Source organism: Actinomadura sp. K4S16, assembly GCF_008327685.1.
Classification (GTDB): Bacteria; Actinomycetota; Actinomycetes; order Streptosporangiales; family Streptosporangiaceae; genus Spirillospora.
The window spans coordinates 343,845-400,088 of sequence record NZ_BDDE01000016.1; the positions used below are offsets into that span (position 1 = coordinate 343,845).

52 protein-coding genes (1 of these 52 cut by a window edge) are annotated in these 56,244 nt (G+C 67.5%); 27 read left to right on the top strand and 25 right to left on the bottom strand.

Annotated elements, in window-relative coordinates:
• The 6 genes in view from K4S16_RS25435 to K4S16_RS25460 are tightly spaced (at most 56 nt apart) and all read right to left on the bottom strand, a layout consistent with a single transcriptional unit that may run on beyond the window.
• On the bottom strand, positions 1-1,235 hold the 5' portion of the coding sequence (locus K4S16_RS25435) for an FAD-binding protein (RefSeq protein ID WP_149261534.1). The gene continues 253 nt to the left of window position 1, outside the view; 1,235 of the gene's 1,488 nt are visible here — the first part of the coding sequence; its start codon is at positions 1,233-1,235; its stop codon lies off the left edge, out of view.
• A gap of 56 nt (positions 1,236-1,291) precedes the next feature.
• Complete coding sequence (locus tag K4S16_RS25440) at positions 1,292-2,029, bottom strand: glucose 1-dehydrogenase (RefSeq protein WP_149261535.1); 738 nt, start codon at positions 2,027-2,029, stop codon at positions 1,292-1,294.
• A 27-nt stretch (positions 2,030-2,056) separates the two neighbouring features.
• The gene (locus tag K4S16_RS25445; RefSeq protein ID WP_149261536.1) at positions 2,057-3,154 is read right to left on the bottom strand and encodes a diacylglycerol kinase; all 1,098 of its coding nucleotides are present in this window, start codon (positions 3,152-3,154) and stop codon (positions 2,057-2,059) included.
• Positions 3,151-3,798, bottom strand: coding sequence for a nuclear transport factor 2 family protein (locus tag K4S16_RS25450; RefSeq protein WP_200842103.1), 648 nt, complete (start codon positions 3,796-3,798; stop codon positions 3,151-3,153). Before K4S16_RS25450 ends, K4S16_RS25445 begins: the two co-directional genes overlap by 4 nt.
• 9 nt (positions 3,799-3,807) lie before the next feature.
• Positions 3,808-4,005, bottom strand: coding sequence for a ferredoxin (locus tag K4S16_RS25455; protein WP_149261537.1), 198 nt, complete (start codon positions 4,003-4,005; stop codon positions 3,808-3,810).
• 5 nt (positions 4,006-4,010) lie between these two features.
• Positions 4,011-5,405 carry a cytochrome P450 gene (locus K4S16_RS25460; protein ID WP_305790875.1) on the bottom strand — a complete coding sequence of 465 codons (1,395 nt, stop codon included), beginning with the start codon at positions 5,403-5,405 and terminating at the stop codon, positions 4,011-4,013.
• A gap of 223 nt (positions 5,406-5,628) precedes the next feature.
• On the opposite strand from K4S16_RS25460, the gene K4S16_RS25465 reads away from it, so the two are divergent.
• The 3 genes from K4S16_RS25465 to K4S16_RS25475 all read left to right on the top strand — a co-directional run bounded on the left by K4S16_RS25465 (position 5,629) and on the right by K4S16_RS25475 (position 8,330).
• Positions 5,629-6,474, top strand: coding sequence for an LLM class F420-dependent oxidoreductase (locus tag K4S16_RS25465; RefSeq protein WP_149261538.1), 846 nt, complete (start codon positions 5,629-5,631; stop codon positions 6,472-6,474).
• 106 nt (positions 6,475-6,580) lie between these two features.
• Entirely contained in the window at positions 6,581-7,831 is a 1,251-nt protein-coding gene (locus K4S16_RS25470) for a hypothetical protein (RefSeq protein ID WP_149261539.1), read from the top strand.
• 214 nt (positions 7,832-8,045) lie between these two features.
• Positions 8,046-8,330, top strand: a complete 285-nt coding sequence (locus tag K4S16_RS25475) for an SHOCT domain-containing protein (RefSeq protein ID WP_235037071.1) — start codon at positions 8,046-8,048, stop codon at positions 8,328-8,330.
• A gap of 63 nt (positions 8,331-8,393) precedes the next feature.
• On the opposite strand, the gene K4S16_RS25480 is transcribed toward K4S16_RS25475, so the two are convergent.
• On the bottom strand, positions 8,394-8,672 hold the full coding sequence (locus K4S16_RS25480) for a hypothetical protein (protein ID WP_149261540.1): 279 nt from the start codon (positions 8,670-8,672) through the stop codon (positions 8,394-8,396).
• Between the two features lie 293 nt (positions 8,673-8,965).
• On the opposite strand from K4S16_RS25480, the gene K4S16_RS25485 reads away from it, so the two are divergent.
• The 3 genes from K4S16_RS25485 to K4S16_RS25495 all read left to right on the top strand — a co-directional run bounded on the left by K4S16_RS25485 (position 8,966) and on the right by K4S16_RS25495 (position 11,836).
• A complete protein-coding gene (locus K4S16_RS25485) occupies positions 8,966-9,235 on the top strand; it encodes a hypothetical protein (RefSeq protein ID WP_149261541.1) in 270 nt (89 codons plus the stop codon).
• A gap of 245 nt (positions 9,236-9,480) precedes the next feature.
• Positions 9,481-10,575, top strand: a complete 1,095-nt coding sequence (locus tag K4S16_RS25490; protein WP_160161024.1) for a Clp protease N-terminal domain-containing protein — start codon at positions 9,481-9,483, stop codon at positions 10,573-10,575.
• 166 nt (positions 10,576-10,741) lie between these two features.
• Positions 10,742-11,836, top strand: a complete 1,095-nt coding sequence (locus K4S16_RS25495; protein WP_149261543.1) for a hypothetical protein — start codon at positions 10,742-10,744, stop codon at positions 11,834-11,836.
• A gap of 109 nt (positions 11,837-11,945) precedes the next feature.
• Here K4S16_RS25495 and K4S16_RS25500 read toward each other — a convergent pair whose 3' ends face one another.
• From K4S16_RS25500 to K4S16_RS25515, 4 genes are read right to left on the bottom strand one after another with little or no spacing between them, the layout of a single operon-like run.
• Complete coding sequence (locus K4S16_RS25500; protein ID WP_149261544.1) at positions 11,946-13,658, bottom strand: CocE/NonD family hydrolase; 1,713 nt, start codon at positions 13,656-13,658, stop codon at positions 11,946-11,948.
• The gene (locus K4S16_RS25505) at positions 13,655-14,674 is read right to left on the bottom strand and encodes an ABC transporter permease (protein WP_200842104.1); all 1,020 of its coding nucleotides are present in this window, start codon (positions 14,672-14,674) and stop codon (positions 13,655-13,657) included. The genes K4S16_RS25500 and K4S16_RS25505 overlap by 4 nt, the downstream gene beginning before the upstream one ends.
• On the bottom strand, positions 14,664-16,169 hold the full coding sequence (locus tag K4S16_RS25510) for a sugar ABC transporter ATP-binding protein (RefSeq protein ID WP_149261545.1): 1,506 nt from the start codon (positions 16,167-16,169) through the stop codon (positions 14,664-14,666). Before K4S16_RS25510 ends, K4S16_RS25505 begins: the two co-directional genes overlap by 11 nt.
• An 11-nt stretch (positions 16,170-16,180) precedes the next feature.
• Positions 16,181-17,257 (bottom strand): sugar ABC transporter substrate-binding protein, encoded by a 1,077-nt coding sequence (locus K4S16_RS25515; protein WP_200842105.1) that lies wholly within the window; start codon positions 17,255-17,257, stop codon positions 16,181-16,183.
• A gap of 249 nt (positions 17,258-17,506) precedes the next feature.
• On the opposite strand from K4S16_RS25515, the gene K4S16_RS25520 reads away from it, so the two are divergent.
• The gene (locus K4S16_RS25520; protein ID WP_149261546.1) at positions 17,507-18,508 is read left to right on the top strand and encodes an alpha/beta hydrolase; all 1,002 of its coding nucleotides are present in this window, start codon (positions 17,507-17,509) and stop codon (positions 18,506-18,508) included.
• A 24-nt stretch (positions 18,509-18,532) separates the two neighbouring features.
• A complete protein-coding gene (locus K4S16_RS25525) occupies positions 18,533-19,531 on the top strand; it encodes a helix-turn-helix domain-containing protein (RefSeq protein WP_149261547.1) in 999 nt (332 codons plus the stop codon).
• Between the two features lie 3 nt (positions 19,532-19,534).
• Here the strand turns inward: K4S16_RS25525 and menC are convergent, their stop codons facing one another.
• Positions 19,535-20,647, bottom strand: coding sequence for an o-succinylbenzoate synthase (gene menC, locus K4S16_RS25530; protein ID WP_149261671.1), 1,113 nt, complete (start codon positions 20,645-20,647; stop codon positions 19,535-19,537).
• Between the two features lie 911 nt (positions 20,648-21,558).
• Here menC and K4S16_RS25535 point away from each other — a divergent pair.
• The gene (locus K4S16_RS25535) at positions 21,559-22,749 is read left to right on the top strand and encodes an FAD-binding oxidoreductase (RefSeq protein WP_149261548.1); all 1,191 of its coding nucleotides are present in this window, start codon (positions 21,559-21,561) and stop codon (positions 22,747-22,749) included.
• 32 nt (positions 22,750-22,781) lie between these two features.
• Here K4S16_RS25535 and K4S16_RS25540 read toward each other — a convergent pair whose 3' ends face one another.
• Genes K4S16_RS25540 through K4S16_RS25560 form a run of 5 tightly spaced genes read right to left on the bottom strand, consistent with a single transcriptional unit; the run spans position 22,782 to position 28,283 of the window.
• The gene (locus K4S16_RS25540; protein ID WP_149261549.1) at positions 22,782-23,765 is read right to left on the bottom strand and encodes an SCO2521 family protein; all 984 of its coding nucleotides are present in this window, start codon (positions 23,763-23,765) and stop codon (positions 22,782-22,784) included.
• Positions 23,743-24,693 (bottom strand): SCO2522 family protein, encoded by a 951-nt coding sequence (locus K4S16_RS25545; RefSeq protein ID WP_200842106.1) that lies wholly within the window; start codon positions 24,691-24,693, stop codon positions 23,743-23,745. Before K4S16_RS25545 ends, K4S16_RS25540 begins: the two co-directional genes overlap by 23 nt.
• Positions 24,690-25,610, bottom strand: a complete 921-nt coding sequence (locus tag K4S16_RS25550) for an SCO2523 family variant P-loop protein (protein ID WP_149261551.1) — start codon at positions 25,608-25,610, stop codon at positions 24,690-24,692. The genes K4S16_RS25545 and K4S16_RS25550 overlap by 4 nt, the downstream gene beginning before the upstream one ends.
• A 1-nt stretch (position 25,611) precedes the next feature.
• On the bottom strand, positions 25,612-27,459 hold the full coding sequence (locus K4S16_RS25555; protein WP_149261552.1) for an SCO2524 family protein: 1,848 nt from the start codon (positions 27,457-27,459) through the stop codon (positions 25,612-25,614).
• Positions 27,460-27,464: 5 nt separating this feature from the next.
• Entirely contained in the window at positions 27,465-28,283 is an 819-nt protein-coding gene (locus K4S16_RS25560) for an SCO2525 family SAM-dependent methyltransferase (RefSeq protein WP_268843272.1), read from the bottom strand.
• Between the two features lie 66 nt (positions 28,284-28,349).
• Here K4S16_RS25560 and K4S16_RS25565 point away from each other — a divergent pair, with 66 nt between their 5' ends.
• The 6 genes from K4S16_RS25565 to K4S16_RS25590 all read left to right on the top strand — a co-directional run bounded on the left by K4S16_RS25565 (position 28,350) and on the right by K4S16_RS25590 (position 36,167).
• Positions 28,350-29,129, top strand: coding sequence for a GNAT family N-acetyltransferase (locus K4S16_RS25565; RefSeq protein WP_149261554.1), 780 nt, complete (start codon positions 28,350-28,352; stop codon positions 29,127-29,129).
• Between the two features lie 78 nt (positions 29,130-29,207).
• Positions 29,208-30,101 (top strand): hypothetical protein, encoded by an 894-nt coding sequence (locus K4S16_RS25570; RefSeq protein WP_149261555.1) that lies wholly within the window; start codon positions 29,208-29,210, stop codon positions 30,099-30,101.
• Between the two features lie 84 nt (positions 30,102-30,185).
• Positions 30,186-32,117, top strand: coding sequence for an amino acid transporter (locus K4S16_RS25575; protein WP_149261556.1), 1,932 nt, complete (start codon positions 30,186-30,188; stop codon positions 32,115-32,117).
• Between the two features lie 224 nt (positions 32,118-32,341).
• Positions 32,342-33,793: a tyrosine-type recombinase/integrase gene (locus K4S16_RS25580; RefSeq protein WP_149261557.1), complete on the top strand. Its 1,452-nt coding sequence runs from the start codon at positions 32,342-32,344 to the stop codon at positions 33,791-33,793.
• Positions 33,794-34,470: 677 nt separating this feature from the next.
• Positions 34,471-35,808 carry a hypothetical protein gene (locus tag K4S16_RS25585; protein ID WP_149261558.1) on the top strand — a complete coding sequence of 446 codons (1,338 nt, stop codon included), beginning with the start codon at positions 34,471-34,473 and terminating at the stop codon, positions 35,806-35,808.
• Positions 35,808-36,167 (top strand): DUF6086 family protein, encoded by a 360-nt coding sequence (locus K4S16_RS25590; RefSeq protein WP_149261559.1) that lies wholly within the window; start codon positions 35,808-35,810, stop codon positions 36,165-36,167. Before K4S16_RS25585 ends, K4S16_RS25590 begins: the two co-directional genes overlap by 1 nt.
• A gap of 485 nt (positions 36,168-36,652) precedes the next feature.
• Here the strand turns inward: K4S16_RS25590 and K4S16_RS25595 are convergent, their stop codons facing one another.
• Positions 36,653-37,078 (bottom strand): ATP-binding protein, encoded by a 426-nt coding sequence (locus K4S16_RS25595; protein WP_149261560.1) that lies wholly within the window; start codon positions 37,076-37,078, stop codon positions 36,653-36,655.
• A gap of 103 nt (positions 37,079-37,181) precedes the next feature.
• Here K4S16_RS25595 and K4S16_RS25600 point away from each other — a divergent pair, with 103 nt between their 5' ends.
• Both K4S16_RS25600 and K4S16_RS25605 read left to right on the top strand, forming a co-directional pair.
• The gene (locus K4S16_RS25600) at positions 37,182-37,994 is read left to right on the top strand and encodes a helix-turn-helix transcriptional regulator (protein ID WP_149261561.1); all 813 of its coding nucleotides are present in this window, start codon (positions 37,182-37,184) and stop codon (positions 37,992-37,994) included.
• Positions 37,991-38,185 (top strand): DUF397 domain-containing protein, encoded by a 195-nt coding sequence (locus K4S16_RS25605; RefSeq protein ID WP_149261562.1) that lies wholly within the window; start codon positions 37,991-37,993, stop codon positions 38,183-38,185. Before K4S16_RS25600 ends, K4S16_RS25605 begins: the two co-directional genes overlap by 4 nt.
• Positions 38,186-39,235: 1,050 nt before the next feature.
• Here K4S16_RS25605 and K4S16_RS25615 read toward each other — a convergent pair.
• The gene (locus tag K4S16_RS25615) at positions 39,236-39,850 is read right to left on the bottom strand and encodes a hypothetical protein (RefSeq protein ID WP_160161025.1); all 615 of its coding nucleotides are present in this window, start codon (positions 39,848-39,850) and stop codon (positions 39,236-39,238) included.
• A 388-nt stretch (positions 39,851-40,238) separates the two neighbouring features.
• On the opposite strand from K4S16_RS25615, the gene K4S16_RS25620 reads away from it, so the two are divergent.
• Positions 40,239-40,487, top strand: a complete 249-nt coding sequence (locus K4S16_RS25620) for a hypothetical protein (RefSeq protein WP_149261564.1) — start codon at positions 40,239-40,241, stop codon at positions 40,485-40,487.
• 439 nt (positions 40,488-40,926) lie between these two features.
• Here K4S16_RS25620 and K4S16_RS25625 read toward each other — a convergent pair whose 3' ends face one another.
• Together K4S16_RS25625 and K4S16_RS25630 are read right to left on the bottom strand one after the other, a co-directional pair.
• Positions 40,927-41,613: a hypothetical protein gene (locus tag K4S16_RS25625; protein WP_149261565.1), complete on the bottom strand. Its 687-nt coding sequence runs from the start codon at positions 41,611-41,613 to the stop codon at positions 40,927-40,929.
• 614 nt (positions 41,614-42,227) lie between these two features.
• Positions 42,228-43,043: a GNAT family N-acetyltransferase gene (locus tag K4S16_RS25630; protein WP_149261566.1), complete on the bottom strand. Its 816-nt coding sequence runs from the start codon at positions 43,041-43,043 to the stop codon at positions 42,228-42,230.
• A 363-nt stretch (positions 43,044-43,406) separates the two neighbouring features.
• On the opposite strand from K4S16_RS25630, the gene K4S16_RS25635 reads away from it, so the two are divergent.
• Both K4S16_RS25635 and K4S16_RS45190 read left to right on the top strand, forming a co-directional pair.
• The gene (locus K4S16_RS25635; protein ID WP_149261567.1) at positions 43,407-43,997 is read left to right on the top strand and encodes a hypothetical protein; all 591 of its coding nucleotides are present in this window, start codon (positions 43,407-43,409) and stop codon (positions 43,995-43,997) included.
• A gap of 379 nt (positions 43,998-44,376) precedes the next feature.
• Positions 44,377-44,553, top strand: a complete 177-nt coding sequence (locus tag K4S16_RS45190) for a hypothetical protein (protein ID WP_200842107.1) — start codon at positions 44,377-44,379, stop codon at positions 44,551-44,553.
• Positions 44,554-44,760: 207 nt separating this feature from the next.
• Here the strand turns inward: K4S16_RS45190 and K4S16_RS46960 are convergent, their stop codons facing one another.
• On the bottom strand, positions 44,761-45,021 hold the full coding sequence (locus tag K4S16_RS46960) for a tyrosine-type recombinase/integrase (RefSeq protein ID WP_149261672.1): 261 nt from the start codon (positions 45,019-45,021) through the stop codon (positions 44,761-44,763).
• A gap of 636 nt (positions 45,022-45,657) precedes the next feature.
• On the opposite strand from K4S16_RS46960, the gene K4S16_RS25645 reads away from it, so the two are divergent.
• The 6 genes from K4S16_RS25645 (at position 45,658) to K4S16_RS25670 (ending at position 50,292) form a co-directional block, all read left to right on the top strand.
• Complete coding sequence (locus K4S16_RS25645) at positions 45,658-46,077, top strand: hypothetical protein (protein WP_149261568.1); 420 nt, start codon at positions 45,658-45,660, stop codon at positions 46,075-46,077.
• A complete protein-coding gene (locus tag K4S16_RS25650) occupies positions 46,074-47,621 on the top strand; it encodes a relaxase/mobilization nuclease domain-containing protein (protein WP_149261569.1) in 1,548 nt (515 codons plus the stop codon). The genes K4S16_RS25645 and K4S16_RS25650 overlap by 4 nt, the downstream gene beginning before the upstream one ends.
• Before the next feature lie 195 nt (positions 47,622-47,816).
• Positions 47,817-48,359 carry a hypothetical protein gene (locus tag K4S16_RS25655; RefSeq protein ID WP_149261570.1) on the top strand — a complete coding sequence of 181 codons (543 nt, stop codon included), beginning with the start codon at positions 47,817-47,819 and terminating at the stop codon, positions 48,357-48,359.
• A gap of 5 nt (positions 48,360-48,364) precedes the next feature.
• On the top strand, positions 48,365-48,562 hold the full coding sequence (locus tag K4S16_RS25660) for a helix-turn-helix domain-containing protein (protein WP_149261571.1): 198 nt from the start codon (positions 48,365-48,367) through the stop codon (positions 48,560-48,562).
• A gap of 359 nt (positions 48,563-48,921) precedes the next feature.
• Positions 48,922-49,797: an SDR family NAD(P)-dependent oxidoreductase gene (locus K4S16_RS25665; protein WP_149261572.1), complete on the top strand. Its 876-nt coding sequence runs from the start codon at positions 48,922-48,924 to the stop codon at positions 49,795-49,797.
• Positions 49,798-49,806: 9 nt separating this feature from the next.
• Positions 49,807-50,292, top strand: coding sequence for a MerR family transcriptional regulator (locus K4S16_RS25670; RefSeq protein WP_149261573.1), 486 nt, complete (start codon positions 49,807-49,809; stop codon positions 50,290-50,292).
• Positions 50,293-51,953: 1,661 nt separating this feature from the next.
• Here K4S16_RS25670 and K4S16_RS25675 read toward each other — a convergent pair.
• Positions 51,954-52,757 (bottom strand): PIN domain-containing protein, encoded by an 804-nt coding sequence (locus K4S16_RS25675; protein WP_235037082.1) that lies wholly within the window; start codon positions 52,755-52,757, stop codon positions 51,954-51,956.
• 157 nt (positions 52,758-52,914) lie between these two features.
• Here K4S16_RS25675 and K4S16_RS25680 point away from each other — a divergent pair, with 157 nt between their 5' ends.
• Positions 52,915-53,700, top strand: a complete 786-nt coding sequence (locus K4S16_RS25680) for a hypothetical protein (protein WP_149261575.1) — start codon at positions 52,915-52,917, stop codon at positions 53,698-53,700.
• Positions 53,701-53,830: 130 nt separating this feature from the next.
• On the opposite strand, the gene K4S16_RS44465 is transcribed toward K4S16_RS25680, so the two are convergent.
• Complete coding sequence (locus K4S16_RS44465) at positions 53,831-54,484, bottom strand: 2'-5' RNA ligase family protein (RefSeq protein ID WP_160161026.1); 654 nt, start codon at positions 54,482-54,484, stop codon at positions 53,831-53,833.
• Positions 54,481-55,869 carry a helix-turn-helix transcriptional regulator gene (locus K4S16_RS44470; protein WP_160161027.1) on the bottom strand — a complete coding sequence of 463 codons (1,389 nt, stop codon included), beginning with the start codon at positions 55,867-55,869 and terminating at the stop codon, positions 54,481-54,483. Before K4S16_RS44470 ends, K4S16_RS44465 begins: the two co-directional genes overlap by 4 nt.
• Positions 55,870-56,244 lie beyond the last annotated feature (375 nt).

Below are 56,244 nucleotides of genomic sequence, written 5' to 3' on the forward strand. Positions count from 1 at the left end.
ACGCCCCAGGGGCCGTTGGTCTGCGGCGCCAGCCAGTCGGGGTGCTTGTGGAAGTCGGGGTCCTCGCCTCGCGCGGCGTACTCGTTGTACCGCGCCATCGTCGCGGCGAGCGAGCCGGAGGGGAGCCCCAGGCCCGCCTCCATCTCCTCGATCGTCTCGTAGCCGTCCTTCAACACCACCAGGGGCATCCGCTGCTCCTCCATGTGGTCGCTGTCGGCGATCAGGTAGGCGGCGGCGTCCGGCTGCTTGAGGACGAAGTACGACGTGCGCGCGTGGTAGCCGTCCTCGGCCGCGAACCGCTCGCCGCGCTTGTTGACGATGAGGCCTTTCACCAGTGAGGACGGCGGGTAGAAGGGCGCGGTGATGAACGGCTCGTCCATGTGCTCCAGCGCGGCTCCGGCCGACTGCCCCAACCGGATGCCGAGGCCGTCGTCATAGGTGCTGCCCAGCGTGAACAGCTTCTCGCCGAGCGCCGGCGTGTAGGCCGCGACCATGTCCGGGTTCATCACGAAGCCGCCGGCCGCGAGCACCACCGCGCCGCACGCGAGGACCCCGGACCGGTCGAAGTTCCTCCAGGCGACGCCGGTGACCGCGCCGCCGCCGTCGACCACCAGGTTGGTCGCGCCGGTCTCGTAGCGGACCTCGGCCCCGGCCTCCTCGACCCGGTCGCGCAGCAGGTCCATGACCATCTTCGTGCCGTCGGTGTCGCCGGGCACCGGCACCTTGTGCCCCCGGGGCGCCGGGCGGATCTCCTCGCGGAACGGCCACACCTTCTCGTTGCCGGTGAACATCAGGCCCTCGGTCCCGGGCTGGATCACCGCCTTGCCGGGGAAGTAGGACCGCTCGAACTCGAAGCCCAGCGCCTCCAGCCAATCGAAGTGGGCGACCGATCCCTCGCAGTAGGCCCGGATCTTCCGCTCGTCGGGGTCCTTGGAGGTCGCCGTCAGGTAGCGCGCCATCGCCTCGACCGAGTCCTCCTGACCGGTGGCGCGCTGCACCGCGGTGCCGCCGCCGAGGTAGAAGTGCCCGCCGGACATGCTCGACGTGCCGCCGTGGACGGCGGCCCGCTCCAGCAGCAGCACCCGGGCCCCCGAGCGCGCGGCCTCCAGTGCGGCGCACCCGCCGGCGATCCCGAACCCCACCACCACGACGTCGAACCGCTCGGCGTCCTCAGGGAGATCCGCGGCGGGGACGACCTGGGGGACGGCCAGTCCGGGGGAGGTATGTGAGTTCATCGGTCCGTCTCTGGTCTCTCGGTCCGGTCGGACGGCGGCGGAGCGCCTGCCGCGCGTCAGCTCTTGTGCGGGATCTGCTGGACGGTGCCTCCGTCGACGACGAACTCCGAGCCGGTGGCGAAGGACGACTCGTCGCTGGCGAGGAAGACGACGAAGGAGGCGACGTCCTCGGGGAGGCCGGGGCGTCCGAGCGGGATCGGGACCATGTCGTCGGGGATGCCCTCGGTGAGCGGCGTCCGGATCAGCCCGGGGTGCAGCGAGTTGACCCGGACGCCGTGCGGGGCGAGCTCCACGGCGACCGACTTGGTCAGGCCGCGCAGCCCCCACTTCGAGGCCACGTAGCCGTGCGCCCAGGAGGTGCCGCGCAGGCCCTCGATGGAGGAGTTGTTGATGATCGACCCGCCCCCGGCGGCGATCAGCGCGTCGGCGGCCGCGCGGATGCCGAGGAACGGGCCGGTGAGGTTGACGTCGATGATCTGCTGCCACTTCTCCGTGCCGAACCGCTGGATCGCCGCGCCGTTGGCGATCCCCGCGTTGTTGAACAGCACGTGCAGCGCGCCGAACTCGTGGACGGCGGTCTCGACGGCCGCCGTCCAGTCCTCGGCGCTTGTCACGTCGAGGTGGACGTAGCGGCCCGCGTCGCCCAGTTCGTCCGCGACGGCCTTGCCCTCCTCGTCGAGGAGGTCGCCGATCACGACCCGGGCGCCCTCGGCGGCCAGGGCCCGGGCGCTGGCCGCGCCGATGCCGCGGGCGCCCCCGCTGATCAGGGCGACCTTCCCGTCCACACGTCCCATCGCTCGTGCCCTTTCCGTCGGGGGTGTCTAGTCGGCCAGTGCCGTCGCGAAGACGCCGCGGGCGGTGCCGAACGGCAGGTCGAGCGGCGTCCGCAGGCCCGGCGGCGCCGCGACGACCTCGGGGATCGCGTTGACGATGCGCCCGGCGCCCGCGGCGATCGCGGCGTAGTTGTGGTCGCCCTTGGCGCTGGTCGGGCAGACGTCGACGCGGTAGGACGGTTCGCCGACGATTTCGAGCCGGTAGGAGCCGCCGTCCTGCGCCGGCTGCGGCCAGTCGGGGCGCAGGTCGCCGCGGAGCCTGGTCGTGTGGTCGACGACGAGGACCTCCCTGCCGCGGGCGACGCCCCGGATCTGGAACCGCACGGCCGCCATCCCGCCCGCGGGGATGTGCCCGGCGGCCACGTCGAACGCCTCCGGCGCCGGCTCCCGCTCGTGCCACTCGGTGATCTCGTCGAGTTCGAAGCCGAAACCGCGGGCCAGCATCCGGAGGCTGACGCCCCACGACGCGGCGAGCATCCCCGGCCGCAGGATCTTCGGCAGGTCCGTCAGGGGGCGGCCGAAGCCCATGAAGTCGAACAGGACCGGACCGCCGTCGTAGGTGGCGTAGTCGGCGATCTCCGAGCAGACGACCTTCTCCACCCGCTGGCAGGTGCTGGCGATCGCGAAGGGCAGCAGGTCGTTGACCCAGCCGGGGTCCACGCCGGTGACGAAGAGGCTCGTCCCGCCCGCCTGGCAGGCGTCCTCGACGGGACGGATCATGCGGTCCGGCAGCAGCCCCCAGGGGTAGATCAGCGGCACCGGCGAGGAGGCGACGATGTCGCTGCCCGCGGCGAGGATCGTCCCGATGTCGGAAAGGGCGCCGGACAACCGGGTCTCGCCGATCGCGCAGTAGACGGTGCAGTCCGGCTTGGCGGCGAGCGCCGCCTCCAGGTCGGCGGTGGCCGCGACCCCCGTGACCACGTCGAGGCCGGCGAGCTCGCCGGCGTCCCGCCCGACCTTCTCGGGATTCGACACGACCAGCCCGACCAGCTCGAAGCGGGGGTCCTCGATGAGCTGCCCCAGGGCGATGCGGCCGACGTTGCCGGTGGCCACGTGCAGGACGCGGACGGCCGCGGGACCGGTCACCGCGCCGCCTCCGGAGAGCCTCCAGGCTCCTGGGTGAGGTGGTCGCCGCGCTCGACCGGCGGCGGCCACAGCGTCGAGGTCAGCTCGTCGTAGTGGTAGTGGCCGGGGACGCCGTGCCCGGCCACCTTCATCCGCTTCAGCAGGGTCTCGGGCGCCTTGCCGGACTCGATGATCTGCATGAACGTGTGGGCGGTCGAGGGCATGTCGAACCAGTCGCGCTGCCAGGCGATCTTGATCTGGCCGGCGTCGGGCCCCTCGGCCCGCCGCGCCACGCCGAACCAGGAGCCGCCGATCCCGAGGACCTCGTACTCCCGGCCCGTCTCGTCGTTGACGATCCCCGAGCGCTGCTTCCAGAAGCCGACGATCATCGCCTTCTTCTCGTCGATCACGGTGGCCTGGTAGTCGTAGTGCCAGCCGTCGAGGCCGTCCATCTCGATGCCGATCGCCCAGTCCCGGATCTGGTCGCGGCCGACGGCCATGAAGTGCTCGTCGGGGCCGTACATCCAGCCGTAGGTCGCGTCCTCGGCGTAGGACTCGGCCAGCACGCGCCAGTCGCCGGTCCGCTCGGCCTCGCGGTTGGCCGCCAGCCAGGAGTCCCAGAACTCCTCGATCTCGGCGCGGGTCAGGTCGCTGGAGTCGCTCACGTCGTTTCCTCAATCCTCTTCGAGAGAGAGCGCGAAGGCGGGGCAGTACTTCACGGCCGTCGCCACGTCCTTGCGGCGCGACTCGTCCGGACGCTCGACGAGGACCTCGACCACGTCGTTCCCGGCGTCGAAACCGAACACGTCGGGGGCCTCCAGTTGGCAGAGCTGGTGCCCCTGGCACACGCTCGTGTCGGCGACCACGCGCATCGGCCTCACCTTCCCTCGCGCCGGCGGTACCTGACCCGGCAGGGCTGCCGGAGCTGGATCACCATCTTGGACGTGTCGTCCCGGTAGGAGTCCAGGGGCTCGACGGGCTCGAACGAGAAGTCGCGCAGGACGACGGAGAAGATCGCCTTCATCTGCATCATCGCGAACGCGTTGCCGACGCAGCGGTGCCTTCCGGCGCCGAACGGGATCCAGCTCCAGCGGTTCTGCAGGTCCTCCTGCCGGGGGTCGATGTAGCGGCCCGGGTCGAAGTCCCCGGCCTTCGGGAAGTCGGCCTCGATCCGGTTGGAGACCCGCGGGGACGCCGCGATCAGCGTCCCGGCGGGGACGGTGCTGCCGAGCACGTCGAACTCCTCGCGGACCAGCCGCATCAGGATGATCAGCGGCGGGTGCAGGCGCAGGGTCTCCTTCAGCACCGATTCCAGTACGGGGATCGACCTCAGCGCCTGGAAGGACACCTCGGTCCCGTCGGCGTAGAGCGCGTCGAGCTCCGCGGCCACGTCGGCGAGGATCTCCGGGTGGCGCAGGAGCTCGATCATCGCCCAGGACGCGGTGCCGCTGGTGGTGTGGTGCCCGGCGAACATCATCGAGATGAAGATGCCGGTGATGTAGTCGGCGCTCATGTCCAGCGAGATGAGGACGTCGAGCAGGTCGCGCTGGTCCCTGGGCACCTTGCCCCGCCGCTTGCGCCGGTCGATGATCCCCCCGACCAGGGCGACCAGTTCCTTGCGGGCCTCGTCCCGCCGCCGGAAGCTGTCGATCTCCGCGTACGCGTCGACGTAGGCGATGGCGTCGGTGCCGCGTTCGAGCTCGTGGTAGTGGTGTGCGAACGAGCTGTCGAGCTCGTCGCGGAACGGCTTGCCGATCAGGCACGCCGAGGTGGTGTAGATGGTCAGCTCGGCGAAGAAGTCGAGGAGGTCGATCTCCCCCTCGTCGCCCCAGTCGGCGACCATGCGGCGGATCTCCGCCTCGATGGTCTGCGCGTGGCCGCGCATCATGTCGCCGCGCAGCGCCTGGTTCTTCAGCATCTGCTGGCGCTCTTCCGGGGACGCGTCGAAGACGACGCCCTTACCGAAGATCGGCGTCATGAACGGGTACGCGGCGGCCTGGTCGAGCAGGCCGTCCGGGGCCCGGAAGAACACCTCGTTCGCCTCGGCCCCGCTGACCATCACGACGTCCTTGTCGGCGAGCCGGAAGCGCCCGACGTCCCCGCACTCCTCGCGTACGCGGTGGAACAGCCCGATCGGGTCGACCCGCATCTCCGGCAGGTGCCCCGTGCCCCGGATGATCTCGGGGACCTCGGGACTCCGGTCGTCCAGGGCCATGCTCACCTCGGGGATCGCGGCGAGCGGCCCGCTCCCCCCGGTCTCGGCAGCAGTCATGACTTCTCTCCACGGGTGTGCACGCCCGGGGGCGCGGCTGCGTGCAAAGGGAATAGAACGCGTTACCGAGTATCGGCGCGTTCGCTGGTCACCTGACTGGACATGTGTCCACCTTAGACGCCGACTGCGCGACCCGGCAAGAGTCCGCGGCATCCGGGCAGGCGTCCGGACACCTGTCCAGTCACTCTTCCAGATTAAGTGGAACGCGTTCTACTATGACGCCATGCGCAACGGAGTCGTGCTCTTCACCTCGGACCGCGGCATCACGCCGGCCGCCCTCGCGAAGGCCGCGGAGGAGCGCGGCTTCGACACCTTCTACGTGCCCGAGCACACCCACATCCCGGTGCGCCGCGAGGCGCTGCACCCCACCGGCGGCGAGGCGCTGCCCGACGACCGCTACCTGCGCACCCTCGACCCGTGGGTGTCGCTGGCGACCGCCGCCGCGGTCACCGGGCGGATCGGCCTGGCGACCGCGGTCTCGCTGCCGGTGGAGTCCGACCCGATCACCCTCGCCAAGACGCTCGCGACGCTCGACCACCTGTCCGGCGGCCGGCTGACCATCGGCGCCGGCTTCGGCTGGAACACCGACGAGCTGGCCGACCACCACGTCCCCGCGGGGAGGCGGCGCACCGTCCTCAAGGAGTACCTGGAGGCGATGCGCGCCCTGTGGACCGAGGAGGAGGCCTCCTACGACGGCGAGTTCGTGTCTTTCGGGCCGAGCTGGGCCTACCCGAAGCCGCCGCAGGGCCGCATCCCGGTGATCATCGGCGCCGGGGGCGGCCCCAAGACCATGAAGTGGATCGCCCGCAACGCCGACGGCTGGATGACCACCCCGACCGACACCGGCATCGCCGCGAAGGCCGACCTCCTGCGCAAGGAGTGGGCCGAGGCCGACCGGGCGGGCGAGCCCGACGTGCGGATCCTCGTCGCCAAGAAGCCCGCGCCCGAGGACTTCGCCGACTGGGAGGCCGCCGGAGCCTCCGAACTGATCTGGGGCGTACCGGACGCCGACGAGGCGACGGTGGTCAAGTACCTGGACAGGACGGCCGCGCGGCTCGGCCTGGCCTAGCAGCCGGTAGCACGCGGCACGCGGCCCCGTCCCGCCAGACGCACCGGGCGCCGTCCGTCGCGCCTTCCGCAACCTCCGCCCGACCGAAGACCAAGGAGATCCGCAGATGGCCCACCCGCCGGGCCGGTACGCCGGCCTGACCCGCGAGGAGCTCGCGGTCGTCGTCCCCGAACTGCTCCTGATCGGGCAGCTCATCGACCGCTCCGGGATGGCGTGGTGCATCTCCGCCTTCGGAAGGGAGGAGATGGCGCGGATCGCGATCGAGGAGTGGGCGGCATCGAGCCCGATCTACACGAGGCGGATGCAGCGGGCCCTCGGCTACGCGCCCGAGGTGCCCGGACGAGGCGACGTCCCGACCATCTTCAAGGGCCTCCAACTCGACATCGGCGCTCCGCCCCAGTTCATGGACTTCCGCTACACCGTGCACGACCGGTGGCACGGCGAGTTCCACCTCGACCACTGCGGCGCCCTCATGGACGTGGAGCCGATGGGCGACGACTACGTCCGGTCCATGTGCCACGACATCGAGGACCCCACCTTCGACGCGACCGCGGTCGCGACCAACCCGAAGGCCCAGGTGCGGCCGATCCACCGGCCGCCCCGCCGCCCCGCCGACCGGCACCCCCACTGCGCGTGGACGGTGATCATCGACGAGTCGTACCCGGACGCGCAGGGCATCCCGCTCCTCGCCGACAACGAGCGCTCCCGCGCCGCGACCCTCGGCCTCGCGCCGATCGACCCGGCCGACGACGGGCTCGCCGACTACTCCGGCCCCCTGCTCTCCGACCTCGACTTCGCCGCCTTCTCCCGTTCCGCCCTGGCCCGGATCGCCGACGAGGTCTGCCTGCAGATGCACCTGCTCAACCGGGCCTTCACGCTCTCCGTGGCCAAGCGCGCCGCCGACGCCACGGAACTGCTCCGCATCCGCCGCAAGCAGCTCGCAGGCATCGCTGGAATCGCCGCGGAACGGCTCCTCCGAGCCTTGGACCTGCCGCGCGGCGCGGAGGGAGCGGCCCGCCTACTCGCGCTGCACCCGATCCTCAATCCCGCGGCCTACGTCTATGCCGACCTCGACGGTGTGAAGGTCGTCGTCCGTCCATCCCCGGCGCATGAGGACGGCGCCTGGATCTCCCTGTGCGGCCCCCAGTGGACGACCGCGCTCCAGACCGTCGTCCGCGCCGTGGACCCCCATCTCGACGTCGAGGTCACCGGCCTCGGCACTCAGGAGTGGCGGGCGACCGTCGTCCGCCGCGACCAGCCGGCACCGGAGGCCGACGAGGTCGCCGTCGTCCGCTTCAGCACCGGCGCCGCCTTCACCTTCCAGCCCCGCCGCTCACTGCCGATCACCCCCGTCTGACACCACCTCCCACCGACTCGACGTAGGCCGGAGCCCGCCCCCGAGTTGGAGTGAACGCCTCCGCAGAAGGACCTTCGACCCTCCCGAACGCCGACTTTGGCCGCTGCCGATCACCCTTTTCGCGGGAGCACCGTGGAGACGTCCCACCAGAAGGCACGAGCCGAACCGCGCGAGGAGCGACACGGCCCGCCCTGGGAAGAAGGAGGGGGCCACGATGATGTACGGCGATCACATGAACGGCTGGGGCTACGGCTTCATGACCGTCGGCATGCTGCTGTTCTGGGCCCTGCTGATCCTCACGATCATCCTCGTGGTCCGCTACCTCCCCGGCAAGGACCACCGACCGCCCCCGCCGCCCCCGCGGTCTCCGCAGCCTCCGGCCGAGGGCGCCGAACAGATCCTGGCCGAACGCTTCGCCCGCGGCGAGATCGACGAGAAGGAGTACCGCCACCGCCTCGCCGTCCTCCGAAACGACACCACCCCGACCCCGAACCCCTGACAGACACCCACCGAGCGGCCACGGGAAGCCGTTCGGAAAATACGGTGCACGTGCCCGGGTCCCTCAGGCCAGCAGTGGGTTAATGACGCTGTAGAGGCCTTCGACCAGTTCGGGGCGGTCGTGAAGCACCTCCTCCAAGACCACCCGCCAGTACCCGGCTTCTTTGTAGTAGGCGTCTTCCCGCTGAAGCCGGAGGCGGGTTTCGAGCAATCGCGCTTCGAAGCCCGGCCCAAGGCATCGGCCGACCTCACCGCTCATCCACCAGCACAGATCGCTTCCGGCGGCCGTCACCAGAACGCGCGCGGCATCGAACGCCACCCGTTGCGGGCTCACGGCGGTCATGGCACAAAGCTACGATCAGCCGTTCGCCCTGTCGATCGCCCCCCGAATTCGGTCAGCCCCGTTCTGCGGCAGTGGCGCGCCCCCTTGCGGCAAGTCGCAGGAACGGAGCCGGCAGATGCCCGCCCCTGCGCAGGACCGCACAGCAGTCGCACTGCTGACGAGCGAAGTCCGGCCCCCGCCGCAACTCGGCGAACGTCCTCGCCGCGGGACACAGAAAGGCTCGCGGCTTACAAGGAGGAAACGTCTGCCTCCCCAGGATGGAACGGAACCGAGCCAAGGGGAAGGTGATTCACGTGAAAATGCTCGCCAGAGTGTTGGGCGCCTCGGCGGCCGCCGCCGTCTGTCTGACCACGGGAACCGTGGTGCCGGCCACCCCGGCGGATGCCAGTACGGGTAAGTGCATCGATTACCTCGAATCATACGGCTGGGTGGCCAATTCCAAGATGCTGAAGGCCTGCCAAGTAGGCGCCAAGGGCGACACCAAGCAATGCATGGCCAAGCTGATGGGCCAGTACGTGCCCAAATCGATGGCAGCCGCGGCCTGCATCCGGGCGAAGAACTAGCAGCGAAACAAAAGGACGGCGGCCGAAACCGGCCAATCGCCGCAGATGTTGGCGGCCTTTGGTTCTCCCCGACGAGAGTAACGTGTTCTGTCAGTGTCGGGAGAAGCCTTTACCGAACGGACGGCAGAGATGCGTCCTCACTCCTTCGCCGCGCCCTCTCCTCCCCGTGAACGGCGACTCCGGCATGGGCGATGGCCAGGGGATACGGCGTCGGAGTGCGGGCCCGTCGCGGATGCGGGCGCACCGTGAAGATCCTGACGAAGATTGTCGTCGGCTGGAAAATCGGCAAGGGGAACAAGGCGTCCCAGCGCGGCGACCACGATCGCGCGTTCACGTTCTACCGCTCCGCCATAGGGAAGGCTTCCGGCTCGGGCTATGCCGCGGGTGAGATCCTCGCCCGGCTCGCATTGGTGACCGAGTTGGAGGAAACGGGCGCCCCGGGCGAGCTCTCGGTGCCGGAACTGGAACGTCTCGTCGCCCTCTCCAGGACCACCGACCGGGTACCGATGCTCGGTCGTACCGCCCGGATACGGATGGAGGCCCTGGAGGCGCTGGTCGGCTGCGCCGTCGAGAGCGGCGATCGGTCGGTGGAGGGCGAGCGGCGTGCCGCTCTCGCCGAAGCGGCCGAAGAACTGGGGGAACGCGGTCCCTGGATCGATGCGCTCCGCGGGCTGGGCACTTTTTGGGCCGCGGACGACGCGCCCCGGAGCGCCGCCTGCTTCGAACGGGCGCTCGAGGTGTGCGCGCTGGTGGCCGACAAGGCCCGCGAGGCGGAAGTACTCGGCGCCTGGTCCGTCGCCGCCATGGAGCAAGGGGACCACGACCGGGCCGGTGAGCTCGCCGAGCGGTCGATGGAACTGCAGCGCAGGACCGGTACACGCGCTGCGGTAGGGACCTCTTTCGCCCGCTTCGACGACTCCGCGCGACGGGCGGTGGTGCGCGCGAAGGAATCGGCCGCCGAAGTCTCGGCGCCTGCCATCCAGGTCGAGCACCTGCTGCACGCGCTGCTCCAGGACGACGTCGGCCCCTGCCCGGCCGTCTTCCAAGCGCTGGGAGCGGACCAGGCCGAACTGATCGCCGCCGCGGCCGCCGACCGGGGGCGGGGAGACGCCCCGTCCCCCGCGCCGCTGCCGTTCTCCGATGCCACCCGTGCCGTCCTGCGGCGGGCCGATCGGATGGCCGAACAATTCGAGAGCGTCCTCATCTCGACCGCTCACATGCTCCTCGCGCTGCTGGACGTCATCGAAGGCAAGTCCCCGCAGCTGCTGGCCGCACGCGGGATCGGCCTCGCGGAACTGCGCAAGGCGGTGGAGCAGTGCTCTGCGACGCGAGCGGACTAGGGGCCGCCGGCCCAGGAGGACCGAGGAGAGTGCGATGACGGGGCTCTTGACGTTGGTCTCTGTCGTGCTGGTGGCGGCGGTCGCCCCGTCCTTCCTGGACCGGGGAGTCCGGGAACACCGCTTCTACCGAGGCCAGGACTGGCCGTGGGTCCAGATGCTGACGCGGATGGAGGACGCCGGGATCCGCTTCATCGACGTCGGACCCGTCGGCCGCACGATAAGGCTCCAGTCGCTGATCGTGTACGTGGTGCCCGCCGCCGCGGTCGGCCTGGTGGTCGGCGCGCGGGCGCTGCTCGGGTTCCCGGGCCCGGTGATGATCGGACTCGCCGGGCTGATCGTCGCGGGCTACGGTGCTCGGGACGACGCCACCATGCGAAAAAGGGGATACGTGACACGGCCCGCGGCAGCGCCGTCCACTCGGTGGCTGCTGATCCTGGGTTTCGTGCTTCGCCTGGTACTCGTGCTGCTGGCGGTCCTGGCCGCCGAACGGGGCGTGCACGCGGTCAACGAGGACGACTGGCTGATCGGGCTCGGCCTGATGACGGCCGCGGTGGTGGTGCTGGGCTTCGCGCACCTGCCCGCGGAACGTGCCGAGAGGCTGGCGAGCGGCCGCGCCGTCGAGGACGATGCCCCGGCGATCCTTCTCCTGCGCTCTTTCGAAGACGACGCGATCCGCGTCCGCAGCCCCTGGACGCTGCTAGGGCTGACACGCGCGGTACTCCCGCTCCGGTCTCCTCGGTTCGAGGAGTTCATCACCACCGCGCTTCTCGGAGAGGACGGCCGGTTGGTCGCCATCGGGCGCCCGGGGGAGCGGCTTCCCGAACTCGGCGCCGTGCGCTCCTACCATTCGATGGACGGTTGGCGGGCGGCGGTGCTGCGAACCGCGACACGAGCAAAAGCCATCGTGGTCATCGCGGGGATGGGCGATGAGCTCTCCTGGGAGATCCGGCAACTGCGGGAATCGGACCTGCTCGCCAAGGTCTTGGTGGTGTTCCCGCCTGACAACGAGGAACGCACCCTCCTCCGACTGCGGCGTGCCACAGAAGCCTTGGCAGGCGACGCGACAGGACCCGTGGAATACCGCTACGACGCCTTGACCGCCCTCACGTGCGACAGGTCCGGAGACTTTCGCCACTTCCTGGCGCCAGGCCGTGATTGGCCCGCCTACCTGGCCACCATCACCTGGTTCTTCGCCTTCCTCGAAGGCAAGATATCTCCGCCGGAAGGACGGCGCCTCCCCGACGGCCGGCAGGAGGATTAGCCGGAGTCGGCGGGTTCTCCAGCGAAGGGGCCGACTCTCCACCGGGAGAGCCGGCCCGGTCGGGACAGGACGCCACTCGTGCGGGGGAGTCCCTACTGAAGGGCCTGATTCATCTGCGCTGGCCTGGTAGGAGGTTTGGGGCTACCGGGATGAGGAGGCGGGTGGCGCCGGCGCCTACGAAGACGGTTTGTTCGGCGATCGCGAAATCGTCGGGTGTGGCGGCCGCCGGCTCCGCCATTGTCTGCGGGTTCCGGTCGAACCGGGGGTGGTTCGACGAGGCGATCTGCAGGCGGAGGCGGTGCCCCGCCGGGACGACGTGGGCCAGTGAGCCCAGCGGCAGCCGGTACGACTCGCGGCGGCCCGGTTGGAGCGGGACGGGGGCGCCGCCGTGCCGGTACCGCGCTCGGACGATGCCGTCCACGAGTCCGGTCGACCGGCCGTCCGCGTCGACCTCGGTGAGGCGCGCCGTCCAGTCGCAGTCCTCGGCGGACGACGCCGCCTCCAGGTGCAGGACCACCTCGCCGGCGATGGTCAGGTCGGACTCCAGCGGCGCCGAGGTGAGCACCAGCACGTCCCGGCGCGCCTCGATCTCGGACTGGTCCTTGGGCCCGGAGTTGCGGGCGACGCGCAGGCCCGGCAGGAACGTCGCCCCACCGGCGGTCGGGACAGGGTTCGCCGGATCGGAGCGGTAGGTCAGCGTCCCCGGCTCAGCGGTACCGTCCCGTGTCAGGCGGCCGCCGGCGTCCAGGGTCCAGGACGTCGGGGTGGTGGCGGGCGGTGGCCAGGACGGCAGGACGTGCCAGGTGTCGGAGCCGGTGAAGAAGATCCGCGCCTTCGGCAGATCCGGCTCCCGGCCCTCGGCGAGGGCCGAGAAGAACTCCAGGTGCATCGCGGTCAGGTCGGTCTCGGCGCCGTATCCGTGCCAGCCGTCGCCCTGCCACGTGCTGAGGTTGCCGTGCGACCACGGGCCGACGACCAGGTACTGCCGGCGGCGCGCGTCGTCGGTCGCGGCCTCCGCGCTGAGCCGCTGGAAGTTCCGCAGCGTGCCTTCGACGAAGATGTCGTTCCAGCCGCCGATGTGGAGTGCGGCGACGTCCATACGCCCGTAAGCGCGGGACGGGTCGATGGCGTCCCAGAACTCGTCGCGGGCCGGGTGGTCGAGCCAGTCCCGCAGGTAGGGGGAGATCGTCTGGAGGTCGGGACGCCGCAGGGGCAGCCGGTCCATCACGCTCCAGGGGTCCTTGCCGAGTTCGTCTAGAAGCTCCCGGGCCGCCTCGCCCGACTCGCGCCGTTCGAGGTCCGGCGGTGCGAGCGACTCGATGATCCACAGGAGGACGAACCCCAGTTGCAGTGCGCCGCCGCGGTACGTCCAGCCTTCGTAGTAGTCGGAGCCGGTCAACTGGGGGGCGATGGCGCGCAGGCCCTTGGGCGCGACCGACGCGGCCAGCAACTGGGTGGCGCCGATGTAGGAGGCGCCGTACATGAACACGTCTCCGTCGCAGAAATCCTGCTCCAGGAGCCAGGCGATGGTGTCGCGGCCGTCGTCCGCCTCATGCGCGAACGGGGTGAAGACGCCCTCCGAGGCGTACCGCCCGCGGGTGTCCTGGACGACGACCGCGAAACCGGCGTCGAGCGCGCGCAGGATCTCCAGCCCGATGATGTGCTGCGCCATGAGCGATGACGACTTGTCATACGGCATCCGCTGGAGCAGCACCGGAAACGGGCCGTGGCCTTCGGGAAGCCAGATGTCGGTGGACAGGTTCACGCCGTCGCTCATCGGCACGTCGACGTCGCGGCGCACGGTGTGGGAACGGGCGGTCATCGGCGAGCGCTCAGCAGCTTGGCGCGGAACCGGTCGAACGCGACCGCCAGGATCAGCAGCGAGCCCGTGGCGACCTGCTGCCAGGACGAGTCGACGTTCATCAGCGTGAGCCCGTTGCTGAGGACGCCCACGATGAGCAGGCCGATGATGGTGCCGAACACGCCGCCGGTGCCGCCCTGCAGGCTGGTGCCGCCCAGGATCACCGCGGTGACCGCCGCCAGTTCCAGGCCCGTTCCGGTGGTTCCGGACGAGGACCCGATGAGGGAGGTGTTGAGCAGCCCGGCCAGCGCCATGCACAGCCCGGAGATGACGAACGCCAGGAACAGGTTGCGCTTGACCCGGATGCCGACCAGCCTCGCGGCGTTGGAGTTGGCGCCGATGGCGTACATCTCCCGCCCGTAGACGGTGAAGCCCATGAACAGTGCGAACACGGCGGCCACGGCGAGGAAGACCAGCGCCGGCGCCGGGACGTCGAGGAAGGGCCGGGCCAGCGCCCAGCCGAATCCGTCGACCGCGATGTTCTGGCCCTTGCCGACCGCCAGCGTCAGGCCGCGGAAGATGGCGAGGGTGCCGAGCGTCGTGATCAGCGCGTTGATGCCCAGCACGTTGACCAGGAAGCCGTTGAGCAGCCCGATGGCGATGCCCCCGACGACCGCCACCAGCACCGCCTGCGCCGTGCCGAGCTCGGGCTGGAGCTTGATCAGCAGCAGGCCGACGAACCCCACGCCGCTGCCCACCGACAGGTCGAACTGCCCGGAGACCAGCAGCAGCGTGGCACCGGCCGCGAGCACACCGGTGATCGAGATGGCGGTCAGGATGTTGGTCGCGTTGTCCCAGTTGAGGAAGTACGGGGAGTTCGCACTGAAGAAGGCGATCTCCAGGATCAGGAAGACCACCAGCGCGGCGCTGTTGGGGATCCGGGCGAGCGCGGACCCCCGGCCGGCGCTCCCCTCCGGCGCCGGGTCCCGTTCCACGGCCGCGGCCGCGGACCCCCGCTCGACGGTGCTATCGGACACTGAGAGCTCCTCCCGCAGATTCGGTGAGTCGGTCGGTGGTGATCTCGGCACCGCCGAGAACGGCGACGATCCGCCCGCGGACCATGACCGCCGCCTGGTCGGCGACCGCGACGACGTCCTCGTAGTCGGAGGACGCGACCAGGACGCCGGTGCCGTCGGCGGCGAGGCGGCGGATCGCCTGGTAGATCTCCTGCCGGGCGCCGACGTCGACGCCCCGCGTCGGCTCGGCCAGCACCAGGACGCGGGAGCCGCATTCCAGCCAGCGGGCCAGCAGCACCTTCTGCTGGTTGCCGCCGGACAGGGTGCCGATGCTCTGGTCCGGGCTGTTGCGCGAGCGGACGGACAGGGCCTCGTGCCAGCGCCGGTAGGCCCGCGCCTCCCGCCCGCGGGTCATCAGGCCGCCCCGTCCGGCCAGGCGCCGCCAGCTCGGCGCGGCGAGGTTCTCCGCCACCGACCGCGACGGCAGCACCGCCTGGCCCTGCCGGTCCGGCGGAAGGAAGCCCACTCCGGCCCGGATCGCGTCCGCCGGGGTGCGCAGCCGGAGGTCCTTGCCGTCGAGGCGGAGTTCGCCCCGCGCCGTCCGGCGCATCCCGAACAGCGTCTCGGCCACCTCGGAAACGCCGGAACCGACCTTGCCGTACAGCCCGACCACCTCGCCGGGGGCGATGGACAGCGACACGTCGGTGAAGTTGTCACCGGACGCGTCGCGCAGGGCCAGAACCGCGGACTCGCGCGAGGACGGCCCGTCCTGCGGCCCGACGAACCGGCGGGCGACGACCGCCCGGCCCACCATGGCCCGCACCAGGTCGGCGGTGGTCACCTCGGCCACCGGCCGGTCGAGCGAGATGCGGCCGTCGCGCAGCACGCAGGCCCGGTCGGCGATCCGGAACACCTCGTCGAGCCGGTGCGTGATGTACACGATCGCCACGCCGGAGTCGCGCAGATCGGCGATCAGCTCGAACAGCCGTCCGGCCTCCACGTCCGACAGCGCCGCGGTGGGCTCGTCGAACAGCAGGCACCGGCTCTCCCCGGCCAGCGCCCGGGCGATCTCGACGATCTGCCGCTCGCCCAACCGCAGCTCGCTGACCGGCCGGTTCAGCGGGATGTCGGCGCGCAGCCGGTCCAGCAGCCCGGCCGCGCGGCGATGCGTCTCCTTCCGGCTCACCACGCCCAGCCGCCGCGGCCACGCGCCCAGCACCACGTTCTCCGCCACGGTCAGCGTGCCCGCGTCGGCGATCTCCTGCGAGATCAGGCGGATGCCGGCGGAGCGGGCCTCGGCCACCGAACCGAAGCGGCGGTGCTCGCCGTCGATGAGGATCTCGCCGCCGTCCGCGCCGTGGTCACCGGCGAGGATCTTGACGAAGGTGCTCTTGCCGGCGCCGTTCTCGCCCAGCAGCGCCACCACCGATCCGGCCTCCGCGGTGAAGTCGATGCCGTGCAGGACCTCGACCGGGCCGAAGGACTTGGTGATGCCGCGGGTGCTCAGGAAGGACATCGAGGAGCCCCCTAGCACGCGTACGACGGGTAGTACCGCTTGACGGTGTCCTTGGTGACGAACTCGTGCGGCACCAGGAGCTCGGCGGGGAGCTTCTCGCCCTTCATCGCCTTGATCAGGTTCGGGACGAGGATCTGGCCGTACTTCTCCGGGAAGTAGGCGACGCTGCCCAGCCAGTGCGGGGAGTTGTAGATGACGCAGTTCTTGGGGTTGAGGTTCTGCACGCCCAGGTAGAGGTCGTCCATCCGGTTCTGGGCGCGGGCCGCCGCCAGGGCGCCGATGACTACGTCCTCGTTGATGCCCACGACGATCACGTGCTTAGCGCCGGGCAGCGCGGTCAGCGTGTCGGTCATCTGCCGCTGCGCCGGCTCGCTGAGGCCGCCGGGCCCGGTGTCGAGCGTCCGCAGGTTGTGGATCTTGCCGCAGACGCTCTCGAAGCCCTTGCGGATGCCGCCCATCCGCAGCTCGTTGACCTGGCCGACCGCCTTGGACTCCAGCGAGACGAAGGCGTCGTACTTGCACTTGTTCTGCTTGGCGAAGTACAGGCCGACGTTGTAGCCGACGAGCTGGCCGGCGTACTCGTTCGCGGCCCCCATGAAGGTCGTCTGGCATGGCTTCTGCTCGATGTCCACGGCCATCACCGGCACGGACGGGCCCGCGTCGCAGATCCGCGGCGCGGCGCCGGCGTCGGCCTGGAAGGTGATCAGACCCTGGGCCTTCTGGGTCTTGAACTGCTTGGCGCAGTCCAGCGCGACCGCCGCGTCGGCCCTGGAGTCGCAGGTGATCAGCTTGACGCCCGCCCTCTTGGCCTGCTCCTCCACGCCGCGCTGCACGTCCTGCGGGAAGCCGACGGAGAGGTTCAGCTGGGTGAAGCCGATGGTCAGGCCCGCACCGCTGCCGGGCTCGGCGTCCTCGAACTTCGCCACCCCCGCCGGCGGGGTCGGCGGCGGCGCGTTCACGCCCGCGCCCCCTCCGCCGCCGGCGCCGGCCGCTCCAGCGTCGTCGCCGTTGCACGCGGCCAGGGAGGCCATCAGCGCGAGCGATGCGCCCGCGACGGCGATCGCACGCGATCGACTCCGAACGAACATGGGCCCTCCAGATGTACCGTCCCACCAGGCGGGTGGAACGCCTCATGGACTGAAACCGGGTCGCCGTCGCCGCCGAAGCGGAGCCGGGTACCGTAATCAACCTGAGGTTTGATCGGCGCCGGGTGACGCCCGACACGTTTTGGAAACCATCACGCAGGGCGGTTTCCCGAGCTACCCGCCATCCGTCGGAGCTTCCCCGCCAACCGGCGGGTGCCCGCGCGGCGGGAGCGGTCGCGACGATGGGGAGTCATGACGGAGATGGGCAGCAGCCGGGCGCGCACGATCGGGCCGCCCCCGCCGTTCGACGCCGAGCTGGCCGCCGGCCTGGCCGTCGTGCAGGGCGGCGCACCGGTGCCGTTGACCCCGGACCTGATCGGCGCCCTCCGCACCGGTCACGTCGCCGCCCACGCGGTCGGCGACGACGGGCTGCGCCGGGGCGGCGCCTACACCTTCGCCGACCACCGCGTGCCCGGCCCCGCCGGCGCCCCCGACGTCGCACTGCTGGTGTGCACGCCGACGGCGCTGGACGCGCCCGCCCCGGTGATCTACCACGTGCACGACGGCGGCATGGTCGCGGGCACCCGCCGGTCCGGCATGACGCCGATGCTGGACCTGGCCGAGCCGCACGCCATGGCGGTGGTGTCGGTGGAGTACCGGCTGGCGCCCGAGCACCCCTTCCCCGCCTCGGTGGAGGACTGCTACGCCGGGCTGAGCTGGATCGCCGAGCACGCCGACGAGCTGTTCATCGACCCCGACCGCATCGTGATCGTCGGGGTGAGCGCCGGCGGCGGCCTCGCGGCGGCGGCCACCCTGCTGTCCCGAGACCGCGGAGGCCCCGCGCTGTTCGGCCAGATGCTCGGCTACCCCATGCTGGACGACCGCAACGACAGCTGCTCCACGCTGCAGATGCGGGGACTGGGCGTCTGGGACCAGGTCTCGAACGAGACCGGCTGGCGCGCTCTCCTGGGACCGGCGTACGGCCGACCCGACGTCTCTCCCTACGCCGCGCCGGCGAGGGCCACCGACCTGTCCGGGCTGCCGCCCACGTTCATCGACGTGGGCTCGGCGGAGACGTTCAGGGACGAGGCCGTCGCGTACGCGGACCGGATATGGCAAGCGGGCGGCGACGCCGAACTGCACGTCTGGCCCAGGGGATTCCACGCCTTCGACGCCTGGATGCCGCAGGCGGCGCTGTCGCAGGCCATGACCCGGGCCCGGCACGACTGGCTGCGCCGGCTGCTGGCGACCTGAGCCGGCCCTGAGCACAATGAACCGATGAGAGAGCTGGTCGGCCGCCTGGAGGCGCTGGACCCGGACGCCGGGGCCGCGCTGCGGGTCATCACGTTCTTCGACCAGCTGATCGAGCGCCGCGCCGGACTGGAGAACGTCGTGCGCGGCGCCGCCGTCCTGTCCGGCCATCCGGCCGTGCTCGTCGACACCGACCGCGGCGTCCGCATCCGGGTGACGCCCGACGGGACCCGCACCGAGCTCGCGCCGTCCGAGCCCCAGGCCGGATGGTGCCGGCTGACCGTCGACTCCCACATCACCGTGTGGCTGGAACATCCCGGACCACCCGGACCCGTCGAAGCGATGGTGATGGAGCGGGCCGCGATGTCGGCCCGCACGATCCTCGACCGCACCCGCGGCCGGGCCCGCCCGCAGCCGCGCCACGACGCCGAACTCGTGGAGGTGCTCCTGGACGCCGCCGCGTCGGTGGAGGACCGCTCCCATGCCGCGAAGCGACTGCGGCTGAAGCCGTCAGAGCTCGCCCGCGTCGTCGCCGAGTTCGATGGCCCGCTCCACGTCGGCACCACGTCCCCGGAGAGCGACTCACGCGCCGGCGTTGGCCCCGCGGTGCCCCTTCTGGAACTGCCCAAGACGGTGGCGGCGGCACGAGCGGCCGCGCAGTTCACCGCGCAAGGCACGCCGACCGACCCCGGTCCGAGGATCGTCTACGCCGAAGATCTGGGCGGCCTCATCCTGCTGGCGGCCGCAGCGGACGCACCCCCCGACACCGTGCCCGACATCGCCGCCGTGGAACGAGCGGCGGCCACCGCCCCCTGGATGCTGCCGACCTTGGACGCCCTGGCCTCCGGCGGAAGCCTGCGCACGGCGGCCGCGGCCCTGAAGGTCCACCACTCCACCCTGCAGGAGCGAACGACCCAAGCCGAACGCCTCCTAGGCTGGCCCCTACGCGACCACCCCGGCCGAGTAAGACTCACCGTCGCCCTCATGCTCCGCAGACTCCACCGCAACAAGGCGCAGGCCTCCTGACGGTCACTCCCGCGGGTGGAGTCGCCTGACGGCGACGGTGTGCCGGTCCAGCGCGTCCGGCCGGGGATCGATGCCGATGCCCGGCCCGTCGGGCACGCGCATGAGGTCGTGGTGCAGGACGAACGGCTCGGTGAGGTCCTCGGCGAAATAGCGGTCCGAGGCCGACAGATCGCCGGGGAGGGTGAAGCCGGGCAGAGCGGCCAGCGCCAGGTTGGCGGCGCGGCCCACGCCGGTTTCGAGGTTGCCGCCGCACCAGACGGGGACCCCGTGCGCGCCGGCGAGGTCGTGGATCCGCCGGGCCTCCAGGTAGCCGCCGACACGGGCCGGCTTGACGTTGATGGCCCGGCAGGCGTCGAGCGCGATGGCGGCGGCGGCGTCGCGCGCGGTGTGGATGGACTCGTCCAGGCATATCGGGGTCGTCAGTCGTCGTTGCAGCTGCGCGTGGGCGTACAGGTCGTCTTCCTGCAACGGCTCCTCGATGAGGAGCAGGTCGTACTCGTCCAAGCGGCGCAGGTGCCTGGCATCGCCAAGGGTGTAGGCGGTATTGGCGTCCACCTGTAGCCGCAGGTCGTTCCCGAACAGTTCCCGTACCGCGCGCACGGGTTCAAGGTCCCAGCCAGGGGCGATCTTCAGTTTGATGCGGGCGTAGCCCTCGGCGAGATACCGCTCCACCACGTCGAGCAGCTCGCCGACCGAGTCTTGGATGCCGACGGACACGCCCACCGGAACGGCCTCCCGTGACGCGCCGAGGAAGGTGCCGAGCGACATCCCGTAGGAGCGCAGCTCGGCGTCCAGCAGCGCCGTCTCGAGCGCCGCCTTGGCCAGGCGGTTGCCCCTGACCGCCGCGAAGACCGGGGCGAGATCGGCGACCCGCGGCTCGGGCAGCGCGAGGACGCCGGGCAGCAGGAAGTCGCGGAGGACGATCTCGGCGGCGCCGGCGAACTCCGGGTAGTAGCCCGGGTCGGGGTCTCCGGCGAATTCGGCCCAGCCCTCGGCGGCGTCGGTGACCACGTGCAGCAGGAACGTCTCCCTGGCCGTCATGGTCCCGGTCGAGATTCGGAAGGGGCTCACGAGCGGCAGCGCGACCTCGATCAGGTCGACGTACTCGATCCTCATCATCCGGCCATCGCTGGGCTGTCCATCGGCACCTCTTCTCCGATGCGCAGGCCCAGCGGCATGATCCGGTTTCGGCCTGCACCTGGAATGGTAAGTCCAGATTGACAACGTATCTCTATGGGTTGGCCTGGACCAGGCCGTAGAGATGGCTTTGCCGGGCGGAGATCGTGCTGAGTCGACGCGTTGTCGCCAGGTCAACCGATTGGCGGGCGGCCGGGCGTCCGGGGTCGTGCCGCGTGTGCCAAGGGAATGCGCCGGCGTGCGCGAAAGTGTGAGCGATAGGCAGGTCGCGGCCGATCTCGGGGTATCCGTCACTGCTTGCACCTGATGGCCGAAATCGGGCGTCGGCCAGGTTAGGTAAAAGTCTGATTTAAGATATGCATATCAGTGAATCTTTTGAACTCTCCGCCCCTCGATCGTCTTTATCTGAGAGGGTTGGTCGTGTGCTGTCGCAGAGGCGCCGAATTCAATTTATGTCCGAACCGCCGCCCCGCAAGATTGTTTCGCATTCCTCGGTATGGCGCCAGGCGTTCGGATGCGCACTCGGTGCCCGATCTGATGCCGCCTCCCTCCGTCCATCTCCCCCTGCGCCAAAGGGTGACATAACCGGCAAAACGCCGTCTAGGGCGGTGAGCGGTCTCTTCACTGGGGCGAGATCGTTCGACGTGCTCCCGGTGGCGGTTGCCGGCCCCTTCGCGACATCATCTGCGGGCGCCCAAAAACAGTGACCAACTTAGACTCGCCATTTAGGCGCAGGATGCCGGTCATAGCGGCTTGGTGGGTATCGTGGTGAATGCCGGAAACCTACTCTACTTCGCCCGACAGGAGAGCGGCCGGTGATATAACTTCCCTCCGGGGATGCATCCTTCTAGCGATGCCCACTTTCAGGACCTGGTGTCGAAGGAGTTGTGATGGTCCCTACCCACCACGATGTGATCATCGTCGGCGGAGGCGTCATCGGAGGTGGGATCGCTGAACACCTGCGATGCGGGTCGCGCCTGCGGGTCACCGTGGTGGAGCGGGAGTTCGGCGCCCGCGTCAAGACCAGCGCCTCGCAGGCGGCGGCCGGTGGGATCAACCCGCATCTCTACGACGAAGCACACGGCGCCCTCGGGCCCATGGCCCAACGCAGCCGTGACCTTTACCCAGGCTGGATCGAGCGGCTCTCCGCCGCCTGGGGTCGGCCGATCGGACTCCGCCCTTCGGGACTCCTCTGCGTGGCGCTCGAGGAAAAGGAGCACGCCCGGCTGGTCGACGATGTGCTTCCGCTCCTCCGCGAGCGCGGCGTGGCCGCCGAGGAACTGGGCGCGGACGCCGCGCGCAGGCACGAGCCGCTGCTGGGGCCCGCCGTCAGGGGAGGGCTATGGCTGCCGGACGACCTGGCGGTCGAGCCCGTGCGAGTGATGGCCGCGCTGGAGGCGGTCCTTGAGGCCGACGACGGCTTCACCTACGTCCAGGACAGCGCCGAGTCCATCCACGTGGACGGGAACGGCGTACGGGTCGTGCTGAGATCCGGGCGCGTCCTGCGGTCCGATCGGGTGGTCGTCGCCGCGGGGCACCTGAGTCATGAGCTGGTCAAGGACTTCATCGACTGGCGGGACGACAGCTTCTGCCCCATCAAGGGGCAGATACTCGAGGTCGCGACTCCACCGGGCGGCGGGCTGCGCACCCAGTGCGACGCGCTGCTGCCCGACGACGAGGAGACGCACATCGTCCGTGCGTCCCCCTACGCCGAGGGCCGGGTGGCCGTGGGCGTGACCCATGACCGGGGCGACGCATCGCCGGGGACGTCTTCGCGGGCCACGGAGGACATCCTGCGCAACCTGCGGCGAATCCTGCCGACCGTCGCCGATTGGGAGGTCCTCGGCGCCCGCGCCGGGATCCGGCCGGGGACGTCGGACGGGCTGCCGATCCTCGGCTACGTCGATCCGTCCCGCCGCGTTCTGGCGGCTACCGGGCACAACGGACTGGGCATCACGCTGGCGCCGCGCACCGCGCAACTGGCCGCCAAGCTGCTGCTCGACATGCCGCTGACCCAGGACGACCGCGCCGACCTGCATGTGAGCAGGCCGGAGCGCCTCGCTTCGAGCCGCTCGCGTTAGCTGTACCTGGCCATGATCATGGCCAGGTACAGCTAACGCGAGCCCGTCCCCGACCATTCGCTCTCCGTCCGCAGCACCAGGCGCAGGCTGTTGAGCGCCACATGGTCGCGGATCCGGTCGGTGGCCAGGTCCCACTGCCGGGTCAGGCCCTGGAACCGGTCGAAGGCGTCCCACAACCCGTAGAGGCCCGGCTGGACCCGGGCCTTGGGCATCCAGTGGTGAAGCAGGTGGTCGATGACGGGTCCGATGTGCTGGAGCGTCCGGTCCAGATCCCCGGAGCCGGGCCGCGCCCGCTCGATCTGGCGGTTGACGACGTCGAGCAGCCAGTCGTGCAACGCCAGGTCCTCGACCAGGTCGAGCAGGTCGGACACGTCGGGCCAGACGACCGAGAGCCGGATCAGGCGGGTGCCCTCGGGGAGGACGGTGAAGCGGTAGAGGCCGGGGCCGCCGTCCTCCCGCACGGGCTGCAGCGCCCACCGCCACCGGCCCAGCGGAGCGTGCAGCGGCTGCCTGCCGTCGAGCAGCCGCGACCGCTGCAGGTTGAAGATCGTGGACTCGGCGGTGCGCCCCATCTCGATGTTCAGGTGGCCGTGTTCGGCCTGGGCGAATCCCGCGGCCGCGTCTTCCAGGCGCAGCCGGCCGAGGTATTCGGCCACGCCGGGATTGGCCAGGTAATGCGACCACGCCTGCCGGTATGGCCGGGACGACGGCACGAGCGTCGTGTGCGAGCAGGACTGCACGATCAGGCCGCCTGTCAGGGTGGCCCGTGTCGCGAACGTGCCGACGCCCCGGACACGACGTCCCGAATGCGAAGGCATGAAGCAGTCGATGCCGGTCAACCGCTGGGGCGAGACGGCGTAGGCGCGCGGACGCGCGGCATGCCGCACCTGCTCGCCGGGCACCAGGTCGAGCAGCCTGACCGTCTCCGCCATGGACAGTTGCGAGGAGTGCGCGAGGAGGCCGGTCCGGATCTCTCCGATGGAGAGGGCGCTCTCAGAAGCCGGCGCCGAAGACATGGGAGATCCTGCCGACGACGTCACCTGGCAGATCGACCTTCTGGGCCGCCGCCTGGGCGGCGGTCTGCTCGGTGACGGCCGGATCGACGAACACCTGGTCGAGGATGGTCCGCACGGCGGCCTCCACGTCGGCGAACCGGGCCTGGAGCAACGACATCGTCTGGAACGCGGCGAACGGCTGGGCGGCGTCGGCTAGCTGGACCAGCGGCGGAAGGTCCTCCCAACGGTCCGGGTACTCGGCCGTCCACCGCGTGGGCGAGACCACGGGCTTGCCCTGGTGGCGGAGAAGCCCCAGCCGGAGCAGCTGCCAGACGGCCGAGAGCATCGCACAGGACCACCGCCGCCGGCCGTCCTGTTCGTCCCAGATCTGCACCTCCAGGCAGATGTTATGACTCCGTGCGCCGTTCTCCTCGGGAGGGCGCCAGGGCCGGGTGGCGAGCGCCTCGTCCAAGCCGTCGGGCCGGAGCCTGTCCTTGCTGTTGGAGACCCAGCCGGTGATGTGGACCGGGGGACGGAGGCCGTTGCTGCCCTGCGGGGGGTCGGAGACGATACGTCCCAGGACCAGCTCCGCCGGAGACACGTCGCCGGCGGATGCGCACGCGGACTCCCGCACCAGGTAGTCGATGCCGAACCCGGCGTCGTGCGCCGCGTCGAGCAGCTCGGGGACGAGCTTCTTGGGCGAGGTCAGCTGGCTGAAGTAGTCGTCGACCAGGAAGCAGGTGCTGATCCGCAGGGGCGCGGGGTGTCGGGCGCGGACGAAGTCCACCCATGGGCCGATCCGTTCGAAGTGGCGGCGCAGGGTCTCCGGACCGTCCAGCAGATCCTCCATGTACAGGTGGCCGAGCTCGAGCGACAGGTGCGAGCGCGGCACCAGCTCCACGCGGGGCTGGCTCGTGAGGACGTCGACCTCCAACTCGGGCTCCGTCACAGCCGGCTCCATGCCGCCGGGTCGTCGAGGTTCGCGGCGAGCTTGGCGAACGCCTCGACGGTGCCGTCGTTGGCGATCTCGGCGTAGACGTCCTCGTCGGTGATGAGCTGCTCCCGCCACTGGAGCACCGGGTCGACGGGCACCGTCGCGATGACGGAGGTACGGCCCAGCCCCGCGATGTTGGCCTGCTCGTTGAGGCCCTTGTCGACCTGGCGCAACCACGCCTCCTGCTCGGCGCGCAGCCCCAGCACGCCCTGGTCGCTCTTCGGGTCGATCACCGCCGTCCGCACGAACCGGATGCGCCGGCGCAGCTCGTCGCGGTCGTGGCCGAACAGGTTGCCGAACTCCAGCAGCCCCCGGTCCTCGAAGACCAGGTCCGCCGCGGCCGAGATGTGCTGCCTGGTCCAGCGGTGGAAGACCAGCCAGCGGGTGTCGGAGATCCGCTCCTCCCGCGCGGTGACGGTGAGGATCATCTCCGCCGCGTGGGACCGCCCGGCGCTCAGGTCGATGAAGATCACCGAGTACTGGCTCTGCAACTGCAGCAGCAGCTCGGCGCAGCGCTCGATGACCTCGGGCTTGGCGGTGAACTCACCGCCGCCGAGGTCACCGGGGTACAGGACGAGGTTCCCGGCGCCCGTCGGCCGGGGGCCGGTGCCCGGGGGCCGGCGGCTCTCCGACCAGATGTCGACATGGCTGGGCGTCACCGTCTTGCCCTGCAAATACCGGTGGAGCCCGTCCTCGCCCTTGGTCCCATGGGCCATCTGCTCGATCCCGAAGATCGCCCCCGCGGTCGGCGAACCGAAGTCGAAGTCCAGGTAGCAGACGTCATCGCCCTGGATCGCGCGCCGGTAGGCGACGTTGCACGTGGTGACCGAGCGTCCGGTGCCGCCTTTGTCGGAGGTGGCGATGACGAGCACGTCAACCGGTCCCTTCCGCGGCGTTCTGCCGGGCCACACCGACCTTCTCCAGCATGCGCAGGATCTCCATCGCGATCCCGACGGCGGTGGCCGGCCGCAGTGACGCGATCTCATGCGCATGGTTGAGGTTGAGCCGGGCTTCCTCCAGTTGGGCGCGCAGCGCTCCCCGGTCGACCACGTTGGCCTCGAGGAGCTCCAGATCGAAGAGGTTGTCGGTCTCGCTGAGGATGCCACGGGCGTAGGCGTGGATGCTGCTGCTGCGGGGGAGCGGATCCCGGATCAGGTTGATCGCCATGACGATGCACTCGACGATCCGCTCGGTGTAGTACCACGACGGGCGGTCGTTGTGCTTGTCGAGACCCTCGAAGACGTTCGCCGCGTCGTCCCAGAGCCCCGCGTGGACCGAGTGCTGGATCCGGCGCCGGAAGATGTGGTCCCAGATCTCGTCCGCGGCCTGCACGAGGTCTTCCCGCAGATCGGCGTCCCTGGACAGCTTGGCCAGCCGTAGGACGTTCTTCAGCAGCAGCGGGGAGAAGTCGTTGAGCCGCCAGATCAGGTCGGGCCCGTCGCCGCCGCTGCCGCCGAGCTGGATCTCCGTTCCCGGCGTGTGGTACCCGACGGCGGCGTCGTCCCGGGTGGCCCGGCTGGTCACGCGGCCGCGCTCTCCGAGCTTCATGAGGATCTCCCCCAGCCGCGGGAGTTCCATGGTGCTCGTGCCGCGGACCTCCTGGTCCTGGAGGACGAGGGAGATGATCAGCAGGCTGAAGTGGTCGGACTCCCGGTCGTCGGTGGTGCGCCACGGCAGGTCCTCCAGCGGCCACCTGCGGGAGTCGCCGAAGGTGGCGATCGTGCCCCAGTAGCGCTGGGTGAGCTCCCACCGCAGCTTGAGCGCGCCGGCGAGGCGCTGCTGCTCCTCGTTGAGGAGGCCGAGGACGGTCGTGCGTCCGGAGAACAGGTCGGCGATGCCGTCCAGCGCGTTCACCGTGAAGTACAGGAAGGGCGCGCTCTCCGCGACGCCGGTGCGCTGGTTCGTCACCGAGGGGGCGATCTCCACCTCCGGGGCGTCCTCGGCGATGCCCCAGGTCCAACCGATCTCGAACAGCCGGTTGCGGTTCTCGATCAGTTCGGCGGCGCGCTGCTGGCGGAAGCCGAAGGTCACGTCCCCGAGGGAGGCCCGGATCTCCTGCAGCGACGAGCGCAGTTCCTCGGCGACCTGGCGATTCGAGCGGTTGGTCCGGTTCACCGTGCCGAGCAGGGCCCGGCCTTCGTCGGAGTCGGGCGTGAAGACGTTGATGACGAAGCTGCGCAGCAGGCCCACCAGCGCGGCGGTCAGCCGGACGTTCGCGATCCGCTCGAGGTGGCGCAGGCGGCGTTCGACCTCGGGGTTCATGAGCGTGTTGCCGAAGCCGCGGACGAGCGACAGCGTGCTCAGCATCAGCGAGACCGCCATCGAGTACGAGTCGACGACGTCGACCCGCATCTGCTTCGGGGTGGGCTCGGTGCCGTCCTTGGCGCCCTTGAAGTAGCTGCCTCCGGAGAAGGAGGGGCCGTCGCTGTCGGTGTAGTACTCGATGTGCTCGATGAGCAGCTCGATCAGGCGCTGGGGGATGTCCAACTCGTCGCCGAGCGGCCGTAACACCTCGAGGATGTCGTCGGCGGTCTCGTCGGGCTGGTCGAGGCGGAAGTAGGGGAGGACCGTCGCCGGGTAGATGATGCACAGGAGCTGCTCGGCATCGCTGATCGAGTTGCGTTCGTACCGGCCGCCCCATTGCCACTTGTCTCCATCGAGTGAGACCTTCACGACGGAGCGCCAGAGGTTGAGGAGTTCTTCGCGTGGTTGAATCCTCATCGTGCTCAGCCTTCAGTTGATCTTTTGATGCCGCATGCCAAGATCATCCCAGTATAGCCCGGACGGATCGGCTTTTCCTCCGCGCTCAACCGCTTCACGTGGTGCAGTTGTGTGCAAAAAGGCATAGAAGCGACGACATCCTCGATGGATATCGCCACGGCCGGAAAGTCTTGATCGCCGACCCGCCAGCCTTCGGAGTTCTCCATGAACGCGACGGCGAACGGAGCACCCGGCCGGAGTGCCATGACGAACCGCGCGAGCGCCGCTTCGAACTCCTCCCTGTCCCCGGATATGGATTCGGCGACGAAGAACATCGTGCCGACGTCCCACTGCTCGCCGGGGAGGTCGAAGACCGACGCCTGCTTGATCTCGATCCGGGTGCGGGCCCTGATGGCCTCGTGCAACGGGCCGGCGGCCGCGTACGCGGGGATCTTGGCGAACTCGTCCCAGAAGGGGGTCCAGGCGTCCAACGAGCCGCCGAGCTCGCGCGTGAGCCAGTTGATGCTGGAGGGGGACATGTCGATCAGCGTCAGCGCGGAGCAAAAGGGGAGCATGGAGAAGGCGGGATAGAGATTGGCCCCGGTGCCGACATCGACGCCTTGGAGGTCGGTTCTACCCTGAAGGTGGTCGACCATGAAGGAACCGACCATTGCGACGAAGCTCAGATCGTCCCCGTGCGGTTCCTGGTAGTTGGACCTCCAGTAGGCCGGCAAGTCCATCTGGTTCCACGAAACGTCTCGGTTGAAACTTGAATTCGCTGACCGTTCCTGGCCAAGATCAGTTTCGCGATGCCTGGGCAATAGTCCTCCCGAAGCTTCCCGCATACATTGTAGAAATGTATACGTGATCGCGCATCTTGGATCAAGAGCATCGACCACAGGCAGGTGGGCATGTCCGCTTTTGTAATCCGGGAACTGCGGGAGCTCGATGAGCTGGCCGCGGCCTGCGAGTTGTTCGACCGGATCTGGGGGTTCGAGGACGGCGCACTCTCGATCCTCCGGGAGATCATGCGCGGATACGCGTATGAGGGGAACTACGTCGCCGGAGCGTTTCTCGACGGCGCGCTGGTCGGCGCATCGGTCGGTCACTTCGGCCCGCCGCACGGCCGGGCGCTCCTGTCGTACGTGACCGGCGCGGTCAAGCCGCACGCCGGCCTGGAACTCAAGCTGCACCAGCGCCGCTGGGCGATGGACCACGGGATCGAGCGGATCATCTGGACCTTCGATCCGCTCGTACGCCGCAACGCGCACTTCAACCTCGCCAAACTCGGCGCGCGCGCCGAGGCGTACCTCGAGAACCACTACGGGCAGATGCCCGACGCCATCAACGGGCATGACCAGTCCGACCGCATCAGGGTCGTCTGGCACATCACGGAGCCCGAGGTGAGAGGGGCGGTCGACCGGGGCCGGCCAATGCCGATCAAGGTTCCGGCCGACGCGCAGCGGCTGCTGGTCGTCGGGCCGGACGGGGGACCGGAGCTCCGCGTGACGGATTCCGAGACGGTCCTGCTCGAGGTGCCCCCGGACATCGAGGGCATCCGCATGGCCGGCTCCGACCTGGCCGTCCGCTGGCGCAGAGCGGTGCGGGACACGCTGGGCCGGCTCGTCGCGGACGGCGGGACCGTCATCGGATTCCATGACAAGGCCAGCTACGTGCTCCAGCAGAAGTGATCAGGCTGTGCGAAGCCTCATGTCAGAAAGTGGTTGAGCGTGTCGAGAGAACCCTTACCGTCGATCAGCACCGGCGGCGTGATCAGAAGGGTCGCGGTCGCCACGGCCGCCGGGGCCTTCGCCTTCGTCATCACGAACTTCGTCGCGGACCAGGACGTCGCCCAGTCGCTCACCCTGTCGGTCCTGATCGGCGGCGTGATCATGCTGGTGCAGCTGCTGATCGACTTCGACGGCCGGGTCGAGGGGATCGAACGGTGGATGCGCGCGACCGATCTGGCCATCGAGTCCGCGAAGTGGCAGCAGGCACTGGGCGACTCGGCCCTGGACCGCGAGGCCTTCACCCGGTTCCGCGAGGCCGTGGTGAACTTCGGCCAGGACTGCCCGCCGCTGATCAGGCGGTTCACCGAGATCCTGGTGAAGGGCGACACCGATCTGATCGACAGGCTCAGCCGGGGTGAGGGCGAGGTGACCTGCGACGGCGAAGACCACAACTGGATCCTCCAGCTCACCACCGCCACCATGAAGACCCTCGACGCGACCAGCACCACCACGGTCGACGGCAGGGGGGACAACTTCAGCGGGGGCTTCTGGACCAGCGAGCACGGCCGGCGCTACCTCAAGGCCCAGGTCGAGGCGAAGAACCGGGGAGTGGTCATCCGCCGCCTGTTCATCATGGAGGGCGACCCCGACTTCAACGACGAGGACTTCCGGTCGATCACCCAGGAGCAGCGCGGCGCCGGAATCGAGGTCAGGGCGCTTCGCTACAACCAGATTCCGGCCATCCTCGACAGTCCGACCGACTTCATCCTCTTCGACGAGGAGGTCGCGTACGAAGTCGTCCCGGCTTCCAACCGCCAGCTCGGCTTCTTCATGACCCGCCTCCGGACCCGCACCGACTACACCCGCGAGTGCAAGGAACGCTTCGAACTCCTCTGGCAACTAGCCGAAGAGAGCTCGCCCGGACGGATGTAGCCCCGCTTCCAGCGGGAGGGGAGAACGCGGTATCCCGGCGCGGCAGTATTGTGTGCGGGCTCGCGAGTCGACCTGGGGGCCCGGATGGGAACGTCGCTGGAACCGGACGCGGATTCAGGGATGCGGCGGTGGCTGCTCCAGGGACTGCACCGCCCGGGGCACAAGCCGGGGCCGCACAAGAAGAGCCCGCATCACGAGGACGCGCCGCACAAGCAGCACGCCTGGTGGCAGGTCATGTGCCTGACGGGTGTCGACTACTTCTCCACCCTGGGCTACCAGCCGGGCATCGCCGCCCTGGCGGCCGGGGCGCTGAGCCCCGTCGCCACCCTGCTGCTGGTCGCGCTGACCCTGTTCGGAGCGCTGCCGGTCTACCGATCGGTGGCGGGGCAGAGCCCGCACGGGCTGGGGTCGCTGTCGATGCTGGAACGGCTGCTGCCCGGCTGGCGCGGCAAGCTCCTGGTCCTGTTCCTGCTGGGGTTCGTCGCCACCGCCTTCATCGTAACGATCACGCTGTCGGCCGCCGACGCCACCGCTCACCTGCTGCACAATCCGTTCGCCCCGGACGCGATCGCGGGCTGGCAGATCCCGGTCACGCTGGTGCTGATCGCGGCGCTGGGCGCGGTCTTCATGGTGGGGTTCAGCGAGGCGATCTCGATCGCCGTCGTCCTGGTCGCGGTGTACCTGGTGCTGAACGTCGTGGTGGTGGGGACGGCCTTGGCGAAGGTGGCGTCCGACCCGGGGCTGGTCACCGACTGGAGGCACGCGCTGACCGCGGAGCACTCCAACCCGCTGGTGATGGTCGCCGTCTCGCTGTTCGTGATGCCCAAGCTCGCCCTCGGACTGTCCGGATTCGAGACCGGAGTGGCCGTGATGCCGCTGGTCAAGGGCGACCTGAACCGGCGGATCCAGGGCGCGCGCAAGCTGCTGACCACGGCCGCGGTCATCATGAGCGTCTTCCTGATCACCTCCAGCTTCGCCACCAGCGTGCTGATCCCGGAGAAGGAGTTCCAGGAGGGCGGGAAGGCCAACGGCCGAGCGCTGGCCTACCTTGCGCACGAGAACCTCGGCGAGTGGTTCGGCAGCGCCTACGACCTCAGCACAGTCGCGATCCTGTGGTTCGCCGGCGCCTCCGCCATGGCCGGGCTGATCAACATCGTCCCCCGGTACCTGCCGCGCTACGGGATGGCGCCGGACTGGACCCGCGCCACCCGCCCGCTGGTCCTGATCTTCACTTCCGCCGCGTTCGCGATCACGTTGCTGTTCGGAGCCCAGGTCGAGGCGCAGGGCGGCGCCTACGCCACCGGCGTCCTCGCGCTGATCCTGTCCGCCGCGGTCGCCGCCACGCTCGCGGCCTGGAAGCGCGGCCGCCGCCGCGCCGCCGTCTCCTTCGGCGTCGTCACCCTGCTCTTCACCTACGCCACGCTCGCCAACATCATCGAACGCCCCGACGGCCTGGTGATCGCCGTCGTGTTCTGCGTCGCGATCGTCGTCACGTCGCTCATCTCCCGCGCCACCCGCTCGACCGAACTGCGCATCACCGACGTCGAGTTCGACGCGAAGGCCCGCGATTTCCTCGACCGGGACGGCGAGCTGCGGATCATCGCCAACGAACCCGACGAACGCGACCGCCAGGAGTACCTGGACAAGGCACACGAGGCCTGGGAACTGCACCGCCTCCGCGCGGAGGAGGATCTGCTCTTCCTCGAGCTCACCGTCTCGGACGCGTCGGAGTTCGAGTCCACCCTGCACGTCACCGGTGAGGAACGCCACGGGTACCGCATCCTGCGCACCGAGACCCCCAGCATCCCCAACGCGATCGCGGCGATCCTGCTCCACATCCAGTACGAGACGGGCAAGCAACCGCACGTCTACTTCCACTGGGCCGAAGGCAACCCGATCGGCGCCCTGCTCCGCTACCTGGTGTTCGGCGGCGGCGACGTCCCACCCCTCACCCGCGAGATCCTCCGCCAGGCCGAACCCGACATCGAACAGCGCCCGGTCGTCCACGTCGGCTGACCCCCGCAAAAGGCCCCGAGAACCGGTACCCCGTAATGGCCAGGCGACGATAATAGAACCCGCGCAGCCAGCTTGGAAGTGCCAGAAATGTCCCTCCCGCCGACCGCTAGGAAACCGCTAAACTGCAGGTCAGAGGCTGTTTCGTGTGCCATCCTGTACTCGCCGGTATCGCTCGGATTTCCATGATCCAGTGACAAATGCGTGACAGATGATCTCGGGGGGCCATGGGTTTCACGCGCAAGCGCAAGGGGCCGAACGGCACCCGATACCAAGCGCTCTACAACGACGCCCGAGGCATACGCCAGACGGCCGGCACCTTCGCCACTCGCAAGGAAGCAGACCGAGCCTGGCAACGAGCCGAGACTCGCATCGCCGAGGGCAAGGCAGGCGATCCCCGCCGCGCCCGCCAGACCTTCCGCACCTACGTCGAAGAGCGCTGGTTCCCGAACCACCGCATCGAGGCATCGACCCGCCAGGACTACGCCTACGCCCTCGCCTCCCACGTCATGCCGTACTTCGGCGACATGAGGCTGCAGGACATCACCTCAGAGACCGTCCGCGAGTGGATCACGCACCTCAATAAGCAGGGCGTCTCGGCCTACCGCATCAAGTACTGCAAGACGGCGATCCTCAACGCCATCTTCACCACCGCGGTCAACGACGGCGTCCTCGTCTACCACCCCAGCCGCGGCGTGAAGACCGACCCCGTCCCCGAGAAGCCGCGCCAGATCATCACCGCCGACCAGTTCGCCCGCATCTACGAGGCCCTCCCAGACGAGACCTCCAAGCTCCTGGTCGAGACCGACATAGAAAGCGGCCTCCGCTGGGGCGAGCTGACCGAACTCCGCGTCAAGGACCTCGACTTCGCCACCAGCATCCTCACCGTCAGCCGCGCAGTAGTCGAGCTAGTCCCAAAGTTCCACCCCGAAGGCCGCCGCTTCCTGGTGAAGGACTATCCCAAGGGCCAACGCTGGCGCCGCTTCAAGCTAAGCCCCCAGATAGTCGCCAAGCTCAAGTCCCACGCAGAAGCCCACAACCTCGCCCCCGACGACCTCTTCTTCAGCCGCCGAGCCGAGCCACCCAACCTCGAACTCCTGGACCCCGAAGCCCTCACCTTCGAAGCCCCGAACGGCCGCACCTACACCCACGGAACGATCACGGCCTACAGCCTCGGCAAGTGCAAATGCCACCACTGCCGAGCCGCCTACGCCGCCTACCGAGCCGACCGCCGTGCCCAGGGCAAAGACAATCCCCGCAAGCCCCGCGCCATCGACGACGACCCCCACATCCCCGCCAGCTGGTTCCGCAACCACTGCTGGCACCCGGCCCGAGCCGCCGCCGACCTCGGCTGGTCACCCCGCATCCACGACCTCCGCCACGCCCACGCCTCCTGGCTCCTAGCCGGCGGCGCCGACCTCCAGGTCGTCAAAGAACGCCTAGGCCACCGCAAGATCTCCACCACCGAGCGCTACCTACACACCCTCCCCACCGCCGACGAAACCGCCCTAGATGCCCTAGCCAAGATCCGCACGCCCCCGAGCAGCCAGGACGCACCCGCAGACCTCGAAGCCCAACTAGCCGAAGCCCAAGCCAAGATCACTCAACTACAGGCCGTCCTAGCCGACCAACTGATCGCCCAGCACACCGAAACAAGACCAAACCTGCGTTCGGTGTAGCGCGCCCCTCAGGGTGGACCCGGACAAGAGAAGTTGATCAAGACGGGGCCCGCTTCCTCGGAAGGCCAAGGATCCCGCGGTGAGGCCGCGCGGACCTATCTGGCGTCCCGCCGCGAGGAGATGCGTCAGGCCATGCTCGCCAACCTCCGCAAACTCGACGGGTCGGCTGCCTCCAGCGTCTCCCTCCTGACCGACACCCCGGCCGAGGACATCGAACGACTCGGCGGGATCAGCGAGGGCACCTGCGACGGAACCGGCTCGGTCAACCCTGTGAGTGCTCCTGGAGGAGTAGCGTATTACTCCAAAAGCGGGCCGCTAACTCCGTTTTTCGTCGTGCCCTGCATGTAAAAGCGAACGTGCACGCGGCTTTGTAGTGCGTATGCCACGTTAAACGCATGCGGTGCTGTGGCCTCGACATGCCGCACGTGCGAACTTTGCACGCGCGCGGTTACATAGAGGCCGTGTGATCTGGCGTAGCCCCGCACGTCACGCACACACCCCGGTGAGCCGTCCGGTCGGGCATTTCACCTCCCTCCTATGGAAGGGCAGCGAGCGTGGGCGTGGATCATCCCGGTGGGCCGGGCGAAGGCCCGGAGACCGCCGACAAGGCCACCCCGCAGAGCACCCGCGACAAGTCACCGGCCGACTCTCCCGGAGCAAACGGGAAGACGCCCCGTATGGACAGCCTCACTGCAGCTGGCTGGAAGTTTCCCGGACGACCGGGAGCCGCCGACGAGTCCTCAACCGCCCCGACTGGCGACAAGCAGCAGACCCTCGGGGACTCCTCGATTGAGGCCAAGCCGGTCGCCAAGAAGAATCCAATAGCAGACGAGACTGACGAAGCCGACGTCGGCTCTCAGGTAACCAATGAACCCGACGACACGACCGGCCCCGCTGAGAACGGCAACGGCTGCCTGGAAGCGGAGAAGCGCGGCCAGGCGAAGTCCGAGGACCCGGCCCAGGACGAGGACGAGCGGGCCGATGACAACCCTGAACTCACTGCCGGTCAACCCGAGACCAGCGGGGCGGGAGGCCAGGACGACGACCACAGGGAACCGTACCCCGGGGACGGCGGCAGCAGCGCCGACGACAAGACCGACGACCCCGAACCACCCCGGCAGCAAGAATCCCTCCTGCCCGACAACGCAGCGCCTCCCAAGCAACCCTCCCGCTTGGAAAGCCTGGCCCGTGCCCGCGAAGCACAAATCCAAGTCGCAGAACAACTACGAGCCAAGTTCCAGGACGTCCAGACCGTCGATGGTGACAAAGGTGCCCCGCCGCAAAGCGAGAACACGGGAGACGACGACCGCGAGCCCGAAGAACGGACCCCAGTTACTGAGGCATCACCCGGCGACACCGACGGCGACGACGGCGGCGAACCGCCAGCCGAACCAGCAGCAGATTCCCCGCGCCCCACAGAAGACCCAGCCCCCGGCGAGGAGAACAAGCCACAACCGGGCCCAGAAGTCGCCCAATCCACTGAAGAGACGGCGCCCGCCTCCGAAGGACCTGAGGAGAACGCCGCGCCTCCAGAGGCCCTCGGTGACCAGGGCGTCGACAGTGGCAAAGATGCCGTGGGCGACGGCACCGTGGAGGATGCCGCAGGTGAGACCACCGAATTCCAATCAGCTGTCGGTGAAGAGCTCGCCGATGGCGAAGCCGAAGCGGGCAGGCCCACATCGTTGGAAGGGCAGAGAGACTACGTCGTCGACGATCCGGCCGTGCCCGGCAGGACGATCACTGATATCGACCGCATCCAAGACGGGGTCCTGTGGGAAGAGAAGAGCGCGACCAACGCTGGCGACATCGGCCGATGGGTGGCCAAGCACATTGACAAGAAGTTCTCATCCTATCTCGACGCGCGCCAATACATGGTCGGCTACGAACAGGCACCCATCGGTTTTTATTTCACCACTCCCGATGCCGATCCCGCGTTCCGATCCGAGGTAGAATCGGCGGTTGAGAGATTGCGTCTAGCATATCCGAGCGAACAGATCCTGCTGGAGTGGTCATAATGGGTTACATCTTCGACGTCGATGACGAGACCGTGTGGAGTCCATCACTGCGGGTCGGGCAACTGTACGTCAACCTTGCAGAAGCAATCGCCCGTACTCTGGAGATTTCAACGGGGTTGGAGGCGGTTGCTGAAGACATGTACGACATCGACACTTCTGTCTTCGGCGACTTCACCCGAGCTCTTGTTCAGGATTTCTTCTCCACGCGCCACGTCGTTGCTCAAGAGATGCTGCGCGGCGTACTACTCGCCTCCCTGGTAATGCTTCAACGAGGCGGCGTCGAAATCACCCCCGAGGGCGAGGAGCAGAAGTCTTTCTGGTCCGCTCTACCTGAATTCGCACAAAGAATGCCGATGTGATAAAAAGGTAAGCTCTTGGATTGCTGACGCTTGGCGATTGAGGACCTCGTTGTTATTGGTGGCGGCAACGGCGCTTCGCGGAGTTCGCCGAGGCGTGGGGGCCAAGTACCGGGCGACCGTGAAGCTCTGGAAAGATGCCCGGAGCGAGTTCGGGATTGTCGGGGCAGCCGACGTAGACCCACAGTGGTGACAGCGGGAACCCTGCGTGTGGTGGAGCAGTACGAGACGCCACCCCAGAGGCTCCAGAGCCGGCCAGGACGCTCAGGAGCTCCTCCGCTGTCGGCGCGGCCCTGGTACGTCCGCCAGAACAGGACGTGCTGCTCCACCTGGGTGTTCAGAGGGCGCGCTTGGCCTATACGATCTTTCCGCCTTCCGTGGTCGGTCGGTTCCCCAGGCGTGGACGAGTTGCGACACCAGCAGCAGGCCCCGGCTGGAGGTCACCTCGAAGCCCTCAAGGCCGACCGTCTGGAGTCGGCGCGGCGGGATCAGGGTTTGAGCCTGGCCCAGACCCACTTGCCTCCGTGGGGGTCGGGAGTGTGGCCGCACTCGGCCGCGAGGGTGGCGACGATCGGGAGGCCCCGGCCGCCGTTGTCGTCCCAGTGCTCCTCGCACACGTCGAGAGTGTCGAGGGTCATCTCGATCAGCGGGCGGACCCGCGGGGTGCTCGGGCTACTGTCCCACACCGCGATGAGCACGCCGTCGATGTCGCGGCTGCACTGGTAGCGAATCTCCTTACCGGGCGTGGCCGTTACGGCGTTGGTGATCAATTCTGAGGCGATGAGGAATGCATCGTCTGAAATGTGCCCATAGCCCCACTTGTCGAGTCGCGATCGGGTCAGCGTCCGCGCCAGTCCGGGGGCCGCTTTCGATGCCAGGATGGGCAGCAGCAGGCAGTCGGAGGTTGTGGTCATCGTCGAGCCTCTCGGGCGTTGTTTCTTTGTTTCTCCTCCGACGATGGGCGGTTGAAGCTACCTTCTATGTGTATCTCCGAAAATCGGAAACACGGGAGGTGGCGTGGCTCGCGTCCGAGACCCCCTCGACCCCAAGATCTCGCTCTGGCATTTTCTGGCCTATGCCCTGCGTTTTGAACGAGAGAAGCATGGCCTCTCGCTAGCGCAGTGCGGAGAGATTATCAATGCGGCTCGCTCGACTGTTTCCAACATCGAGGCAGGTCGGCTCAAGCTCGGTGATGACCAGGCCAGAAAGCTTGACGCGCGGTACAACACCCCGCATCTCTTCGAGCTGCTGATCTTCTTTGCGAACACATCCCATGATCCGGACTGGTTCCGGCAGTACACCGAATACGAATCGAAGGCTGAAATCATCCGGATCTACCAGGGGCAGGTCATTCCCGTCCCATTGCAGACGGATGACTACGCCCGCGCCTTCCTCGCTGTGGCCGGCGTCAAGGACGTCGACCGGGCGTTGGCGGCACGCGTCGCTCGGCAGGACGCGATCTTCGAGCGTCCGAACCCACCCGTCCTCCTGGTCCTGCTGGATGAGGACGCGATAGATCGTCCAGTAGGCGGAGTCGAGGTAATGAGGGCTCAACTTCAGCGTCTGCTTGATCTGGGCGAGCGATCGAATGTGATCACCCGCGTCGTCCCCAGGAAGGTCGGAGCTCACATTGGCCTCAACGGTCCGTTTCAGGTCATGAGCCTTGAGACCGACGTCGCCTACATCGGCGCGTTCCATGGTGGGCGATTGGTCCAAGATCCTGTTGAAGTGCGGGAGCTCGCCGTAGATTTCGAGATGATCGGGGCGAAGGCGCTGAGCGAAGACGCGTCCCGGACCCTGATCGTTGAGGTCATGGAAGGTTTCTCATGAGGATCGACTGGCGCAAGAGCACCCGCAGCGGAAGCGCGACCGACGAGGCATGTGTCGAGCTGGCCGCGTTGCCTGAGGGAGTCGGGGTCAGAGACTCCAAAGACCCGGACGGTGGGCGGCTGACCCTGACTGGTGACCAGTTCGGCCGTCTGCTTCAGCGCATCAAGATGGGATCACTCGACCAGCCGTAGCAAGCCGCACTGGCACCGAGGCGGGACCTCGACGGCTCGTTTCGGGCTGGTCTCTCGTTTGGCGGGGGCAACGGTTGCGAAGTCATCGGTAAACCGGAACCCCTCAGTAAGAACCTGGCGGGCTTCTGGTCGCGCCGCATCGCCCACCGGACACCATTCAGATCGTCGCCGGCGCTGTCAACCATCAGGCGGGACTGGAGTGTCAAGCATGACCCGGGACACGACAAGCATGCATGCCGTACCGGAGGAGAAATTTCTCTACGTCTTCAAGGGCGCTGCTACGCGCCGCCGGCGGCCGCCCGCCCCGGCGCGCCGGGCGTGCGGCCTGTCCCGTCCGGTCCCGCCGCACCGGACCGCCCGCCCGCCCGTCATGAGGCGCGCCTACGAAGCCCTGACCTTCACTCACGGCACTACGACGGTCAAGGATGGCTATAAGCCGACAGGAGCGATATACATGAGCTCTTGAGAAGACGGCGTAGCGTGTGAAGGATCTTGTGGCAAAGAAGACGAAAGGTCAGCGGAGGCGCGAGCGGCAGGAACGGCTGCAAGCATGGCATCGAGAGCATGAGGAGAAGCGCCAACAGGAATTGAAGCGGATGCGTACGCGAGAGCAGCAGCCGCAATGCCTGATGTGTGATTCGGGTGACCTTGTTAGCCATGACTGCTCACGCAACCAAGGCCCAAGCCCTGTGGCCAATGACCAGCCCGAGGAGAGGACGAGTACCAAACCGGGCCACGAAGATGCACCGTGGAACTGGCGCGTCCGCCCCATCGCCAAATAGGACTACGAGCCTACGGAAATCGGTTGAACGTGCCCGAAGCGGGGGCCTCGCGGTCCGCCTCGCGGCCCCCAGCCCCCCGCGGGCCGGGCACTTGTTCGCGCGAAACGGTCTTCACATATTGCGTGCCGTTCGCGCGAACAAGCCGCCCGGAGCGGGTGAGTCTGTGCGGCTAGGGAAGTCGGTTAGGCCGACAAACCGCCGAAGGCAGCAAGCGCCACGCGCGTTTGCCAGGTGGGTCTGCCTAGCTGTCCTGGCGCATCGAGTCTGCTCATCCCCCGGATTGCGTCCCTAGCCGATGAAGTTCGTTGGCGCAAGCTTGGCCAAACACGGTAAGTCTCCATAGGGCCACGTCAATACCCAGACGACTTCGACTGTCGTCGTGAAGCATCCCAAGATTGTTGAGTCTCGCGGTAAGTGCATTGACGACCGCAGCAACGCCCGGATCAGCTTGTGCAATCTGCTCGTCAGACCAGCAGTTGCGAAGTTCGCTCGCCACAGGCTCTTCTACAGGAGCGCCGCTAGAGTCAAAATGAGTGGTAGATTCGCCGCAAAGAATATTAAGGACGCGGAGATGGTGAGCCTCCAGTTGTGATATGGCTTCGACAATAAGTATCGATTGATCAACAACCGCCTCGTCGGCCGCAAATGCCCCTGTCGCAAAGGCCCTCGCAAGCACCTGGAGCTTGATCTCACTTATTGAATCTTTCGCAGCCTCGATCGCCCGGAAGAGAAGTTCAGCCTTCAAATCATCCCGAGTAACTTCTTGGAGCATTTGCTCTATGGTCGTCGACTGATCTCGCACACTGTATTCAAAGAATCGTTGAAGGCGGGCTGATCGAAGCACCGTTCGTCGCCGCAGGCTGTAAGACAGCTCTTCAGCCATGGGCCCAATCGCGCCAGCGACAGCCGCAGCGGCATCAGGAGATAGGCCGCCCTGTAGCAATGCGACAGCAACGCTGGAGTTGACCAAGTTTCCTACGGTCCTGTCGATTGCAGGGCCTTTGCGAGATTCAGTCTCTTCAGTCACATACCTATTGTTACGTACCAGCATGGCTGGCGGAAGCCTTCCTGCGGGTGACCCCCGCCCTGGTCATGAACGGAGTTGTGCGACAGTTCACGGCAAAGCCGGTCAACACCCGCGGCCGACGATCGTCCAAGATCGCTGGGGCTTGGTCAGCAAAGGTGGGAACTGGGCCGGATGGTTGCAGATGAGGATGTCGGTGGTTCGCATCCAGGTGTTCATGGCGGAGGCAAGAGGTTACCGTCGGGGCATGGACGAGGCCGAGGCGAGCGAGGTTGTCTGGCGGGAACAGGTGCGCCGGCGAGTCACTGCCGAGCAGGATCGAGACGCCTTGGCTCGTCTCATCGAGTACGACGCCGACCCGTTCGAGGTCGAGTTGTACGAGCTGGCGGTCGACTTGCGAACACTGCTCATCGACCGCGGTCAGCGACGCCGGACCGGGCAGCACGAGCGGCACGGCCGGCGGTTGAAAGACCGAGGTCGACGGGCCGACCGGTGACGGCAACGTTGACGGCAACGACGACAACCAACCGGCACCACGGGCGCACGTCGGGCACCGTCCCACCTCGGTAGACGCTACGGCCCCAGGGTGATCGCTACTTCTGAAAAGCGGAAGGTCGGCGGTTCGACCCCGCCCCTGCCCACATCAGATGACCAGTTGAATGGCCTCTGACCAGTTTTTTTACGGGGTCAGGGCTGTTCATGTGTCTGCTCTGCCGGGGCCCGGCTGCCCTGGGCGGCTGTCGCGAACATGCCGAAGTCTCACTTGGGTCCGCCGCTTTGTCCTTTGTGTACGAGTCGCTGGAGCTGGGTGGCTCACCATGCTCGTCTACCTTCCCGTGGATGCGGCCACGTCGACCGTCCTAGGCCGACCAACCCACCGGCCGCCGGGCCCGGTGGGCTCCGCATGGTGACCGGCTGACACCCGGCCCTGCGGCTCAGGCGTCCTCGATACCGTCCAACGCCCCTGCTGAGTGGGCCGACCAGACGCCGAGGGCGATGCGGTCATAGTGGGAGTACGTCGTGATGTCGTCCTCGATCGACAGCGTGAGCGCCATCGTCCCCCGATCCCAGACCTCCCTGACCCATCCGACCGTGATGTCACCAACCGTACGGGTGGGCGGACCGATCCGGTCTTCGACGAGCACGCGCACGCGGCGGAACTCGGCCTCGAACTCCGTGGGCCCGGCGTCCGGATACCGGATCCACTCGTTCGAGAAGTCCTCGTCCAGATCGTCCTCGTCGTCGTTCTCGTCCCCATCATCGTCGAGGTCTTCGGCGACGAGCGGCGGCCACAGCAGCGCGAACGGGAGCGCCACGAACGAATGGTCCGCCGCGCCCGCCTCATGGGAGTCCTTATCAGGCGGCGGCGCGCCCAGGTCCAGTTGCCAGCCGGCCCCGTCCGGGTCGCCGGCCTCGGGCCAGGAATCCGCCGGCAGGTCCAGCTTGGGCCAGTCCTCGTAACCGGTCTGCCAGGGCACTCGAACAGTGCCCACGTCGTCGGCCCGTATCCATCCGCGTTCCACGAACGCGCGCTCGACGGCCTGCCGGGTCCACGGGCCGTCCGCGAGCGAGATCATGGTGTCGACCAACGTGCCGGCCACTGGCAGCAGCTTCATGCTCATGGGGCGACCCTATTTATTTACCTTGGACGCCGCTTCATCGAATGCGCCGCCCGCCCGCGCCAGTCGATCATTTCTGGCAGTGAGTACGGCGTCATCGTCCAGGCACTGGTCTCCCGGCCTGCCTGGTCGTATCGCTGTGGCCAGGACGTTCATCCGAGCGTGAGGAACTGTCACACCGTGTCGCCGCCCGCGTGGCGCACCCTCCGGTACGCGTGCGTGCTAACGGTGGAGTTGACAACGGGGTTTGATGGTCTCGGACGGGTGTAGACGTGCGGGACGTCGCAGCGATCGGCTAACAAGCCGCTTCGTTGCTCGGGCTGTGGCCAGCCCTGCACTCCGGGTCGGCTTGTCCTCGGCGTTCGAGGTCGAGTTGTACGAGCTGGCGGCCGACCCGGGAACCTTGCTCATCAACCGCGTCCAACGACGCCGAGCCGGACAGTATGAGCAGCATGTACGGCGGTCAAGAAGACGAACGACCCAGGTCAGGCAGGGGTAACCGTGCCATTAGGGGCGGTCTATTAGGGGCACTCACGGTCACTTGCGGAACGGTCGAACACCAGGTCAGCTGGGGTGACGGCCCAGAACGCAATGGTTCCCAAGCTAAAGGTACGGGTTCAGTTGTCGTCCTTGATCCTCGTACGGACGTACGTGATGAGGTGATCTGGACACGTGGCGATCGACTCACCGTTTGGGTAGACGATCGTGAACTCCGCATCACGCCCGCAGACTTCAGAACCTCCCTGGGCACAGTTGCGCGTCCGGCTCTTCTCTGCCCTCGGTGTGTAGTGGTCGGCGCTCCACCTCTTGACTTCGATCTGTGCCATGGTGTGTCCCTCAGCAGGTTGGCCGCTTCGAGGCTCACGGTAGACCGCATCGGCCGCATCTGGTCCAGGACTGCGCAGACCCACAGCATCGTGTTGCCAGAGGATGTCCGGATAGACGAGCGTTCCGGTCATCCACGATTCGTACGCAGGAAGTGTGATCGCCTGGAAGGCGGCATCGGGGATGCGTAGCGAGGGTTTGCGGAACCCGAGGGTGGCCCCGGGCGAGAACCCGAAGCGCCGGTAGAAGCCGGGGTCCCCTTCTAGGAACACCACCGGCACCGACCTGGACGTCATGATGTCCAGACCACGCCGCACGAGAGCCGCCCCGGTGCCCTGACGTTGATAATCCGGAAGGACGCCGAGTGGACTGAGCGCCTGCACCGACACCATGCGGCGAGGGGCGTCTAGCCAGGCAGCCGAGAACAGCACGTGCCCGACAACGCGACCGCCCTGCTCGGCGACCACAGATAGGCCGTCATGGGGGACGAAACGCTCCCGTAGGGCCTCCATCAACGAGGCGACGTGTTCGCCCTCGGCGCCGAACGCCTGCAGATGCACGTCTCGCACCGCCGCGAGATCACCTGGTCGTTCCTCACGGAGTTCCACCGTGGCACCGTAAGCAGGCCGGCGACGGACACGCACCTGAGTTTCAACTGAAGAACAGGCAGGGGATGCGGCTCCTAGGCATTCGGCTGGTATCTTCGTCGGGCATGCCGAGGGGCCACGCCGGGTGGTGTGCTAACGCTACTGCTAACACCAGGGCTGGATGATCTTGGACAGGTGTGGACGCTCGGGAGTCTGCCATGCTGGTCAGAGAGCATGTATGGACACGCCTGGACATGTCTGATCTCGCGTGTAAATGGATGAGGATTGACGCCGTCGGCGACTCGCAGATCCTATGCGCCTACGCGGTTCACTTGGGCCTCTTTCACCTCGATACGGCCGCATCTGAGCGGCTAGGATCCGTTCATGGCGTACGTCACGACACTACTTGCCGCCGTCATTGCCGTGATAGGCACGGTGGTGGGATCGATCTACGCCCAGCGGACGGCGCTCCGCAGCAGGCAGCAAGAGTTCAACCTGGCCAAGATCCAGCGGCAAGAGGAGTATGAACTCGCTCAGCGCAGAGCTGATCTTGAACAGCGGCGTGCTTGCTACGTGGCGTTAAACATCGCCATCCGGCGGTACGGTGCCGCCATCAACAGCTTCCTATTTGCTCTTCGCAAGGGAGACGGTGGCGAAGGCGTGCGAGCTGAGCTTGAAGAGTCCCGGCGTCTGTACATCGAGCGCCATGCTGAGGCACAAATGACTGTTCCCGGGCATGTTCTTGAGGCGGCTGGAGTTGTGAGATGGTGCCTCGGTAGATGGTATGCGATGGCCAAGCGACTTGAGTCCGGTGACGTGCGTGACGATGATTCCTTCGATGCCGCCTTTGATCGCGGCGAGCAATTCTGGGGTTATAACGGGAGACTACGCTCAGTAATGCGTTCCGACCTGGGGATCGCCGATGCGGACACCGAGGTCGAGCGGAACATCGACAGCGAGGTACCGAGACCATAGGGGCGCGGCGCGCCCCCGGTCGCCCCGTGCTGAATGCGTACCGAAGTACGACCGACTTCCGGTGCCGTGCCAGGTCAGGGGAGTTGGCCGGTGGGACTGTGAATCCGTCGGGTCTCTACGGGCTGAGGTCAAGGTGCTGACGCGCTGCTTCCGGTGCTCGGGCCGGTGCCGGCCCTGCGCTCCGGGTCGGCTTGTCCTCGGACTTCGGGCTCGGCGTCCGGCGTGGGCCCGGAAGCCTCTGACGAGGCCGCACGCTACGCGCAGCGGTCGGCCTGCTGACAGCTAAGCCTGTCTCGGCAATGATGGACGAGTGGTTCGTCGGGAGCAGTATGAGAGGTTAGAGCGGCGTCTTCGCTCAGATGGCCGCGAGCGAATCGACATGACCTTCGTAGAAGTCTCCAGGGTGATCGGAGCGCCGTTGCCGCGCAGCGCATTTCTCTATCAAGCCTGGTGGGCAACCGACCCGAAGCACACGCAAGCCGTCTGGCTAGATGCCGGCTATCAGGCCCGACCCAACCTGACCGCGCAGCGTGTGACGTTCGTCCGGACCGTCTGAGACGGGTCACCGGCCGTGGTAGCCGAGAAGTACCGCAACAGAGGCTTATGACTGCTGGCATCGGCGACCACTCGCACACGGGTCTACCTGCGGCGATACAGACGATCGTGGGGTGGCCGGTTTCTTGTAACAGAAGGTTAGGAGGTCAAGTCACCTCGCTGGCTCGAAGCCCAGAGCCCCCTTTCGAGCACGGAAGGGGGCTGCTTGCTAACAATGGCCGACACTGCGCCCTCGATCCTCGTCCGGAGATCGTGGCTGCTTCGGCCGCTCGGTGACGACGTGTGAGTAGACCCGCCGCGTGATCGCTGTATCAGCGTGCCCAAGTTGGGCCGCGTCGACATGAACGGGAACGCCTGCCGGGAGCAGAGTCGTCGCGTGGACGTGTCGAACGTCGTGGAGCCAGGCGCGCGGGAGAGGGAAGATGCCCTCCGTTGTATCGTGCTCTTGGTTAGAGTCGCCAGGAGGGATGAGACCGTGTCCAGGTGCGTCGGCTCACCCCATTCCGCGGCGAACACGTGGTCGTCCTCCGTGCCCTTCCAGAACTCTCCCGCCTTGAGCTTCTCGGCGAGTAGGCGGTTGCGGCGTGCCTTGAGGAGGTCGACCGTGCCGGTGTCGAGGCTCACGACACGGGACCGACCGCTTTTGGTGGTCTCCTCGATGCGCTCGCCAGCGACGCACCCCGCCAACCCTTGATATGGACCGAGGCGCTGTCGGTGTCGATGTCCAGGGACCGCAGATTTAGCAGCTCACTGCGCCGAGCGCCGGTGTACGTGTGTGCGATGGGTGAAAGCCCTCTCCGCCGGCAGGTCGACTGGCCGAAGCTGACACTAAAGACGTTCTCGGCGATTCCTGTTCTTGCTGCGCTGACCGGTTGGTGAGAAATCCGTCAGCACGGTGAACGATGCAATAGCGTCCGACAGCGAGCGTCATAATCGGCTGGTCAATTGACATGGACTGGCCTTGGTAAATCGACGTCTTCTCAGCTCGGTGCGGGATGCAAGATAGCTGGTAGAGCGCTACCTGTTGTGGATAACCTCCGCCCGGAGGCTCACACTGGCCAGGTGGAGACCGAGCGCGGTCCTCAAACGCCAGGAGCGGAGGTACATGACGACAGCCAGGCGAAGCAGCGACGAGCCGGAGCCTCTGCAGCGTCGAGCGAAGCTCGGCGGAGGCCGGCGGCGAGAGCGGGAACTGAGAATTCGCGTCAGCGACGTGGAGTACGAAGAAATACATGAAGCGGCGACGCGAGCCGGGCTTGCATGTAGTGCGTTCGTCGTAAGGACGGTGCGTACCGCGATTCGGGAGCAGCAGCCCCTGGACGGGGCGCTCGTCGCGTTGCATGCCGAGTTGCGGAATGCCAGCCGTCAGGTGAATGCGGTCGGTGTCAATCTGAACCAGCTCGTACGCCATGCCAACGCCTACAACGAGGTCCCGGAGTCGGTGGAGTGGCTGGCGACGTACTGCTTCCAGGTGGTGCGGCAGGCGGAAGCCGTCATCGTGGAACTCGGTAGGCGTCTGCCGTGATCGCAAAGGTCACTCGCGGTGCCGATGTCGGCAACCTGCTGCGCTACCTGTACGGGCCAGGTAAGCGCAACGAGCACGCTGACCCTCACATCGTTGCTGGATACCGGCACCCGGCTGCTCTGGAACCAGTACGACGCGCGGACGGGAAGCGCGATCTCCGGCTGCTGGCCGAGGCGCTGCGCTCTCCGCTGGAGACGATGAGGCGGAGTCGGCCAGCGGAGCCGGTCTGGCAATGCTCGCTGCGGACGGCCCCCACAGATCGGGCCTTGACCGATGAGGAGTGGGCCGACGTCGCCGAGGAGCTGATGCATCAGACCGGCATCGCCTCACGCGGCGATCCTGATGCATGCCGGTGGATCGCCGTGCGTCACGCGGAAGATCACATCCATGTCGTGGCCACACTCGCACGAGAGGACGGGCGGAGACCCAACATCAATCGCGACTTTCTGAAGGCGCGCAAGGCGTGCCAGATCGTCGAGGAACGGTATGGGCTGTGCCGCACCGCGCCCGCCGATCGGACGGCGGCGCCCCGGCCCTCGCGGGCTGAGCTGGAACGGGCTCAGCGTGCTGGGTTGGAGGAGCCGCCTCGCGTCGCGTTGCGTCGCCACGTGGCTGCGGCTGCCGCATCGTCCGACAGCGAGGAGGCGTTCTTCGCCGGTCTGCGTGAGCGCGGGCTGGCGGTGCGGCTGCGATTCAGTGTCCGGACGCCTGGTGAGGTGACGGGTTACGCCGTTGCGGTGCCCGAGTACACCAACTCGGAGGGTGAACCGATCTTCTTCTCGGGTGGCAAGCTCGCCGCTGACCTCACCTTGCCCAAGCTGCGCTACAGGTGGACGGATGGCGCCACCTACCGGCGGGCAGCCAGGCCCCGCAGGCGGACGCTGGGTTCATCCGCCGACTACGCGGAGCGGGCCGCTGCCTTCCGGGAAGCCGCCCGAGTTGCCGGGACGGCGGCCTGGCAGATGCGGGTCCTGCGTGATCCGGGTGTCCGCGCCGATCTCGCCGCAGCAGCCTCTGACGTCCTCCATGTCACGGCGGACATCACGGGCAACCGCGAACTGGCCAAGGCGGCTGACTTCTACGACCGCGCTGCCCGGGAACCGTTCGGCCGCCTACCGCCGGTCACACGGTACGGAAGCGCCCTGCGCGCGGTGGCGCGGACGCTTGCGGTCAACAACGTCGGCTGTTGTGATCGACGCGAGCAGAAGCGGGATCTCACGGTTGATCTGCTCTTCCTCCTTGCGAACCTTGTAGATCTCATCGAATCGGCGGCGGAGCATCGCCTTGCACAGCAGCGCTTCGCCCAGGCCGATGCTGCGCGCCTGGCCGCAAGGCGGCTGAACGCCGTCCAACGAAGGGAACTCCGTCCAGCTACCCCGGTGCCGCCGCGAGTCGCGGAGACCCTTGAAGAGGGCCGGGCGATGGCGAGGCTTGCCGCCGAGTCCTTCCCCGTGCCGTTGACCGACGGGTTGAGACCGGCGGCTGCGCCCACACCCCATCCGTCTCAGCGGCCTTCGCATCGAAAGGGCGCGCCTAGGCGCTGACCAGGGGAAGTCGAGACTCGCCGATGCGTTCGCAGTGATGGAGTCACGAACACGGTCGATGCACAATGACGAAGCGTAAACAACGCCATGGAGCAGCAGAGCGTCTGCCTACTGCTCCCCAACAGAAAGGACGGGCCATGTCCACGATCAGCTATGGCCCTCCCGCGGAGGGTCTGCACCTTCAGGAGTGCACCCGTGACCTACGACCACACCCAGGTCGGCCGTAATCCCCAGACGGAATACGAGACTGAACAGTTCGCCGAGGACTTGGAGAGGGCCGCCCGGTCGCTGAGCCGGGCCGTGGGCCAACCGAGTGGTCTTGCCAGCCCGGCGACCGTCTACGCGGTGCTGGATGCCGTGCACGCAGCCACCTCCGGTCTGGACAGTCTCCTCGTCCAACTCGAACGCTTTCTCGTGCGCCAACATGCGGACGGGCACCTCATCCATGACTACGGCGCGCCTCTCGACGAGACACTCGACGACTTCGGCCGCGCCGTCCTTCACGCCCGCCACCTGGGCGCGGGATGCGGCGAAGCCCTCGACCAGGCGCGCGCTGCGATCAACCACGTGCACAGTAGGGTCTTGCCGCCGGGAGACGGTGTAACGCCGCCCCACGCCGCCGCCGAACCGGCCCCCACTGCCGTGCTCCGACGAGCCGAGCCACGAGCGAGACAGCCCGAGAGCGGAAGGCCACGGGCGAGATGGTTCGGCAACTCCCGGAAGGGGGCGGGAGCGTGAAGCGGATGAGCCACGACGAGCTGCTCGCCCTCCCCACCACGGTCAGCGTTGAGACCGCCGCCCGCGCCCTCGGGCTCGGACGAACACGCGCCTACCAGCTCGCCCGCCAAGGGCAGTTCCCGTGCAAGGTGATCCGCATCGGCACGAGCTACCGCATCGTGACGGTCGACCTCCGCCGGCTCCTCGGCATCGAGCCGAGCTAGCGACTCGTCCAACGAACGAAGGTCCGGTTCCCGTTCGGGAGCCGGGCCTTCCGTGTAGGCCCCCCGCTCCCGAACGTGCCCCCACCCGCCAGGCTCCCAGGTCTGGGGCTGGTAGGGCGGACCCAGGCGAGAGCCTGGAAAACCCAGGGTCCTCAGCGAACTGAAGGGTCCTCAGCGAACGGAGGGTGGCTTTGGGGCCGTGGCGGGGGTATCCGGTCCTTGGGTTCGGGAGCAAGGGACGACGTACGGCTCTGCAGGCTGACCGGGGACCACGAGCGCGTCGGCAGGCTGACCGTCGACGAGCAGCGGCGGACGGCGCGCTTGCGTTCGAGCGCGCTCGAACTCCTAGCGTCGCCGGCATGACATCTCAACCAGGGACTCAGCGGACATGGATCATCACCGGCGCGTCGGCGGGCTTCGGTCGTGCCGTCGCGGAGTGCGCGGTCGGGCGGGGGGACAACGTGGTGCTGGCCGTGCGGCGGCCCGGGTCGGTGGCCGACTTCGCAGACGCCCACCGCGACCAGGTGCTGGTCGCCGAACTCGACGTGCGTGACACCGGGTGCGCCGGGGACGTCGTGCGGTCGGCGGTCGACCGGTTCGGTCGGGTGGACGTGCTGGTGAACAACGCTGGCCGCGGGGTCGTTGGCGCGGCCGAGGAGGTCGGCGAGGAGGAGCTTCGTGCGTCTTTGGAACTGCACCTGCTGGGTCCTGCGGCGCTCGTGCGGGCCGTCCTGCCGTACTTCCGCGAGCAGGGGTCGGGCACGATCGTGCAGATGAGCAGCCAGGGCGGGCGCATCTCCTTTCCCGGTGTCGGCGCATACTCGGCCGGCAAGTTCGCGCTCGAAGGCTGGTCGGAGGCGCTGGCTGGCGAGGTCGCGCCGTTCGGGGTCCGGGTGATGATCGTCGAGCCGAGCCGGTTCCGCACCTCGTTCAACGCGCCCGACGTGCTCGGGGTCGCTGACGCCAGCGCCGCGTACACCGGGCTGCTGGGGGCCGTCCGCAACGACATGGCCAGCGCCGACGGGATGCAGGAGGGCGATCCAGTACGGGCCGCGGAGATCATCGTGGACCTGGTCGCCGGTGACGAGCTGCCGCTGCGCCTTCCGCTCGGGCGGGAGGCGGTCGAGCGCATCGGAAGGTCCTATCGGCAGAACCTGGAGGAGCTCGAACGCTGGGCCCCCACCGCGCGGGCCGCCGACTTCCCCGGCGCCCCCGCATCCGCCCGGCCGATCTAGAGTGTCGCCATGGCCACGGACGATCTGATGTCGAGGGCGCTCGCCGCCCTCGATGAGGTCGACGGCCCGATGTCGGTCGAGGTGATCCATCGCCTCGTCGACGTCGGCGCCGCCACCGACCCCATGACCATCACGGAGGTCGCCGACCTGCTAGACATGTCGCCGCACACGCTGCGCTACTACGAGCGGATCGGTCTGGTTAAGGTGGCCCGCGACGCCAGCGGCCACCGCAGCTACGACGCGCAGGCGGTACGGAGACTGGTCTTCCTGACCCGCATGCGCCTGTCCGGGATGGCCATGCGCGACCTCCAGCACTACATGCGGCTGGCCGACGAGGGCGACGACACCGTCCCCGAGCGCCTTGACCTGCTGCTCGAACACCGCGACACGATCCGCCGGCAGCTCAAGGAGCTGACCCTGTCGCTGGCGGCGACCGAATACAAGATCGCCACCTACGGCGGCCACACCGGCCCATCGTCAGCGGAGCAGGCCTGACCAACCGAACCGTGCCGACTGGGTCCACCGCCCCAGTCGGCGCGGTCAGCCCCGTCCGGGCGAAGACATCGGCTCGACGCGGACGTCATCGGTGCCGACGGCTTCCACTCGCGACCCGGCAGATCACCGACCCGGACGCACCGAAGGCCGGGCTACCTGGCGGCCGGGGACGCGTTCGGGAGCGGAGGGGCCGTGTTGAGGACACGAGATCCGCCACCGTGCTGATCTCCGCCAGGGACGGCCAGACCATGATCGCGAAGACCCGCAGTTGAACCAGGATGCCGCCCAGGCGTGCCAGATCCCAGTGACAAATGGGTGACAAATGATCTTCAGAAGGGCGTCCAAGATCGCCCCACAGGGCTCTGACCTGGGGAAATAAAAGAGCGGGCGACGGGAATCGAACCCGCGTAGCCAGTTTGGAAGATATCGGCCCGCGATCTTGAAACCAGCGTCGATGCAGCACACCGGCCACATCCCATGGCCGCAAGCGACCGTAGCACCCCGCCACCGACCACCCCAACGGGCACGATCAGGGCACGCCACTCCAACGGGGATCGGTGACACCGCGCAGAGTGATCGCCCGAACGAAGAGGGGAGCCGACATGTGCATACCAGCGACAAGGAGCGCGCCCGGGCGCCGCTCATCTTGAGATTGCCCGCTAGCCGCTTCTGAAGGAACCAGCGTCGCTACCCTGGCGTCTCAGGAAGACGCGTCCGTCTGGGAGATCGGGGCAGCAGTGGGGGAGGATCGGGAACGGCGCCACAGGGTCATGGCGGCGTTGCTGGCGGGATGGGTCGCGGCCCTCTCCGCGATCGCTGGTTATGTACAGGGCGACGAGACGCGGACGCTGGCAGTGGCGCTGCTGGGGGTATCTGCGTACGCATCAGGGGTCCTTCCGCTTAAAAAAAAATTACCCCGCGCGCGTAGGGGCGGTGCCTCCACCCTCTCCGCGTGGGTTCGTAACGATGGCAGGCCCTTGGCGTGGCTGAGGTTCGCCGCTCCGTGGTGCTCATTCGCGCGAACGGCGCGCAAGCTGTGACAGACCGTTTCGCGCGAATGAGAACCACGGCTCGCGGGGGTCCAGGGGGCGGCGCAGCCCCCTGGTTCGGACACGTTCAACCGTTTTGGTCCATCAGCCGGTACGGGCGGCGGCGCGACCCCCTGGCGAGCAGCGGGACCCGGCCGGCGGACGAGGCACGATGCGCGGCCCGGCGCGGCCGTCCGGTGACCGGCGCCCACGCCGCACGCTCCGGGCGGCCTGGCGCGGGGCCGCGCAGCGGCCTGAGCGCCGCCGCCCTCGGTGGCCACATTCGGAAAGCCGCAGCCTTAGCGCCCAGCGACCTCTAGACTAGAGATGGCTGGAGGTGGTCAGTATGCGCGAGTATCTGCTCATCTCCGTTCTCCGGTAGCACACGGCGCATCCGTTCTCTGATGGAACGCGTCCATGGCTGGACGTCCACTCTCGTAGCTGGGTTGGGAGTGGGACCAAACACTATTCCGGAGCATCCGGCGGAGCACAATACCGGACAGGGGTCGACCAGCCGGTCTCTGAGTAAGCCAGCCACGAGGGACCGGGGCCCGCCGATTCGGCGGGCCCCTTGATCTAAAACAGCCCAATTCGGCAGCGGATCGCATCGGGTCCCTAGGCAGGGGCCTTTGGTCAAGCTCCGGACGGCTTCCTGTTTTCAGTCGACAACTCGTGTGCCCTCAATCCTCTACTCATCGCTCTTGCCTGAGCTGAGTAATCCATAGTGACTAGCGTGACATCACGCTGAGTAACTTGTTTCAAGAAAACAGAGCGGGCGATGATTTCGTCATCCGGATTTGGTTCTGGAATGTGGCCTCGATCGTCAAACAATATTTCTAGAGTCACATTTTTCCGTAGATCGGCGTAACCCTTCTCTTGGATCTCCTCCAATAGTGCAGGAAAGGGCTTCAAGGCAGCATGGGCCCTCTTGCGAGTGAAGTCACCTGCATACTTGTTGTTGTCGAGTTCTGTGAGCACGCGGATTGGCATAATAATGCGCACTCTCTTTGCGCCCAGCTCTCGAAGCCAATCGATGTGAGTTACTTGATTTCCATGCATATAGGCGTTTGTGTCGAGAACCACAAGGGTGCCCTCTTTTTCGCCCAGCTTTCGCCAATCCTCTAGGCGCGTTCTGGCGGCACTTAGGCGTCTGATTTGGCTTTCGCATTCATTGGCTACAAGCTCTTCGGGTCGAGGCCAGTCGTTAAGCCTTCCTATTTGCCAATATCTCTTACTGTAAAGATCCTCCAGGAGATCATCCCAAAGGAAATAACTGCGCAGCTTGCTTTCTGCTTCTGCTACGGCATTGAAATAGTCGCGCTGTATATCAGCAACCGACCTTCCGGGCATCCTTGAACGGACTTGCTCTAGAGTTCGAATTGACTCCGTGACGCGGAGAATGGAGATGTTGATGTCGGCATCTTCTCTAAGTTCCATCTTGCTCACCTTGCCTACCTTGTGCGGATATGCTTTTTATGGCATGTTATACCGATATGGGGCTTATGTGGCCATGTGTACGGTTTCTGAGAGATATGTGCTGATCCTAAGGGTAAGTCACTGGAGATGATCAATCCCTCCGACTAGGGTAGGGCGCATGCTTCGACGGTTCTTGTACTTGGACACCTCAGCGCTCAACGACTACGTCAGTGGCCTGGAAGGAGGGCTGAGGGAAACCTATAAGCGGTTGACGTCAGGTACCGACCATCCTGACCGGAACACGAATAATTCCTCAGAGTTGAAGGAGCTCCTTACGGAGGAGTCCATTACGATGAGCGATACACCACAGGCGCGCTTTGAGCGATTGCTTCGACTGGCCTATGTTGATCAAGAAGCAGCTGAGTGGATTACCGTAACGAATCCGGATGAGGACTTTGATCGGGCACGTCCAGGATCGATGATCGAGGCGGATTTCGATGTATACGTTCCAGACGCTATCCGGATGATGTCTCCTGCTGGCGGCCTTCCTCAGGTTCTTGACCAACTTGATGCGCTGATGCCCTCGGCGGAGGCTCTTGGCCTTGAGGTGCCGAGTGGTATGCCATCCAGGCAAGAGCGCAATGCCATGAAGGGCTTCGTTGAGTCGCTGGGTAGCGATCTTGTGATGGTTGGGGAGAGCGACGAAAGCGATTGGAAGGTGGCGGGGCAACTTCAGGCAGGTTTTCTGGCGTCAGAGATCGATGGTAGGGCCCGCGTCATTGGCAAGGTTTCTGCTATTTGGCAATCCGAGGAGTGGAAGCCATTGCTTGCTCTGCCTGGATCCTCGCTCTTGCCGCGCAAGCAGAGGCGCGCATTGTCAAAGAAGAAGCCGACTGAGGATGAAGAAGACCAGTTTCTTGAAGGGCCAGCGATGATGCTCGACGTGCTTGCGATCTATCGATAGCGCGACTTCTCTCCTCGGGCATTGGGAAGACTTTGAGGCAGTAGCCACTCCTTCTGGGTAGGTGAGGCTCGAACTCGCTAGGAGCTAGAGGGGTGTGGATGCCTCCGGTTTTTAGCATGGAGGTGCTGCGCTAAATGCGTGGCGGCTGGCCAGCCTGGCGACCGAGGAGGGGAGCTCGACCGACGGGGTGCCAGTCCCAGCGGCGTTCAGGGCCTTGTTGTACGACGAGGCTCACAGCGTCGACTTTGAATTCTTTCGTCGGAAGATCTCGGCCGAGTGTGCTGATGAGTGGTTCGGCCGGTTGTTCGGTCTCGCTGTAGGCGAGCGTCATGTGTGGGGTCCACTGGGTAGGGCCTTCGGTGGATCCCTCGCGGCCAGTCGCTTTGAGCGTAGCGTTCTGAACGGCCTTGCGGATCTGCCCCAAGGGACCTATGGGGTGGACCGCGACGGCGATTGCCTCAGGGTGGTAGAGGATGCGGCTGAGTGTCACGGTGATGGGTGGGAGTGCGGCGATTAGTTCCGATGCTGCGGCGAGCATCTCGTGTTGCTGGTGTGGGGTGATGTCGTCGGTGGGGCCGACCACGAGAGTGGTGATGTGGAGCCACTCGGTGGGCGTCATGTGGAGGCCCTGGAATCCTGCGAGTCGCTTCTGGGCGGTGTGGGCGAGGTCGCGGGCCTCGGGGTGGTCGCCTACGAGGATGTGCCAGTAGAGCGTGCCCTGTCCGGGTCCGGGTTCCTTGCGGTTTTGCCAGCGGTTGATCATGCGTGTGGGCAGGGGGCTCATGAGCGCTCCGTGTCGGTGTCGTCGGTGAGGGCGGCGGCGTTGAAGTCGCGGATCTGAGCCCTGAGCTGGACGGCTAGCGAGGTGTCTCGGTAGCGGGGGTGGCTGAGTCGGCGGTCTAGGTCGGCGACGTAGCGCGTGACGGTGGCTAGGCGCATGCCGGGGTCGAGTGTCAGCAGTTGGGTGAGTTGTTCGGCGGTGCCTTCGAGGTCGCCTTTGAGTAGGTGGGCTACTCCGGTGCCGACGCGGATCTGGGCCCAGATTGCTGGGGCGACGGGTGCGCCTGCTGCCCATGCGGTGTCGGCCATCTCGGCGGCTTCTAGGGCGCCGTCCGGGTCGCCTGTTCGGGTTGCCACTGCTAGCGCGAAGAGGGCGCGGCGCTCGGTGGGGAACGACCAGACTGAGCGGTCGGTGGGGCTGTCGTCGATGGTCTCGGCTGATTGCTCGGCTCGCTTGACGGCCTGGAGGGCTCTGGTCTTGTCGCCGAGGAGAGCGGCGGCGTTGGCCTCGTACCAGGCGAGTTGCGTCTTCATCGGTGTGTGTGGGCTGGCTTCGTAGCCTTGCCGGGCGAAGTCGGCCGCCTCGATGAGGCGGTCTTGCCATCGGGCCGTTTTGGCTTGGGCATACCAGGCGAATGCCTCGTTGGTGCCGGCTTCTCGGGCGAGCATGAGGGCGGCGGCTGCGTACTGCTCGGCGTGGTGGTCGAGGTTGACGTCACCGAAGATCACGGCTGCGTGGGCGAGGAGATCGGCGTCGATCCGTAGTAGCTCGCGGGTGTGGCGGGGCCGGGGCCGGCTGTTCTCCAGCAGCTCTTGCGTGCGGCGGTGCAGGCGAAGCACCTGGGACAGAAGCCTCTTCGCAGGGACCTGGGTGTGTGCGCTGGCGAGTGATGTGGTCGACCTGGCCAGGCTCTCGATTGTCTCGTCTGCCGTGTCGCTGGCCGTCAGCCATCGCGTCAATCGGGAGATGTCCGCCGTGGTGGCCGAGTCCATCGGGTTGGACGGGTCGGCCTTGGCCTGCTGGGGGTCAGTGCGCACTATCTCTGCTCGGGCCTGGGGGGCGAGAGTGTGCGGAGCTGGTGCGGTCGGGTGGTGGCGAGGTGCGAGGCCGAGGGCCATGCGGGCGGTGTCGGGCATTTTGAGGCCGTCGGCGATGCGCTCGAACACCTCCAGATCGGTTACGCGGCGCCCGCCTTCTTTCATGTGCCCGCTGACCCTGCCCTGGGTCATGCCGCAGGCGATGGCGATCTGGGTTTGGCTTGCGCCTGCGTACTGGCGCAGTAGGTGGAAGACGGTTCCTATGTCGCGGGAGGTCAGGGCCTGGGTCATCTGCGGGCGTTCCCACAGTGATTCGGGGATGACGATCGGGTCCGACGCCCCTCCCGGCATGGGTCTCCCTCCGCGTGACTAGACCTTGCTGAGCGTATATCCACCCGTGAGATACCGCCTGTGAATGGGCCCGGGCTGGGGCTGTGGCGGATCGTGTGCGGCATGACGCAGCAGCAAGACGCGGGCGAGCCGGACTGTGGGTCCTGCGGTGGTCGTGGGTGGAAGTTTGTCCATCCACGGCGGGCGGTCCTGGCGGGGCTGCCTGGTGGGTCGGGGCCGCCGGTGGAGCGCAAACCGTGCAGGTGGTGCACGCCGGTGAACGAGGAGCGCGCTGCGTAGTCCCAGCAAGCTGCGGGGCTGGCGGATGTAGTCGGCGGCTGTAGGCGTGATCGTCCGGGGTGGTGCGGTCGTGCCTGCCGGGATGGTGATGCATCC

Excerpts from the sequence above, each read along its gene's own strand:
- K4S16_RS25440 (WP_149261535.1), bottom strand. The coding sequence starts at position 2,029 with ATGGGACGTGTGGACGGGAAGGTCGCCCTGATCAGCGGGGGCGCCCGC.
- K4S16_RS25455 (WP_149261537.1), bottom strand. The coding sequence starts at position 4,005 with ATGCGCGTGGTCGCCGACACGAGCGTGTGCCAGGGGCACCAGCTCTGC.
- K4S16_RS25460 (WP_305790875.1), bottom strand. The coding sequence starts at position 5,405 with ATGACTGCTGCCGAGACCGGGGGGAGCGGGCCGCTCGCCGCGATCCCC.
- K4S16_RS25465 (WP_149261538.1), top strand. The coding sequence starts at position 5,629 with ATGCGCAACGGAGTCGTGCTCTTCACCTCGGACCGCGGCATCACGCCG.
- K4S16_RS25470 (WP_149261539.1), top strand. The coding sequence starts at position 6,581 with ATGGCCCACCCGCCGGGCCGGTACGCCGGCCTGACCCGCGAGGAGCTC.
- K4S16_RS25475 (WP_235037071.1), top strand. The coding sequence starts at position 8,046 with ATGATGTACGGCGATCACATGAACGGCTGGGGCTACGGCTTCATGACC.
- K4S16_RS25480 (WP_149261540.1), bottom strand. The coding sequence starts at position 8,672 with ATGACCGCCGTGAGCCCGCAACGGGTGGCGTTCGATGCCGCGCGCGTT.
- K4S16_RS25495 (WP_149261543.1), top strand. The coding sequence starts at position 10,742 with ATGGAGGACGCCGGGATCCGCTTCATCGACGTCGGACCCGTCGGCCGC.
- K4S16_RS25500 (WP_149261544.1), bottom strand. The coding sequence starts at position 13,658 with ATGACCGCCCGTTCCCACACCGTGCGCCGCGACGTCGACGTGCCGATG.
- K4S16_RS25510 (WP_149261545.1), bottom strand. The coding sequence starts at position 16,169 with ATGTCCTTCCTGAGCACCCGCGGCATCACCAAGTCCTTCGGCCCGGTC.
- K4S16_RS25515 (WP_200842105.1), bottom strand. The coding sequence starts at position 17,257 with ATGTTCGTTCGGAGTCGATCGCGTGCGATCGCCGTCGCGGGCGCATCG.
- K4S16_RS25520 (WP_149261546.1), top strand. The coding sequence starts at position 17,507 with ATGACGGAGATGGGCAGCAGCCGGGCGCGCACGATCGGGCCGCCCCCG.
- K4S16_RS25525 (WP_149261547.1), top strand. The coding sequence starts at position 18,533 with ATGAGAGAGCTGGTCGGCCGCCTGGAGGCGCTGGACCCGGACGCCGGG.
- menC (WP_149261671.1), bottom strand. The coding sequence starts at position 20,647 with ATGAGGATCGAGTACGTCGACCTGATCGAGGTCGCGCTGCCGCTCGTG.
- K4S16_RS25535 (WP_149261548.1), top strand. The coding sequence starts at position 21,559 with ATGGTCCCTACCCACCACGATGTGATCATCGTCGGCGGAGGCGTCATC.
- K4S16_RS25540 (WP_149261549.1), bottom strand. The coding sequence starts at position 23,765 with ATGTCTTCGGCGCCGGCTTCTGAGAGCGCCCTCTCCATCGGAGAGATC.
- K4S16_RS25555 (WP_149261552.1), bottom strand. The coding sequence starts at position 27,459 with ATGAGGATTCAACCACGCGAAGAACTCCTCAACCTCTGGCGCTCCGTC.
- K4S16_RS25560 (WP_268843272.1), bottom strand. The coding sequence starts at position 28,283 with ATGCGGGAAGCTTCGGGAGGACTATTGCCCAGGCATCGCGAAACTGAT.
- K4S16_RS25565 (WP_149261554.1), top strand. The coding sequence starts at position 28,350 with ATGTCCGCTTTTGTAATCCGGGAACTGCGGGAGCTCGATGAGCTGGCC.
- K4S16_RS25575 (WP_149261556.1), top strand. The coding sequence starts at position 30,186 with ATGGGAACGTCGCTGGAACCGGACGCGGATTCAGGGATGCGGCGGTGG.
- K4S16_RS25580 (WP_149261557.1), top strand. The coding sequence starts at position 32,342 with ATGGGTTTCACGCGCAAGCGCAAGGGGCCGAACGGCACCCGATACCAA.
- K4S16_RS25585 (WP_149261558.1), top strand. The coding sequence starts at position 34,471 with ATGGACAGCCTCACTGCAGCTGGCTGGAAGTTTCCCGGACGACCGGGA.
- K4S16_RS25590 (WP_149261559.1), top strand. The coding sequence starts at position 35,808 with ATGGGTTACATCTTCGACGTCGATGACGAGACCGTGTGGAGTCCATCA.
- K4S16_RS25595 (WP_149261560.1), bottom strand. The coding sequence starts at position 37,078 with ATGACCACAACCTCCGACTGCCTGCTGCTGCCCATCCTGGCATCGAAA.
- K4S16_RS25605 (WP_149261562.1), top strand. The coding sequence starts at position 37,991 with ATGAGGATCGACTGGCGCAAGAGCACCCGCAGCGGAAGCGCGACCGAC.
- K4S16_RS25615 (WP_160161025.1), bottom strand. The coding sequence starts at position 39,850 with ATGGCTGAAGAGCTGTCTTACAGCCTGCGGCGACGAACGGTGCTTCGA.
- K4S16_RS25620 (WP_149261564.1), top strand. The coding sequence starts at position 40,239 with ATGGACGAGGCCGAGGCGAGCGAGGTTGTCTGGCGGGAACAGGTGCGC.
- K4S16_RS25625 (WP_149261565.1), bottom strand. The coding sequence starts at position 41,613 with ATGAGCATGAAGCTGCTGCCAGTGGCCGGCACGTTGGTCGACACCATG.
- K4S16_RS25635 (WP_149261567.1), top strand. The coding sequence starts at position 43,407 with ATGGCGTACGTCACGACACTACTTGCCGCCGTCATTGCCGTGATAGGC.
- K4S16_RS45190 (WP_200842107.1), top strand. The coding sequence starts at position 44,377 with ATGACCTTCGTAGAAGTCTCCAGGGTGATCGGAGCGCCGTTGCCGCGC.
- K4S16_RS25645 (WP_149261568.1), top strand. The coding sequence starts at position 45,658 with ATGACGACAGCCAGGCGAAGCAGCGACGAGCCGGAGCCTCTGCAGCGT.
- K4S16_RS25660 (WP_149261571.1), top strand. The coding sequence starts at position 48,365 with ATGAGCCACGACGAGCTGCTCGCCCTCCCCACCACGGTCAGCGTTGAG.
- K4S16_RS25665 (WP_149261572.1), top strand. The coding sequence starts at position 48,922 with ATGACATCTCAACCAGGGACTCAGCGGACATGGATCATCACCGGCGCG.
- K4S16_RS25670 (WP_149261573.1), top strand. The coding sequence starts at position 49,807 with ATGGCCACGGACGATCTGATGTCGAGGGCGCTCGCCGCCCTCGATGAG.
- K4S16_RS25675 (WP_235037082.1), bottom strand. The coding sequence starts at position 52,757 with ATGGAACTTAGAGAAGATGCCGACATCAACATCTCCATTCTCCGCGTC.
- K4S16_RS25680 (WP_149261575.1), top strand. The coding sequence starts at position 52,915 with ATGCTTCGACGGTTCTTGTACTTGGACACCTCAGCGCTCAACGACTAC.
- K4S16_RS44465 (WP_160161026.1), bottom strand. The coding sequence starts at position 54,484 with ATGAGCCCCCTGCCCACACGCATGATCAACCGCTGGCAAAACCGCAAG.
- K4S16_RS44470 (WP_160161027.1), bottom strand. The coding sequence starts at position 55,869 with ATGCCGGGAGGGGCGTCGGACCCGATCGTCATCCCCGAATCACTGTGG.